Source organism: Amycolatopsis orientalis DSM 43388, assembly GCF_000411975.1.
In the GTDB taxonomy this organism is placed as follows: domain Bacteria; phylum Actinomycetota; class Actinomycetes; order Mycobacteriales; family Pseudonocardiaceae; genus Amycolatopsis; species Amycolatopsis orientalis_D.
Map to the genome: position 1 here is coordinate 1 of NZ_ASXG01000196.1, position 57,070 is coordinate 57,070.

A 57,070-nucleotide genomic window follows, 5' to 3' on the forward strand; every position below is an offset into this window, starting at 1 on the left:
GGGCGGGAACGGCGCACTTGGCCTGCGCCGTTCCCGCCCCGCCCGTGCGGTCAGTAGCAGAGAAGCAGGCTGAGCGTGCTGTCGCCGCAGTACGCGCTGTAGTGGCTGTGGCCGTGGTGGTCCAGTCCCTGGCCTTCGAGGGCTTCCGGGGCCTCCAACGCCTGCAGCTCCAGGACGTGTTCCATGGGTGTTCCCTTCTCTCGGGGTCCGCCGGCGCTCATCGGCCGGAGGTGTGCGGGGACGGTGCGGAGCCCAGGAAGGGCAGCAGTTCCGCGCCGTCCAGCAGGGCGGCGAGCGTGCGGAGTACCCCCGCGCTGCCGGTGGTGACGTCGGTCGACAGGCGAAGCAGCTGGTTGCCCGGGAAGGCGATCCCGCCGCGGTACGGGACGCCGTGCCAGGACAGCCGGGCCAGGTGCAGGTCGATGGCTTCGCGGTCCGGCTCGTCGGCGAAGGACAGCGCGGCCGCGAGCCCGCAGCGGCCGTAGAGCAGGCCCGGGTGGATCACGAACTCCCCGCGGCACGCCGCCCGCAGGCCGGGCAGGCTCGCGGCCGCCGCCGAGTCCGGGAGGCGCCGGGCGACCTGCTCGGCGACCAGCAGGATTCCGGCGCTGCCGATCGCGGCGTAGGGGAGCGTGCGCAGCGCGCCGTCGCGGACCTGCAGCGAGCCGTCGGCCGCCGGGGCGCATTCTTCCAGGTCGCGGGCCAGCACCCGGTCGGCGAGGGTGAGCCAGGACGGATCGCCGGTGTGTTCGTGCAGGCGCAGGAACAGCAACGCCGGTCCGGACCACCCGCTGAGCAGTCCGGCCCGGGCGAAGCGGCCGGGCGGATCGGCGGTCTCGAAGGAAGTCGCGAGCTTCACCGCGATGTCCAGCGCTTGGCGGCCGAATTCGTTGTCGGCGCGGGTCGTCGCGAAGTGCAGGCGGGTGAGACCGATGCCAGCGAGCCCGCTTTCCAGGCCGTGGTCGGTGGTCTGCGCGGCCAGCGACTGCGACGCGGCGAGCAGTTCGTCGGCTTCCGCGGAGTAGCCGAATTCCTCCAGCACGTACGCGATGCCGTGGCTGCCGTCGAAGAAGCCGGGGCGGGCCGGTGGCTGCCGCCGGACCGCGGCGAGCAGCCATTGTTCGTATTCCGGATAACGGCCGGCACCGGCGACGTGCAGCGAGTGCAGCACTCCCGCGGCGCCGACGCCGAACCCCGCGCCGCCGGAGCGGAACTGCTCGATGTCGCCGGGGAACAGCCGGTCGGCACGGTCCGGGGTGGCGCTCGCGAGGATGGCTTCGGCGATCTGCTTGCGGACCAGCGACCAGTCCGGGCGAGGCTCGTCGAGCGCCGTGTGCGCCTCGGGCGGGCCGGTGCGCAGGGCGAGCACGGAGACCACGCGGTCGGCATACCCGTCCGGCAGAGCGAACCGCTGCTGGGCGAAGTCCGCGATGCCGCGCAGTTTGCCCGGCGCGAGTTCCAGCAGCATCACCAGCGGAAGGAAAAGCCACAGCCGCAGTGCGGCGAGGGCGTGCTCGTCGATCTCGAAACCGTGCCGGTCGGCGGGGGCGCGGAACCCGGGCGCGCCGAGCCCCGGGCGCTTGCCCGAATCGGCGTCGGCGGCCAGTTCGAAGTCGATCAGCGACACCCGGTCCTGCTCGTCCACCAGGATGTTCTTGCCGTGCAGGTCGCCGAACACGATCCCGTGCCGGTGGATGTCCGCGACGATGCGTTCGACCTGGGCGAGCACGGCCAGCGCGCGTTCGCGGTAGGCCGCGAGATCGCCTTCGGGCCGGGCGCCGCTGGTGAGCGGGTAGTGCCGGGCGAGCCAGCTGCTCAGCGAGATGCCGGGCAGGTGCTCCATCGCCAGGTAGTGGTGCTCCCATACGGTGAACTGCTCGTACACCCGGGGGATGCCCGGAACGTCCGCCAGCCGTTCGAGCATCGCGCGCTCGTGGTCCAGCCGGGCGACCGCGTCCGTGCCGTCCCGGTCCAGCCCGGCGTGCGGGCGGGCTTCCTTCAGCACGACGGTCCGCTGGTCGAGGTCTTGTTTCGCCAGATAAACGCCGCCCCCGTTGGAAAAGTGCAGGGAACCGGTCACCCGGTACGGGAATCGCGCGCCGTTCTTGCGCGCGGCGAGGCTGTCGGACAAACAGGACGGAATCGGCACCCAGTCCGGCACGGAAAACGACGGTTCGCGCCGGTCGGGAACGAGATTCCCCTCCGGATGGCGGATTGCCAGCACCCGAGTTCCGGCGTATTCGGTCCACTGTTCGACGAATCCGCCGTACCGGACGTAAAGCGGGCCCTCGCGGTAGCGGAGATCGCTCAGAATATACGCGCCGTGCTCGCCTTCCAGCTCGGAAGAAAGATCGCGGAGTATCCGCTCCAGCTCCTCGTCGGACCTCGGGTAAATCGTGACCAGTTTGCCGCTTCCCTCGCGCGGCGCGTATTTCGAATTGCGGCTCACCAGGATCGCCCGGGAGCGCAGGTGCTTGTACGCGACCCGATGCGCCACGCAGTACCGGTGCACGCGGGACAGCACGTCCGCGGCGTTGTCCAGACCTGCGGAGACGTGGATTTTCCAGCCCTGAAGGGGAAGTTGCGGTCCGGACGGGCGCAGCGAACGCCAGATCCCGTGCGTCTCGACCGTCCAGCCGGGTCCCGGCTGCGGCAGGCCCGCGGCCAGGTCGCCGGCCGCGCCCGGGGTTTCCCGCGGTTCGTCGAAGAACAGCGGATCGGCGAAGCAAAAAGCCTCGTACCGGACGTCCATGAAAACGAACCCTTCCTTTTCCCCGAGGAAAACCGGGCGACTTCGATGTCGGACGGTGACACCATTCCCGCACGAGGGGGGTGTCCCGGCCAATCCGCCAACCCGGGGGTTCGACGCACCTCGTCAGGGTGACGGAGGCGGGTTCGGGGCGCGAAAACGGGAACTGCGCGTGAGTCATCCCTACCCGATCGGGGTGTAACGACGACGTTTCCCGGAAGCTTACCCAGGTCGGCACGGAAAGAGCAGGGGAAATTGGCGGAATGCCATCAACCCGTTCCGGGGACCCGGATTCCGCCGGTTCTCCGGCGCGAAGCCGGTGCGGACTGGTCCATTCGGGGTGCCGGCCACGTATTCGCGTCGCGAACGTGGTGCATTCGTTACCGGAGCACGCCTGCCACCTGATTCCCGCCACCGCCCTCGCGCCGGTTTCCCGCACCCGTCAGCGCGACGACCGTACGAAGTTAGCTGTCCGTGACGGGAACTCTGAGGGACGCTGTTTCTTTTCTCCGCACTGCTTTCCGGGTGCGCGGGCGAAACCCGGCTCTCCCCAGGCTGACTCAGCCGGCCCGGGCTTTCCCGTGGCACACCAGGTCCTTCAGCAACTCCACCGCCCGCCGAGCCGCCGGATGGTCCGCGATCGGCTTCTTCACCGCGAGGCTGAGATGACGGACCGGCGCGGGCGCGGTGAGCGCGACGGTGGTGAGGCCGTCCGGCAGTTCGCCGAGCCCGAGCTCCGGCACCACGGTCAGCCCGATTCCCGTTGCCACGAAAGACATCGCGGTCCGGTAGTCGTGCGTTTCGACGACGAAGCTCGGCGAAAACCCGGCCTGCGTGCAGGCGTTGAGCAGCACCTGCCGGCACGGGCCTTCGCGCAGGTCGTTGTCGACCCAATGCCGCTGCGCGAGCGCGGCCAGCGGCACTTCCGGCAGCCCGGCGAGCGGGTCGTCGAGCCGGACGACCGCCCGGTACGGGTCCGCCGCCAGCCGGTGCGTCACGACCGACCCGGGATGCTCCGCCCCGGTTTCCTCCACGAAAATGTCGATGTCCGGATCGCCCGGCGTGAATTCGGTGAGCATCAGGTCCAGCCGCAGGCCGGGGAATTCGGTGCGCAGCGCGGCGACCGTCGGGGCCAGCCAGGTCGAGCCCGCCGAGCCGAAGTAGCCGATCGACAGGCGGCCGACGCGTCCGGCGCGCAGTTCCGTGACGACCTGCTCGACCCGGCTGAACGCCTCGAACAGGGTTTCGGCCTCGGCGGCGAGGGTCCGTCCGGCTTCGGTGGGCTCTATGCCGCGCCCGGAGCGTTCGAACAGGTGCAGCCCGGTCTCCCGTTGCAGCGTGGTGATCTGCTGGCTGACCGCGGACGGCGTGTAGCCGAGCGCGGCGGCACTCGCGCGGATCGAGCCTGAGGCGACGACCGCACGCAGCACGCGGAGCCGGGGAAGGTCCAGCATGTCGCGAATGTACAGCACGCCTTAACAGAGGTACAGAACTCATCGCTTGTGCTGTACAGCCGGGCGACGCGACGATGGCCAGGTGACCGATCTCGTGGAAACCGCCCCGTCCGCCGGCAAGACCGACTTAGGCAAGATCGCGGCCGCCGCTGGGCTGGCCGTCGTGCTGTGGGCTTCATCGTTCGTCGCCATCCGCAGTGTCGGGCACGCGCTGTCCCCGGCACCGCTGGCGCTGCTGCGGCTCGCCGTCGCGGCCGTCACCCTGACCGGGCTGGCGGTGGCCAAGGGCGCGGTCCGGGTCCGGTTGTCGCGCAAGGCATTCCTGCTGGTCGTGGCGTACGCCGTGCTCTGGCTGGCCGCGTACACCGTCGTGCTCAACGCGGGGGAGCGGCACGTCGACGCCGGGACCGCCGCGTTGCTGGTGAACCTCGCTCCGCTGATGGTCGCCGGCGCGGCCGGGAAGTTCCTCGGCGAAGGCTTCTCGCGCTCGCTCGTCATCGGCTCGCTCGTCGCGCTGGCCGGGGCCGCGCTGATCGCGACCGGAGCCACCGGCAGCAACGACTGGGCCGGTGTTCTGCTGTGCCTGCTGGCTGCTGTGCTCTACGCGGCCGGAGTCATGGTCCAGAAAATCACGCTGCGCCACGTCGACGGGCTGACCGCGATCTGGCTCGGTTGTGTCGTCGGCACCGTCGCCCTGCTGCCGTGGACGCCGCAGCTGATCAGCGAACTGCAGGCAGCACCCACCGGTGCGGTCATCGGCAGTGTCTACTTGGGAGTGTTCCCCACCGCGGTCGGCTTCACGGCGTGGGCGTACGCACTGCGCCGCACGGACGCGGGCCGCCTGACGATGGTGACCTACGCGGTGCCAGCGGTGGCCGTACTGCTGTCCTGGCTGCTGCTCGCCGAGACCCCGACCGCATCGGGACTCGTCGGCGGCGTGCTTTGCCTGGCCGGGGTGGCGATCTCACGCCGTCGTCAGCGGCGTCCCCGGGCTGATACGAAGGGTTAGGACGAGACGGTGAACCGCGGATCGGCGAGCACTCGCCGGAACAGCGCAAGCTCTTCCGGCAGCACGCCGTCCGCGGTCAGCTGTTCGGCCAGCTCCACGGAGTTCGCGGCAAGCAACCGGATTTCCGGTCCGCCGCCCTGCCACCGGGTCGTCACCCGCGCGCTGCCGACCTCATGCAATCTGGCCCCGGCGAGCACCTCCGGCAACCGTCCCGCCCACTCGACGTCGCTGCCCGCCCGTTCGAGCACATCGAGGATCCGGCCTTGCACGGAGCCGAAAACCGCCGCACTCGCCGCGTCGGGCGCGGTGAGCACGGTTTGCCCGCGCGGCTCGATTTCTTCCAGGACCAGCCACCCGCCGGGGGCGAGCGCACCGGCGAGTTTCGCCACCAGTTCGTCGCGTTCCGGAAAGTGGATCAGCACCAGCCGGGCGTGGATCAGGTCGAAGGTCCGGTCCGGGAGCGGCTCCGCGCGGACGTCGTGGCGCACCGCCTCGGCGCTCGCGGGCAGGCCGGTGAGCAGCCGGGGGTCGACGTCGGTCGCCAGCACGTGCCCGGCCCGCCCGGCCAGCCACCGGGCGATCGACCCGCCGCCGGCCCCGATCTCCCAGCACGACCATCCCGCGCCGACCCCGAGGTTGCCCAGGTGCCGGACGGTCGTCGCGTCGTAGCTGGCTTCCATTTCGTCGCACAGTTCCCAGATGCGTTCGACCGGAAGCGCGGCCGCGGTGGCAGGATCGGTCATCGCGGCGTGGCGGAGGTGCCGGGGATCGTCCTCGACCGCCGCGCGCACCACGAGTTCGGTGGTGCTCAGGCAGGTGCGGTTGAGCGCGGCCAGCTGCGGAGGAAGGCTTCTTCGTCTGCTCGCTGGCTGAGCCGGTGCGGCGGGCCTGCTCGGCAGCCGGCGTCGAACATCTCGTTGCCGAGCAGGTGAGGGCGCGCCGCACTGAAACCGAGTTTGCGGCCTCGAGGAACTGAGGCAAAGCGCGCCGCGCGGCGGCACCTTGTACTCTTGGTATACCAAAACTCTCTCGTGGGGAAAGGTGCTCTCCGTGTTGATCCGTGACGTCCGTCCCTGGGGCGGGCAGCGCAGCGACGTCGAGGTGGCCGGCGGCCGGATCGCCGCGGTTCGTCCGCACGATCCGGCGGGGGCCGGCGCGGAGGTGGTCGAGGGGCGCGGGCGGCTGTTGTTCCCCTCGTTCAGCGACGTGCACGTGCACCTCGACTCGACGCGCATCGGGCTGCCGTTCCGGCCGCACACCGGGGCGCCGGGCGTCTGGGCGATGATGCTGAACGACCGCGAGAACTGGCGGAAGGCCGAGGTGCCGCTGCCGGAGCGGGTCGCGGGGACGTTGGAGCGGATGATCGCCAACGGCACCACTCGCGTGCGCACCTACGCGCAGGTCGACGTGGACTGTCAGCTGGAGAAGCTCGACGCCGTGCTCGCGGCGAAGGAGCGGTTCGCCCGGCACGCGGACGTCGAGGTGATGGCGTTTCCGCAGGCGGGCATCCTGCGCGAGGCGGGCACGGTCGAGGTGTTGGAGGCGGCTCTGCGTTCGGGCGCGTCGGTGGTCGGCGGGATCGATCCCTGTTCGCTCGACAAGGATCCCAAGGGGCACTTGGACGTCGTGTTCGGGCTGGCCGAGAAATACGGTGTCGAGGTGGACATCCACCTGCACGAGCCGGGGCATCTCGGCGTGTTTTCGACGGACCTGGTGATCGAGCGGGTGCGCGCGCTGGACATGCGCGGCAAGGTGACGATGTCGCACGCGTACGAGCTGGGGTCGGTTTCGGAGGCGGTGAGCCGGCGGCTGATCGACACGTTCGCGGAGCTGGACATCGCGATGGCGACCGTCGCGCCGCCGGCCGACCGGCAGTTGTCGCTGGTGGACCTGACCGCCGCGGGCGTGCGCGTCGGGCTGGGGGAGGACGGGCAGCGGGACTACTGGAGCCCGTACGGCAACTGCGACCTCCTCGACCGGACGTGGCAGCTGGCTTTCACTCGCGGGTTCCGCCGGGACGAGCTGATCGAGATGGCGCTGGCGGTCGCGACGATGGGCGGGGCGTCGATCATGAGCCACGACGTGCCGCGGCTCGCGGGCGTCGCCGACCGGCCCGGCGTGGCGGTCGGCGACCGGGCGGACCTGGTGCTGGTCGACGGCGAGACCCCGGCCAGCGCGGTGATGGACCGCGGCAAGGACCGGACGGTGCTGCACGACGGCGTCGTGGTGGCGGACGGGCTGGCGGTCGTCGACCTCTGACGCGACGGAGTCCGCCGGACTGGTGCCGGACGGGGATCCGGTCGGCCCGCACCGGAATCTCACCGGCGCGGGCTGAGATCGGCGGCCCAGCAACGCTGAGAGATCACCCGAGGCGCGGCGGCATTGACCCGCACCGCGGCGGACTGCGCGCTCCGAAGCGGCTCACTTCGCCGAAGCGGGTTCCTTCGCCGGATGCCGCCGCGCCGCCTCGCTCGTTCCGGTCGCGAGATGGGCCAGCGCGAGCCGTTCCACCCGCTCGACATCCCGGTCCACGATCGCCTCGTACAGGAGTTCGTGCTCGGCCGCCATGGCTTCCAGGTCGTCGTGCTGGCCCAGCAGCCAGCGCATCCGGCTGCGCAGCGTCCGTTCCAGTTCGCACAGCAGCTCGTTGGCCGACAGGGACGTGACGACCTCGTGGAAGTCCGCGGCGGCGCGCCGGGCGGACACCGCGTCGCCGGCGCGGGCGGCGCGCAGTTCGGTGTCCAGCACTTCCCGCAGCCGCGCCAGGCCTTCGCGGGTGCGGCGCTGCGCGGCGAGCCGGAACGTGAGGCCCTCGAACGCGGTGCGCACCTCGTTGAGGTCCGCGACATCCGACCCGGTGAACTCCCGCACCACCGACCACGAGCGCGGCCGCGGCGTCACCAGCCCCTCGTTCGCCAACGCGCGCAACGCGTCCCGCACCGGCACCCGGCTCACGCCCATCTCCGCGGCCAGATCCCGTTCGACCAGCTTGCTGCCCGGGGCGCGCGTGCCGTCGAGGATCTCGTCGCGCAGCCGTTCCATGACGCGCTCCGATTCCGGCGCGAACCCCGGCTCCATCCGATCCCCTCCCGCCGTCACCGACAGTGCCGGCGAATCTCTTCCCAGGTTCCCGGAAAGGCCCGGCCCCGGCAAGGTCTGGCCGCCAGGTTCCGACGTTTGGTATACCTAAATGGCCCTGAGCGGAAGGACTCCGATGCGTACTCGCTGGCGTGCCCGGCACGTGCTGGCCCACCAGAACGGGCGGCACGCCCTGCTGGAAAACGGCGAGGTCGTCTGGGAGGACGACGTGGTCGCCTACGTCGGCCCGCGGTATGCCGGAACGGCGGATCTGGACGTCGACCTCGGCGAATCGCTCGTCCTCCCGGGCCTGATCGACCTCGACGCGCTGACCGACGTGGACCATCTCGTCCTCGATTCCTGGGCCTCCGCGGACCGGGCGGCCGGACTGCAGTGGTCCGCGGACTACTTCGCGCACCGCCGCCGCGACGTCTTCACGCCGGAAGAACGGCAGACCATTCGCGAGTACGCGCTCGTGCAGCTGGCGCTGCACGGCGTCACGACGTTCATGCCGATCGCGTCGGAGGTCCATTCGTCCTGGGCCGAGCCGTACGAGGAACTGGTCGCGATGGCGGATTTCTCGCGCAACCTCGGGCTGCGCGGATATCTCGGCCCGGCTTACCGTTCCGGCGTCAATGTGGCCACTGTGGACGGTAAGCGCACGGTCGCCTTCGACGAGCGCCGCGGCGAGGAGGGTTTCGCCGATGCGCTGCGATTCCTCGACCACGTCACGGAACTCGATGATCCGCTCGTCAACGGCGTGCTGTTGCCGTGCCGCATCGAGACCCTCACCGAGGACCTCATGCGTGCCACCGCCAACGCGGCGCGCGAACGCGATGTCCTGGTGCGGCTGCACTGCCTGCAGGGCGTGCTGGAGCGCGAGCTGATTCTGGACCGGTACGGCGTGCCGCCGCTGGAACTGCTCAAGCGCACCGGTCTGCTCGGCGACCGGCTGCTGATCCCGCACGCGCAGGTCCTCGATCGCCATCCCGAGGTCTACGGCGAGGACCGGGGCGACGTCGCGACGCTGGCCGCGGCTGGTGTGTCGGTGATCCACTGCCCGCTCACGTCTTTCCGCTACGGCCACGCCCTGCGCTCGTTCCGCGACTACCGCGAAGCAGGCCTGAATCTGTGCCTGGGCACGGATTCCTTCCCGCCGGACCTGGTACGCGGCATGGACGTGGGCGTCCACCTGGCGAAGGTGATGGACAACCGCGCCGACGCCGCGCCAGCGGAGTGGTACGTCGAAGCCGCGACGCTCGGCGGGGCTCGCGCGCTCCGCCGCGGCGACCTCGGCAAGCTGGCCCCGGGCGCGCAGGCGGACCTGGTCGCGTTCCGCGTCGGCGACTTGCGCGACGGGGTGCGGGACGACCCGATCCGGACCTTCCTGCTCAGCGGAACCGCCCGCCAGGCAACCCATTCCGTCGTCGCGGGCCAGCCGGTGCTGGTCGACGGGCACGTTCCCGGCGTCGACGAACAGGATCTCCGCCGTCGTGCGCAGGCGTTGTTCGAGAAGATGCGCGCCGCGTATTCGGAGCGGGACGTCGAACGCCGGGAGGCGGGGGAGTTGTTCCCTCCGACCTTCCCGGCGTTCCAGGAGTAGCGGCGGGCGGGGCTATCGCCGCGAGACGACCGCCCCGCCTTTCACCACGAGCCGCCGCGGAGGACGGGACACGACGGCCTCGGCCGGGTAGACTGCGTCCACGAGGAAGAAATCAGCGTGGTGGCCGATCCGCAGGCCGTAATCCTTGAGCCGCAACGCTTTCGCGCCGCCGTAGGTCGCCGCGTGCAGCGCGAGTTCGATCTCCGGGTCGGTCCGGAACGAACTGCGGTACGCCAGGTGCATGGTGCGCGTCAGCATGTCTCCGTCGCCGTACGGTCCCCACAGATCGCGGATGCCGTCGTTGCCGCACGCCACGTTCGCGCCCGCCGCCCGCATCTTGGCCAGCGGCGGCACCGGACGGTCGTACACCGCCGCGGTGGTCAGCGTGATCTGCTGTTCGGCGAGGCCCTCGATCAGCCGGTCCTGCTGCGCGTCCGGGATGCCGCAGATGCCGAACGCGTGCCCGATCGCGACCTTCCCGGCGAGGCCGAGCGCCTTCGTCCGTTCGATGATCAGCTCGATTTCCCAGGCCCCGAGCGGACCTTCGTCGTGCAGGTGCAGGTCGACGCCGCAGCCGTGCCGGGCGGCGATGTCGAAGATCGCGTCGAGGTGCCCGCGCGGGTCGCGGTCGTAGCCGGCCGGGTCGATGCCGCCGACGTTTTCCACGCCGGACGCCGCGGCCCGCTCCAGCAGTTCCCGCGTCCCGGGCCGGGTGAGCAGGCCGCCCTGGGGGAAGGCGACCTGCTCGACGGTGACCCGGCCGCGATGCCGCGCCGCCGCCTCCCGCACCGCCTCGATGCCGGACAGTCCCAGTTCGGGGTCGACATCGGTGTGCGTGCGGACGAACGAGGTGCCGTTCGCGATCATCTCGCCGAGCAGCGCGGCCGCGGGCTCGGGCGACGGAAGCCCGAATTCCTTGCGGCGGCGCTGCTCGTTCGCGATCCGGTCGGCGAGGACCGATCCGGAGGTGTTCGGCACCCAGGGGAGGCCCCACAGGGTCTTGTCGAGGTGGCAGTGCGCGTCGACCAGGCCGGGCAGCAGGAGCGCGCCGGCGCCGTCCTCGACCGGGACGTCGGCGGGGAGGTCCGCGGCGGGCCCGAACCCGGCGATCCGGCCGTCCCGCACCAGCACGTCCGTCGGTTCGCCGCCGCCGGGCCGGACGTTGCGCAGCAGCAGGTTCACGCGACTCCCTCCACGGCTTCGGCCCGGACGGTCGGCGCGCGCCGTTCGGACGTGGCGAGGCTGACGCCGACGGTGAGCACGACGTTGACGACGATCGCGAAGAGCCCGGGATTGAGGCCCCACAACGTGGTCTTCGAAGCGAGGACCGTCCACGCGACGATCCCCACGCCGACCACGAGCCCGGTCGCCGCGCCCGCCTTGGTCAGCCGCCGCCAGACCAGCCCCAGCACGATCGCCGGGAAGAACTGGGAGACGCCGTTCTGGCCGGTGAGCAGCAGGTTCACCAGCAGCGCGGGCTGGAAGACCGCGAACGCCAGCGCCACCGCGGTCACCACGACGACCAGCGCGCGCGAAAGCCGGAACACGCCCAGTTCGGTGGTCTTCGGCCGCAGGACGCCCTGGTAGACGTTGCGGGCCAGCAGCGTCGCGGACTGCAGGAGGAGCAGGCTGATCGGCACGATCGCGGCGAGCGCGCCCGCGCCGCCGACGAGCCCGACCACCCACGACGGCATGGTCTTCAACGTCAGCGAAAGCAGCGCGCCGTTGGTGGCGCTGCCCTTCAGTCCGGGCACGACGAGCACCGCGGCGAAGCCGACGAACAGCGTCAGCGCGATCAGGATCTGGTACAGCGGAAGGTAAATCGCGTTGCGGCGGATCGTCTGCTCGGACTTCGCGGTGTACATCGCGGCCAGGGCGTGCGGGAACATGAAGAACGCCGCGCTCGTGACGAGCAGGGTCGACATCATCCACGGCACGCCGAGCGGGCTGCCCGGCGCCGGCACGCCGAGGAAGCCCGGGTGCTGGGCCTGCACGGTGTCGACGAGATGCCCGAACCCGCCGAAGTAGTGCACCGGGATCGCGATGCCGACGACCAGCACGGTGCCGATCAGCAGGAGGTCCTTGAGCACCGACACCCACGCGGCGGCCTTCATGCCGGACGCGTAGACGAACACCGCGATCAGCACCACCGCGAGCACCATGCTGGGCACCCGGTGGATGCCGGTCGTCGTCTCGACGATCTGGCCGAGGCCGAGCAGTTGCGCCTCGATGTAGGGGATCATGAACGCCACGCCGACGATCGCGGTCAGCGCGCCGAACCACGGGCTGCGGAACCGGTGGGTGAAGAAATCCGCTTGGGTGACCAGGTTGTGCTTCTTCGCGTACCTCCACAATGGAGGGAGGAAGAAGTAGGAGAGGACGAAGGCGCACGTGCCGTAGCCGGCGACGTAGAACGCCGCGCCGCCGTTGGCGTAGGCGAACCCGGAGGCGCCGAGGTAGGTGAAGGTCGAGTAGGTCTCGCCCGCGGCGAGCACCCAGAACAGCAGCGTCCCGTAGGACCGGCCGGCGACCGTCCACTGTTCGAGGTCCATCTGCTTCCGGCCGCGCGCGGCGAGTCCGATGACCACCGCCAGCGCCACCACGGCCAGCGCCACGACCGCGCCCGCGTTCATCGCTGCTCCTGCTCGGTTTCGGCGGCGCCCGGGCGCCGGATGCGGTCGGCGACGCCCAGGAAGACGGGCGTGAGGGCCACCCAGAGGAGGATCCAGAACCCGATCTCGGGCAGGAACCAGATCCGGCGGTCGCCGCTGAACCAGGGCAGTCCGGCGATCATCGCCACGTAAGGAGTGAAGGCCACCGCGGCCACCACTGCGGAACGCTTCATCGCGCACATCCTTCGTTGTTTGGTATACCATAATCGGGGCGGGCGGCGCGTTGTCAAGGGTGTGGCCGGGAAGGATGTGGGCTCGCGACCGTTTCGGGCAGGCGGATTCCTGGGGCGCGGGTGGTTTGCCTGATTTGTGCCGTGACTGGGCAGGGGGTGCTGGGGACACGCTTTGGTAGACCGGATCACGCAAAAGCGGTCGCTCGCGTCTGCCGGAACGGCCGGGCCTTTGCTCGCGCGTTGAAAGTCGCGCGAGGCCGGAAGGTCCGATGCGACGGTGTTGGTTGCGTAGCCCGCTTCCGCGGACCGGCAGGTTCGTGAGTGCTGCTCCCGGGCGCTAACCCTGCTCGGCGCTCGCGAGTCCGGCGGACAATCCGCGGAAACACCGAACCGCCAGCTCCACCGGTGCCGTCTTTTCCTCGGTCCTCGCCCAGATCTCCAGCGCAATCCGGATCGCGTCCGTCGCCGCGGCGGCGACCAGGTGCACCGTCACCTCGTCCGTCTCCGGAGCCAGTCGCGCCAGTACCGGCCGCAGGCGGGTCTCGGACTCGCCGTTGACCCGGTGCCACACCGCCGCCAGTGCTGAATCGTCCCCGCTCGCGGCGCGCAGCAATCCGCGTGTCCAGCTGAATTCCGGGGCGGCGTCGGCGGCGGAGATCGTCTTGTGGATCGCGTCCTCGACCGCCTTCAGCAGCGGCGTTCCTTCGGGGGTCGACGCGAGGTGGTCTCGCCACGAATCGGCGCCGACGACCAGCAGCGGGGCGACCGCGTCCTCTTTCGTGCGGAAGTAGCGGTAGAAGGTGCGCGGCGCGACGCCCGCGGCGGCGGCGATCGCTTCCGCCGTCGTTCCCTGTGCGCCGTGTTCGGTGAACAGGCGCGCGGCGGCGCGGGCGATGTCGAGCTGGGTCGCCGCTTTGCGCCGTTCGGTCAGGGTCTGGGGCTTTCCGCTCACGCGGCCACGTTACCGCAACGGTGCAGGGTTCGTCATAGTGGCACAGTCTGCCATCAAGGCGTAAGCTGACAGAAGATGAGAGGAGCGGATCATGAACCGTTACGAAGGACGCCGCGTGCTGGTCACCGGAGCGGGCTCGGGCATCGGGCAGGCGGCGGTGCTGCGGATGCTGGCCGAGGGCGGGCGCGTCGTCGCCGCGGACGTGAGCGAAGCGGGCTTGGCGGACACGGTCGAGAAGGCGGGCGACGCGGCGGACCGGCTGAGCACCGTGGTCGTGAACGTCGCCGACGAAGCGTCGGTGAAGGCCGGGGTGGCGACAGCGGTCGAGCAGCTGGGCGGGCTGGACGCGCTGGTCAACGCCGCGGGCATCCTGCGGTCGGCGCACACCCACGAGATGCCGCTCGAGGCGTTCGAACAGGTCCTGCGCGTCAACCTGGTCGGCACGTTCCTGGTGATCCGCGAGGCGATCCCGGCGCTGCGCGAGGGCTCCGCGCCCGCGGTGGTCAACTTCAGTTCGACGTCGGCGATGTTCGCGCACCCGTACATGGCGGCGTACGCGGCGAGCAAGGGCGGCATCCAGTCGATGACGCACGCGCTGGCGTCCGAATACGCGAAGGACGGCATCCGGTTCACCGCGGTGCAGCCCGGTTCGATCTCGTCGGGCATGACCGACGGCAGCGGCAAGAGCAAGCAGAGTGTCGGCCCGGGCTTCCCCGAGGACGCCGACTTCACCCTGCTCGGCAAGCTGCTTCCCGCGCTGGGCCAGGGTTTCGCCGGTCCGGAGACGGTCGCGTCGGTCGTCGCGATGCTGGCCAGCGAGGACGCCGCGTTCATCACCGGCACCGAGATCCGCATCGACGGCGGCACGCACTTCTGACGGCGGAGCCCGGCGTGCGGGCGGAAGCCGGAACCGCGCGGAGAACGCACCGGCCACAGTGGACGGTCGGGCGGTGGTGCGAGAATGGCCGGATGGCAGCAGAACGGGGTGTCGAATCCGAAACCGACCGGGTCGTCCGGCAGCTCCGGGACGAGATCCTGGACGGAGTCCGCAAACCGGGCAGCAAGCTCGTCGAACGCGATCTCGCCGCGGACCTGGGCGTGAGCCGGGTCCCGGTGCGGGACGCGCTGAAAACGCTGGTCGCGGAAGGCCTGGTCACCCCGCGGCCGCGGACCTGGGCCGTGGTGCGGGAGTTCACCGCGAGCGACATCGCGGACCTGCAGGAAGTGCGCGCGGCGCTGGAAGTCCTGACGTTCAAGCTCGCGGCGACCCGCCATTCGCGCGCCGGGCTGGAGAAGCTCCGCGCCGCGCTGGAGGAGGAAACCGCCGCGGCGGCCGCCGGGGACGCGGTGACGGCCCGCCGCGCGGCGGCCGACTTCCACGAAGCCGTGACGGCGATGGCGGGCAACGAACTGCTCAACGAGCTGGAACTGACGCTGCGCAGCCGGATGCGGTGGCTGCTGGGCCAGCACGACGACCTCGAGCGGGTCGCGGGGGAGCACCGGGAGCTGTACGAGGCGATCGCGCGGCGGGACGTCGAGACCGTGGAAGCCTTGCTGCTGGAGCACATGGAAAGCGGGCGGCATCTGCGCGGGCTGGGCCGCGACCGCGACTGACGCGCCCTCCGCTCGTCCGAGCCCGCCCCGCTGGCCGGATCGGAAGATCGGCAGGGAGTGCGGCGGGTCAAACCGGAAGGCCACTCCGAGGCAACGAAGTGCTTTGGTCTCCTGCCAACCCGCCGTCCTCCCGTGCGCAGTGCCAAGGGCCACGGCCCGTCCTCTTCGGCGGGAATCACTGGGGCCGCAGCCGACGATCCATCAGATCACTAAACCTCGCCCGCGGACAGCGCACATCTCCGGCCAGAAGGCTTGGAACAGCGCTGATCCAAGCCTCGGCGCTCGGGTGAAAGCGGCGCCGCCTCCGCCGATTAGGTCTAGACATCCGATGGATGCGCGACTTACGCTCCCGGCCGTCACCGTTCGGTCACGGATCCGACAGGAGGACCGCCGTGTCGATTCCCGCGAGCCTGGCGCTTGCCGCGGTACTGGCGGCTGGAGGGACGGCTGCTCCCGCCGCGCCGGAAACCACCGCCTGTCACGGGCCGATCCGGCCGGCGGCGATCCAGACCGTGCTCTCGTGCGACGGGATGGACCGGATCCTCGCCAAGGCCGCCGCGACGGTGCCGCGGTCCGGGCAGATCGCTTGGCAGCAGCGGCCGGTCACCGCGTTCACGCACTTCGGCATGAACACCTTCACCGACCGGGAGTGGGGGTCCGGCGCGGAGAAGGAGTCGACCTTCGCGCCCAGCGCGGTCGACACCGACCAGTGGATGCGGTCGATGAAGGCGGCCGGCGTGACGCAGGTGATGCTGACCGCGAAGCATCACGACGGGTTTGTCCTTTATCCGACGCGCTATACGAACCATTCCGTGGTCGCGAGTCCGTGGTGGGTCGCGCCGGGGTGCGCCGACGACGCGGTGGCCAAGGCTCGCGCCGAGGCGCAGAACGAGCGGGCGAAGGATCCTTCTGCGTACTGGCAGGTCCGGGCGGCCGGGTGTGCCAACCCGCGCGGGGACATCCTGCGGGACTACGTCGACTCCGCGCGGAAAGCCGGGCTGAAAGTCGGCGTGTACCTGTCGCCCGCGGACGGCGCGGAACTGCCCGCGCAGTTCTTCGCGGACCAGGTGAAACGGGTTGAGGCGAAGGTCGCCGCCGGACAGCCGTTGAGCATCGAGGAGCAGGCCACTTACGACGACCGCGCGAACACGCCTGCCGGGCAGGGAAGGTACGGGACCGGCAGCGCGGCGAAGGTCCGGACCATCCCGTCCCTGGTTCCGGACGACGACCGGGCCGCGGCCCTCGCGGCCGGGAAACTGCCGGAGTTCACCGTCGCCGAAGACGACTACAACACCTACTACCTGAACCAGATCTACGAGCTGTTCACCGAGTACGGGCCCATCGACGAACTCTGGCTGGACGGGGCGAACCCCTGGCGCGGCAACGGAATCAGCGAAACCTATGATTTCCCGACCTGGTTCCGGATGATCCACGCGCTGTCGCCGGACACGGTCACGTTCGCCGGACCGGCGGGGGTGCGCTGGGTCGGCAACGAGAAGGGCCAAGCCCGCGAGACCGAGTGGAGCGCGCTGCCGACCACCGCAGACCCGAACACCGCCCACAACGAGGAGTTGTTCGTCGGCGGTGCGGAGGGCGCCGACCTCGGATCGCGGCAGGTGCTCGCCGACCCGTCCGTGCGGTACCTGGAATGGGCGCCGGCCGAGGCCGACGTATCGATCCGGCCGGGCTGGTTCTATCACCCGGACGAACAGCCGAAGACGCCCGCGCAGCTCGTCGATCTCTACCGCGCGTCGGTGGGACGCAACGCATCGCTGCTGTTGAACGTTCCGCCTGGTCCGGACGGCCGGGTCGCTCCGGCGGATGCCGCCGCGCTGGCGTCCTTCGGACAGGCCGTCGCGAAGACGCAGGCGCAGAACCTCGCCGCCGGCGCGCGCGGGCTGAACGCGGTCACGGATTCCTCCCTCGCCACGTCGTGGTCGCCGCCGCACGATGCGCTCACCGGCACGATGCAGGTCGTGCTGCCGAAGGCGGCCACCTTCGACCAGATCCGGCTGGGGGAGGACATCACCCGCGGCCAGCACGTCGAAGGCGCGACCGTACAGGCCGAAGTGGACGGTTCCTGGCGCACGATCGCGACCGTGACCACGATCGGCGCCAACCGGCTCGTCACCCTCCCGTCGCCGATCACCGCCCGCCAGCTGCGCGTTGTCGTCACGCAATCGCGAGCGACGCCGTACCTGGCCACCTTCGCGTTGTACCGCACTGTCCCCGCCGCCTGAGAGGAAGTCATGACTCTACGCCGCAGAGTTTGGCTCGCCGCTGTCGTCGCGACGACAGCCCTCGCCATCGTCCAACCGGCTTCTGCCGAGCCAGGTTCCATACCGGTTGTTTCTCCTACGCCGCAACAGATCAGCCGCGACAGTGCCGATGTGCCGCTGCCGTCCTCGGTGGTGCTGGTTACCGACGGCACCACCGATGGCCCGGCGAAAGACCTGCTGACTTCCTTGCTGAAACAGCACGGAGTCAAGAAGATCAGCACGGGTCCGCAGCGCGGGTTCGCCATCCGGCTCGGCAACGGCGGGGACGCACCGGCGCAGGCGGAGGGCTATTCGCTCGCCGTGCGACGCGATGGCGTGACCATCAACGGACGCGACGGGGCCGGGCAATACTACGGCGTGCAGACGTTGCGGCAGCTCTTTGCCCGAAAAGGACCCGGCTGGGCGGCGAGCGGTGTCGCGGTGCGCGACTGGCCGAACATGGCGCTGCGGGGATCCATCGAGGGCTTCTACGGTCCACCGTGGACGAACGACGACCGCGTGCGGCAGCTCGAGTTCCTCGGCGAGACCAAAGCGAACACGTACATCTACAGCGCGAAAGACGACGCGTATCTGCGCGCGCAGTGGCGCGACCCGTATCCGCAGCAGGAGCTGGACGCGCTCGGCAAGCTGGTGCGGACCGCGAACGCGAACCACGTCGACTTCACCTACGCCTTGTCGCCCGGCGTCTCGATCTGCTTCTCGTCGCCACAGGACGTCGCGGCGGTGAAGGCGAAGTTCCAGGCGGTGTACGACCTTGGCGTGCGCTCGTTTTCGCTGCCGTTCGACGACATCTCGTACACCAAGTGGAATTGCGCCGGCGACCAGACGGCGTTCGGCGCGCCCGGCCAAGCCGCCGCGGGCAAGGCGCAGGTTTCGCTGCTGAACGAGATCACCGAGAACTTCGTCAAGACGCACGACGGCGTCCGTCCCTTGCAGACTGTGCCGACGGAGTACAGCGACCTGAAGGATTCGCCGTACAAGACGCAGCTGCGGGAGAATCTCGACCCGTCCGTCGTCGTGCAATGGACCGGCACCGCGGTCGTCCCGCCGAGCGTGACGAACGACGAAGCTCAGCAGGTGTCCACTGTGTACGGACGGAAAGTGTTCCTCTGGGACAATTATCCGGTCAACGATTACGAGCAGTCCGCCGGGCGGCTGCTGCTCGCGCCGTACGCGCATCGCGAAGCGGGGCTGTCGAAGTATCTCAACGGGATCGTCTCCAATCCGATGAACCAGGAAGCGGCCAGCGAGGTCGCCGAGTTCGGGGTCGCCGACTTCTCCTGGAACGACGCGGGCTACTCGCCGGAGCGGTCGTGGCCGCAGGCGCTGGCCCGGCTCGCCGGCGGTGACGCGCGCGCGACCGCGGCGCTGAAGGTGTTCGCGGATCTCGAACACCTGGCGCCCGTGTTCGGCCCCACGCCGTGGCAGCCCCAGGCGCCGGTCCTCGCGGCCAAGGTCGCCGATTTCTGGCAGCAGTGGAACGCCGGCGATCACCGCGCGTTGGGCAAGCTGCGTTCGTATGCCGAACAGATCCGCAGCGCTCCCTCGGTAATCCGGGGCGGCGCGGTCGAGAGCGCGTTCGTCGGCGAGGCGAGTCCGTGGCTGGACGCGACCGCGCTCTGGGGCGACGCGATGGTCACCCGGCTGGACGCACTCGCCGCCGCCACCCGCGGCGACGACGCCACGGCCCAGCGCCTGACCGCAGCCGCGGACGCGCTGGTCACGCGGGCGGAAGCGGTGAAGACCGGCAACAGCAACCGGTGGGGCGTGCGGCAGGCGCTCGTCGGCGACGGCGTGCTCGACACGTTCCTCGTCCAGGTCCGCGCGGCGACCGTCGGCTGAAGGGGGGAGGGATGCACGTGAGCAGGAGGAGCTTCCTCGGCGGTGCGGCCGCGGTCGCCGCCAGCACGGTGTTCGCCGGACCGGCCGGCGCGGCCGGCCGGCGCGGGCTGAGCGTGTCCGGCGACCGGTTCTTGCTGGACGGCAAGCCGTTCCAGATCGTCTCCGGAGCCATCCACTATTTCCGGCTGCGCCCGGACCAGTGGCGCGACCGGCTGTCGCGGCTGAAAGCGCTCGGCCTCAACACCGTCGAAACCTATGTCGCCTGGAATTTCCACCAGCCGAAGCCCGGCCGCGCCGATTTCCGCGGAGACCGCGATCTCGCGGCGTTCATCCGCCTGGCCGGGGAGCTCGGTTTCCAGGTGATCGTCCGGCCGAGCCCCTACATCTGCGCGGAATGGGAGTTCGGCGGGCTGCCCGCCTGGCTGCTCGCGGACCGGGACATGGAACTGCGCTGCGCCGATCCGGCATACCTCAAAGCCGTCGACGCGTGGTACGACCAGCTGATCCCGCAGCTGGTCCCGCTCGAAGCACAGCACGGCGGGCCGATCGTCGCCGTGCAAATCGAAAACGAATACGGCAGCTACGGCAACGACACGAGCTATCTCGCGCATTTGCGGGACGGCCTGCGGGCCCGCGGAATGACCAGCCTGCTTTTCGTCGCGGACGGTGCGTCCGAATTCTTCATGCGCTTCGGCGAATTGCCGGGCACTCTGGAAACCGGCACCGGCGACGGCGATCCGGCTCCGAGCATCGCCGCGCTGAAAGCGTTCCGCCCCGGTGCCCCGGTGATGATGGCCGAATACTGGGACGGCTGGTTCGACCATTGGGGCGAGCAGCACCACACCACCGATCCGCGGCAAACCGCCGCCCACCTCGACCAGCTGCTGGCCACTGGTGCGTCGGTGAACTTGTACATGGCCTGCGGCGGCACCAACTACGGCTTCACCGCCGGCGCCAACACCTCCGGCCTCCAATACCAGCCCACCGTGACCAGCTACGACTACGATTCTCCGGTCGGCGAGGCAGGCGACGTCGGCGCGAAGTTCGCCGCGCTGCAGGCGGTGCTCACCAAGTACACCAAGCAACCCGTAGTCCCGCCGCCCGCTCGCTCGCCGCGCCTGGCCGCGCAAACCGTCACTCCGTTCGAGTCGGTGTCCCTTGTGGACTCACTGCCGGTGTTGTCCACCGCGGTCCGCTCCGCGCAGCCGGTGTCCATGGAACGGCTCGGCCAGTCGACCGGCCTGATCCACTACCGCACGACTGTGCAAGGGCCGCATTCCGGTCCGCTCAGCATTCACGGCCTGGCGGACCGGGCGCTGGTGTTCGTCGACGGTGTGCAGCTGGGCGTCCTGGATCGCAACCGTCCGGACGCGACCCTGGACCTGAAACTGGAGAAACCGCGGACCCGGCTGGACGTCCTGGTCGATGCCATGGGACGGGTGAACTACGGCCCGTACCTGGCCGATCGCAAGGGGATCGACGGCTGGGTCGCGACGAACACCCAGCAGAAACTGTTCGGCTGGGAGATCCGCCCGCTGCCGCTGGACGACCTCTCGCAGCTGCAGTTCTCCTCGGGCGCCCCGGGGGCCGGTCCGGCGTTCCACCGCGCGACCGCGACCGTTGCCGAGCCCGCGGACGGTTTCGTCGCCCTGCCCGGCTGGGAGAAGGGCGTGGTGTGGCTCAACGGCTTCAACCTGGGCCGGTACTGGAAAATCGGGCCGCAGAAGACGCTGTACGCGCCGAAGTCGTTGTGGCGGAAGGGGAAGAACGAACTGGTGGTGCTGGAACTGCACCAGCCGGGGACGGCCGTCGAGATCCGCCCGGAGGCAGAGCTGGGCTGACCGTCGCGGCGAGCCGGTCACCGCTCCCCGGCGAGGTTCTCGATCGCGCGTTTCCGGCGGTGGTCGAACACGATCGAACTGCGGAACTGCACGACCTCCTTGCGGCTGCTCAGGTCCTCGACGAGGAACGTGTGCAGCCGCGAGACGTCCGGAACCGCGACGTGGAGCAGGAAATCGTCGCCGCCGGCCAGGACGAAGACGGCCATCACCTCCGGCATGGCGAGCGCGTCGCGACGGAAGCGGTCGATGATCGGCTGGCTGAGCGGGCGGATCTGGGCGAACACCATGGCCTGCACCGACCTGCCTAACGCGGGCAGGTCGACCTCGGCGTGGAATCCGGTCAGCACCTGGCGGGCCTGCAGCCGCCCGATCCGGTCGGAGCAGGTCGACGCGGCGACGCCGACGCGCTCGGCCAGGTCGCGCATCGGGATCCGGGCGTCCTGCTGGAGTTCGCGGACGAGAAGACTGTCGATCCGATCCAGGTTCGGAGTTTCGCTCATTTGCCGAACATATCACCGCTAGAACGCCAGCAAGACGATGTAGGCGGCAAGATCGCCGAGGTGAACCGAACAGAGAGTTTCTCCGGCGAAGCACTGCGGGTCGTCCGCGGCCCGCGGTCGGGGGTCGCGATCGCCGTCGCGATCCATTCGACCGCGCGGGGTCCGGCGATCGGCGGGTGCCGGATCAAGGCGTATCCGTCGTGGCGGGACGGAGTGGATGACGCACTGCGGTTGTCGGCGGCGATGACGACGAAGTGCGCGCTGGCCGGGCTTCCGCACGGGGGCGGAAAAACCGTGGCGGCGCTGCCCCCGCACGGGTGGGATCCGGCGCGCCGGCCCGAGCTGATCGCGGACATCGCCGAGGCGATCGCCGCGCTGGGCGGGCGGTATCGCACCGGGCCGGACATCGGGTCGACGTCCGAGGACATGGCGGAGATCCACCGGCTAGCGCACGGCTGGGCGTTCTGCCGTCCGGAGGACCAAGGCGGAAGCGGGACGTCGAGCGCGGCCACCGCGAGGGGAGTGCTGGCGGCGCTTCAGGCCGGGGTGGCGCCAGGATCGGTCTCGGGGTTGCGGGTGGGCTTGATCGGGTTCGGGAGCGTCGGCCGGCTCATTTGCCAAGCGCTGCTCGAACGCGGCGCGAAGGTGGTCGTGACCGACGTCGACAGCCGGCTTCGGCCGGTCGCCGAGCGGCTCGGTGCCGTTTGGACCACCGGAGATCTGGTGCGCGAACCGCTGGATGTCCTCGTCCCCGCTGCTGCCGGCGGAGTGCTGACGGTCGAGTCGGCGGCGGCTTGCGGCGCGTCGCTGATCGTGGGGCCGGCGAACAACCAGCTCGTCGCCGACGACGTCGCGATCGTGTTGCGGGACCGCGGAATCACGTGGATTCCGGATGTCGTCGCGAGCGCGGGCGGGATCATTCACGCGGTCGGCCGCGAGGAACTCGGCATGGACGAGGCGGCGGCCAATGCGAAGATCGACGCGATCGGCGACACGGCGAAAACGGTGTTGTCGCGGGCCCGGGAACGGGATTTGACGACGGTGCAGGCAGCGCGGGAACTGGCGGCGCTCGCCTGAAACAAACGCTCGCCGAGGCTCCGGGAACCGTCCCGGAGCCTCGGCCGTATTTTTCCTTTGTCGCGGATCAGTACCAATGCGCGCGGCCGCCGATGCGGCGTCCGGTCCCGCCGAGCACCGCCAGGACCGCGCCGATCACCACCAGGGCGATCCCGATGCTCCACAAAATCTGGATCGAGGTGATGAACCCGATCACGAGCAGAATGACGCCGAGAACAATCACGGGGAGAACCTCGTCTTCCTTCTCTCGGTGGGGAAAGTGGCGTGCTCACTCCCGGATACCCTCACTCGGTCGAGTGAAACATCGCTGCGGGAGTCAATTCCGGACCGTGGCTATTCGGGGAGGATTCGGTAAATTGTTCACCGCATTGCCCGAGAAGAAGGAAAGCACTCCGGCGCCTGGAGCAACGAACCGCGGGGCCGCCGAGACGGCGGGAAACCGGACGAAGCGGCTGATTGCCCGCCCCGCCTGCACGGGCACGGCTGGATGGGCATCATGGGGGTGGCGGCCGCGCAACAGGCCGCCTGCCCGGTTGGGGCACGAGCGACCGACGACGGGACCGTGACGATGGACGAGCCGACCGAACCCAGCACCGACCCGGCGCGCGAGTTCCGCGTCGAGCGGGCGGACCGGCCCCCGGCCGCGGTGCTGGCGGTGCACGGCGAGGTCGACATGATCACCGCGCCGCTGCTGACCGCCGCGGTCGACGAGGCACTCGCCGACGCCCCGCCGGTCGTGGTGGTGGACCTCGCCGCGGTGGAATTCCTGGCCTCGGCCGGACTGACCGCGCTGGTGACCTTGAGCCAGCGCGAGGCGTCCCGGGCCAGCCTGCGGATCGTCGCGTCCAGCCGGGCGAGCCTGCGGCCGATCCAGCTCACCGGGCTCGAGCGGACCCTGCCGCTGTACCCGACGGTCGAGGCGGCGGTGGCCGGGGCCTGACCAGGGCGGGGTCCCCTTCGGACGGACGCCGCGGGTGAACCCGGCCCGGACCGGGTAACCGGGCGGCGGAAGAGGTTCCGGGGCGGCCGCACGCGCTGGCGCCGCCACAAGAACAGGCCGTCGAACGGGGAGAACATGCGCATCGGCTACACCTTGATGACTGAACAGACCGGACCGCGCGAGCTGGTCGCCTGCGCGACCGGCGCCGAGCAGGCCGGATTCGACTTCGCGGCCTGCAGCGACCACTATTCGCCGTGGCTGGCCGAACAGGGACACGCGCCGTACGCCTGGAGCGTGCTCGGCGCGGTGGCCCAGGCGACCGAACAGCTCGAACTCATGACGCTCGTGACCTGCCCGACGATGCGGTACCACCCGGTGGTGGTCGCGCAGAAGGCCGCGACGGTGCAGCTGTTGTCCGACGGCCGGTTCACCCTCGGGCTCGGCGCGGGGGAGAACCTGAACGAACATGTCGTCGGCATGGGCTGGCCGTCGGTGTCGGTGCGGCACGACCGGCTCGCCGAGGCCGTCCAGATCATCGGCGGCCTGTTCGACGGCGGCACGTTCACCTACACCGGGAAGCACTACCGCGCCGACGGGGCGAAGTTGTGGGATCTGTCGCCGACGCGCGTGCCGATCGCGATCGCCGTGTCCGGTTCCAAATCGGTGAAGCGCTTCGCACCGGTGGCCGACGCGATGGTCGCGGTCGAACCGAAAGCGGAGCTGTGCACGGAATGGGACCACGAGCGGCTCGGGCCGCCGACGCGGAAGATCGGCCAGCTGCCGGTCAGCTGGGACCGGGACCGCGGGGCGGCGATCCGGCGGGCGCACGAGCAGTTCCGGTGGTTCGGCTCGGGCTGGCCGGTGAACGCGGAGCTGCCCGGGACCCAGGCGTTCGACGCGGCGACCCAGTACGTGCGGGAAGAAGACGTGGCGGCCGGGATCCCGTGCGGTCCGGACGCCGGGCCCATTGTGGACGCGGCGAAGCAGTTCGCGCAGGCGGGGTTCACGGATCTGGCGCTGGTCCAGATCGGCGGACCGGAGCATCAGCCCGACTTCATGAGGTTCGCGCAACAGGAGCTGTTGCCCGCATTGCGGTGAGCGCCGCAGGCGAAAACTGGGCCCGGGCGCCGGAACACCCGGGCCCAGCCATGCGTCACGGATGCCGCAGCAGCGCCCCGAATCCGTCGGTCAGGTCGAGCCGCTCGTCCATCACCACGACGTCCGCGCCGACCGCCACCGCCGCGTACGGCAGGGCCTCGTCCGCGCGCCGCCGGGCCGGGTCTTCGACTCCGAGCGCGTCCAGCCGGGATTGCGCCACGCCGACCTGAGCCGGTTCCGCACCGGTGTACACGCTGGCCTCGCCGGAGTCGCCGACCAGCAGCGTCGCGACGTTCGCCTCCGCCAGCGCGGCGGTGACGGCGGACAAGCCGGTCACCGCCAACGCCGAGTCGCGGGACGCCTCGGCGCGGAAGCGTTCGGCCAAGTCGTCCAGCTCGCGCAAGCGTTGCCCGGTAAGCAGTTCGTGCACCGCGCGGTCCAGTTCGTCGCGGCCGGCCCCGGAGGCCCGGCTGCCCGCGTCGACCTCCGCGGCGAGCGACCGGGCCGGTTCGGGCAGCCGCTCACGCAGTTCCGTCCGCGCCTGGACCTCACCGGCCAGGACGATCGCGCGCGGCCGCACGCGCTCGGCTGTCTTCGCGACGTGGTCGGCGACTTCCGAAAGGTTGTTGTGCGCGGTCTGCTCGGCGTGCGACTGGATGTCGCGGTGTGCCGGACCGCCGCCGCGGACCTTGTGCACCGGATGCTCCTGGCCGTGCACGGTCTCGGTCTCGACGCTGCCGTCCGGCCGGTGCACCTCGATGTCCGCGCCGGTCCGGTCGACGAGCACCACCAGGTGCGCGGGGGTTTCGTCGAGGTGGCTGACGGTCGGCAGGAAGTAGGGCAGCTCGGAAAACCGCGCCTCCTGCGCCGGCGGCGGAGCCGCGAGCCGCCGGTCCAGCAGGACGGCGCCGTGCGCGGCGACGATGGTGCGCCCGGCCTTGCCGACCGGCGGAGAGCTTTCCTCCACGGTGCGCAGGACGGCCTCGACGCTCGGCCGGTCCGCGCCCTGGTCCTCGAGCGCGGCCTCGATCTCCTTGAGCCGCAGCCGCAATTGCTTCGCCGCGTCCTCGGTGTCGTGCGATTCGTCGAAGTGCACCGAGACGAACGGCCCGTCGGTCAGCAGTGCGCGCAGTTCTTGAGTGTCCATTGAGGATTCTTCCTCCCGTGTTTCGGGACCGCTCACCGGGTCCGGGGCAGCTCGGGCGACGCGGTGTCCAGCGGCACCGCGCCGGAACGGACGAGGCCCAGCTGCACGGTCTGCCGCCGGCCGACCTTTTCCAGCGCCCAGTCGGCGGCCGTGCGCAGGCGGTTTCCCGGCAGGGACAGCAGGTGGTAGCCGCGGGTCACCAGGCGCGCGGGCAGGCCGGCGAGCGGGACGTGCAGCGGATTGGCCGCGCCCTGGCCCGATCCGAGGTCGACCGCGAAGCCCAGGTCGTGGTGCCGGTACCGGCGGGCGCGGCCGACGCCGAGCGAGGCGGCGACGTTGTTCCCGGCCAGCTTTCCTTGCCGCTGTGCGTGTTGCGCGGTCATCGGGGTAGTCTTGCCGGGCCGGGTCAGGTCCGGCACGGCTGCCGCGTCGCCGCAGGCGAACACGTCGTCCCGGCCCGGCACGTTCAGTTCCGGCGTGACCACCAGCCGGCCCTTGACCGTTTCCAGGCCCAGGTCGGAGACCAGCGGATCGGGGCGGACGCCGACGCACCACACGAGCGTGTGCGTCGGGACGGAATCGCCGGTGGTCAGCGTGACGCCCTTGACGTCCGCCTGGTCCACCGACGTCTTCATCCGGACCTCGACGCCGCGCTCGCGCAGCACCCGGTCCGCGGTGGCGCCGAGCCGGGGGTCCAGTTCGGGCAGCACCCGTTCGGCGATGTCCAGCAGCAGCCAGCGGATCTGCTGCCCCTCGAGTTCGGGATGGCGGCGCGCGAGGGCGGCGGTGAACTCCGGGCCCTGCGCGGCGACCTCGGTGCCGGTGTAGCCCGCGCCGACGACGACGAACGTGCACCGGGCGTCGCGCTCGGCCTGGTCGTCGGTCGCGGCGGCCAGCTCGATCTGGCGGGTGACGTGGTCGCGCAGGTACAGCGCCTCGGGCAGGCCGCGGAAACCGTGCGCGCATTCGGCGACGCCGGGGATCGGCAGCAGCTTGTTGACGCTGCCCGCGGCGAGGATCAGCCGGTCGTACTCCAGTTTCCGTTCGCGGTCTTCGGGGTCGGTGTAGGTCACGGTGCGGGCGTCGAAGTCGACCGACTCCGCCGTGCCCAGGGCCAGCCGCACGCCGCGCAGAGTGTCCGGAATGGACACCGCGACGTGCCGGGGGTCGACGATCCCGCTGGCCACCTCCGGCAGCAACGGCAGGTACAGGAAATAGTCGGTCGGGTTCAGCACGACGATCTCGGCGCGGTCGCCGAGGGTCCGCAGCAGCTGCTGCGCCGCGTGGTATCCGGCGAACCCGCCGCCGACGATCACGACTCGCATGGGCGGCCTCCTTTCCGCAGGACGGGTACCCGGAGCGCGGCCGGGCAATCGCGCCCGTTTCGCCCCGCCGCGCCCCGGGCACCCGGGCCGGGTACCCGCTCGCGAGGAGGAGCGAATGAGCAGCACCGTCACCGAAATCGTGGACGTCGACGTGCCGGTGTCGACCGCCTACAACCAGTGGACGCAGTTCGAATCGTTCCCCGAGTTCATGGAGGGCGTTGAGGAGATCCGGCAGCTCGACGCGACGCACACGCACTGGGTCACCCGGTTCGGCGGCGTCGGAAGGGAGTTCGACGCGACCATCACCGAGCAGCATCCGGACGAGCGGGTCGCGTGGCGCTCCGATTCCGGCCCCGACCACGCCGGAGTGATCACGTTCCGCCGGCTGGGCGACGCCAAGACCCGGGTGATCGCGCAGATGAACCTCGATCCCGAGGGATTCGCCGAGCACGCCGCGGACAAGCTCGGGATTCTCGACCGGCGCGTGAAGGGGGACCTGCTGCGGTTCAAGCAGTTCATCGAGCGGCGCGGACGCGAAACGGGTGCGTGGCGCGGCGACGTCGACCGTCCCGGCTGACGCCGTTTCCCCGCGGTGGCGCGACGTTGTCGTGGGACACCGCACAGCGGGCATGGCCCGGCCGGACGGCGGGTAACCGGCGCGGCAGCGAACCCGTGCAGAAAGGAGAACAGCATGGCCCGCGTGGCAGTGCTCGTGGACGAAATGACCGAGGACGACGAATTCCGGGTGCCGTGCGAGCGGTTGCGCTCCGCCGGGCACGAGCCGGTGGTGGTCGGCCTGGCGAAGGGCAAGAAGCTCACCGCCTTGCACGGCACCGAAATCACGACCGACCAAGCGGTGGACGACGTGTCCGCGAGCGACTTCGACGCGGTCGTGGTGCCCGGCGGGTATTCGCCGGACAAGATCCGCACCAGCGAGCCGATGGTCGCGCTGGTCCGGGAAACGGCCGCCGCGGGCAAGCCGGTCGCGGCCGTGTGCCACGGGCCTTGGCTGCTCGCCGAGTCCGGGCTGGCCCGGGGCCGGACGGTGACGTCGTGGCCGTCGCTGCGGACCGACCTGCGCAACGCCGGCGCGGAGTGGGTCGACCGCGAGGTGGTGACCGACGACGGCGTGATCACGTCGCGGAACCCGGACGACCTGCCCGCGTTCTGCGACGCGTTGCTCGAGCGGCTGAAGTAAGGACTACGCGAACGGCGAGCAGCCACGATCGGTGGCTGCTCGCCGTTTCGCGGTCTCAGGAGAGCGCGAACCGGATGCCGAAGTGGTTCAGCGTCGCGGGGAGCTTCCCCGGCTGGAGTCCGGCGGCACTGCCGCGCGCGGCGAAGCCCGCTTGCTGCAACAGGGCCGCGAGCAGCGTCGAGGTGGTGAAGAGCACGACGTCGCGGCCCGGGCACACGCCAGGTCCGGCGCTGAACGGCACGAGCGCGGGGTTGGCTTCGGCGCGGCCGTCGAGCCAGATGTCCGGGACGAAGGAATCCGCGTATGGCAGGTTTTCCGGGTCGCGGTGGAAGAACGGCGTGTAGATCAGGAATGACGTTCCGGCCGGGCCCCAAGCGGTGTCCTCGGTGCTTTCCCGCAGCAAGGCGGGCGTGGTCGGCCAGAGCCGGATCGACTCCAGGACACAGGCGCGCAGGTACGGAAGCGGTTGCGGCGTCGAGAGATCCGCCTCGGCGACCTCGCGGCGCGCTTCGGCCAGCTGGTCCGGATGCGTGGCGAGCAGGGCGAGTGCGCGAAGGGTCGCGATCGCCGCGGCGTCGAAGGCGAACAGCCAGTGCGGTACCTGGCCGGTCGGGTCGGCGCCGGAGCCGGCCGGTTGCTTCGCCATCGCCGCGCCGAGGCTGCCCGGGCGGTCCAGGCCGAGCTGGCGGTCGAGCAGGGACTGGAACTGGCGGCGCTGGTCTTCGCGGTGCGGGTGCGCGAACGCCCAGTTGGCGTTCAGCCGCAGCTGGTCGAGCAGGTCGGTGACGCGCCGGTCGGCGGTGGTGTCGCCGCCGAGCACGATCTTGCGGACGATCGTCCAGAAGTGCTCGGTGAACTGCGTCGCGTCGAGATCCGGGAAGCCGGAGAGCATTTCGTGCGCTTCGGTGCGGATGGTTTCGGCCCAGGAGCCGGCGAGTTCGTGCGCGGCGCGGCCGGGTTCGAGGACAGTCTCGTTGAGCTTCCGCCGCCGGGCCCGGTCGGCGCCGCTGGAGATCAGGACGCCGTGCGGCTGGAAATGGCGCAGCGCGGCGTCTTTTTCCGCGGTGTCCGGGCTGAACGGGGTGGGCGTGCCGGCCAGCAGCGAGCCCACGTGGTTCGCCTCGAGCACCAGACGGAACGACCGGCCGGGAACCGGAAGGTCGAGCGGACCGGGTCCGTAGCGTTCGCGCAGTTCGCGCAGCAGGCGGATGGCGGAGCGGTCGACGTTCAGCTTCTGGGCCGCGGCCATCGCGCGCGGACGGCGTTTGATCAGTCCGATGCCGACGGTGGGGGCGACCACCCGCGCGACGATGCGCCCGGTGTCGCGGACCGACGCCCGCTGGGGGCGGATGTCGGCCGGGGGCAGTTCGGACAAGTCCGGGCTCGCGGTCGCGTGGGTGGTCGCCATGCTGTTCGGGTACCCGGGCTTGTCCGGGAGAAACCTCGAGCGGGCCGAAGCGCCCGGCCGGTCCATTGTGGACTTGCGCAAACGCCAGGTGCGGCACGGGTTCCGGCGGCGAGCGCGGGTCCGGATCGTCCACAGTGCCCTTGGGCCCTCGGCGGAACCGCGGCTCGGGCTGGTCGAGGGCGCCGGGCTGGGGTACGGTCGGTGCAGGAGCGGTTCAGCCCACGTGCCGTCGCTTGACCCGATGCGGCCCGATCCCCGGGCCCAGGGCCGGGCCGCCCGATTCGGCCCGGTCTCGCACGCGCGAGGAGGGCTCAATGCGCGAAACGCTTGCTTACCTGCCGGGTGCGCCGGCGAGAATCGTGATCACCGCTACCGCGGAAGAGACCGTCGTCGCGGTCTCCGCCGAACTGGACCGGCGTTCCACCGAGCGGCTGCACGGCGTGCTGGCCGACGAGACCGAGCTGCGCCCGCCGGTCCTGGTCCTCGACGTCTCCGGCCTGACCTTCTGCTCGGTCAGCGGCCTGGAAGTCCTGACCGAAGCCGCCCGCGCGGCCGACGCGGCCGGCATCGCGTTCGTCCTGGTCGCCGCCCAGCGCGCGGTCCTGCGGCCGCTGCGCGTTCTCGGACTCGACCGGCAGCTGCGGATCGTCGAACGGCTCGCGGACGCGGCCGGCGGGAGTTCCGCCGCTCGGACGCTGCCCGCCGAGGTCGGCTGACCCGACGCCCCCCGGCCCGGCCCCGCGCGGGGTCGGGCCGTGATTGTGCTCGTGAGCTGGGGCGGATGGTGAGGGTGCTGCTGGTTTCGCCGGGGTTGGGTCGTGGTTGTGTTTGTGAGCTGGGGCGGATGGCGAGGGTGCTGCTGGTTTCGCCGGGGTCGGGCCGCGGCTGTGCTCGCGGGCTGGTCCAAAGGCGAGGCGGCTGCCGCTTCCCCGGGGGTTGGGCTGTGACTGTGTTGGGGAGCTAGGGCGGAGGCGAGGCTGCGGGTTCCCTGGGTTGGTCCCGTTTGTGTTGGCGAGCTCGGGGCGGAGGCGAGGCTTCTGGCGGTTCCGCCGGGGCGGGCTGTGGTTGTGCTCGTGAGCTGGGCCGAAGGCGAGGCCGCTGCCGCTTCCCCGGGGATCCGGGTACGTTGGCAGGGGCTTGGAAAAGTCCGGGCTGGCGGGAGGCGAACGTGGAAGGCGGAAGCGGCGGGACGGTCGACTATTCGGCCGTGGTGCGGCTGAGCGGCGACCCGGCCGGGTTGCGCGGCGAGGTGGGCGAGGCGCTGGCCGCGGAGCCGCGGATGGTGGTCTTCGAGCTGAGCGAGCTGACCTCGTTCTCCCCCGAAGACCTCGCCGCGCTGCGTGAGACCGCCCAGCCGAGCGAAGCGGTGTTCGCCTGCCGGGAGGGCGGCGTGGCCCGTCAGGTGCTCGAAGAAGAAGGCGTCCCGTTCTCCGATTCGGCGTCCGCGGCGCTGGCGTTCGAGGACGAATCGCTGCGGCCGTCCGGCGAGCGGTTCCGGTCGCTGACCGAGATGCTCCTGGCCGCGCGGAATGTCGGCGACGTCCTGCAGCTGATCGTGGACGCCACCGAATCGCTGGTGCCCGCCGCCGACCTGGTGTCGATCACGTTGCGCGCGCCGGACGGGAACTTCCACACCGCCGCCTACACCGACGAGAAGGCCGCCGAACTGGACCGGCTGCAGTACAAGCTGGGCGAGGGCCCGTGCCACGACGCCGCGCTCCCGGACCGCCCCGAATTCCTCGAGACCCCCGACCTGCGCCGGGACGAGCAGTGGCCGCGGTGGTCCCCGGCGGTGGCCGAGCTGGGCTGGCGTTCGGTGCTGGCGACCGCGCTGGTCGACGACACCGTGTCGCGGTTTTCCGGCGCGCTCAACCTGTACTCGCGCGCCCCGGGCGGACTGGCCGACGCCGACCGCGACGTCGTGCAGCTCCTGGCCAGCCACGCGACCCTCGCGGTCGCCGAAACGGACGCGGTGACCCGCAGCGAGCTGAACCAGGCCCAGCTGCGCCGCGCGCTGGACAGCCGCGACGTGATCGGCCAGGCCAAGGGCATCATCATGGCCCGCCGGGGCCTGGACGCGGACGAGGCGTTCGACCTGCTGCGCCGGACATCGCAGCAGCTCAACGTCAAGCTGGTGCACCTGGCCGGGACGCTCGCCTCCCGGCACATCGAGCTGGACGGCCCGGTATCGGAGATGGGCGAGCCGGACCCGGTGTGACGGCCGGTCCCGCCCGAACCCGTCCGGGCGGCGCTGGGTTTTGCCTGCTCAGCAGGGGTCTCGCGGGGAGTCTTGGCTCGTGTTTCCCCGGCGGGTCCTGCGCCGGTGCGGGAGCCCGAACCGGGCGGACGCTGCCCGGGTGGCAGCCGAACGGTCCGGTCAGCGCTGGTCAGGTGCTGGGTTCGGCTGCTGGACAGTGGGTGCACGATGCGGAGTCTTGGCTCGGCTTCCTGTGCGATAGAGGGGTGGGGCTGAGTCTCTCGGGCCGGGCGATGGTGCCTGGCCAGCGGTCGAATTGCCGGGTTCGCCTGCTAGGCGGCGGTTGCGCGGGCTGGGGTCTTGCTCAGTTTCTCGCGCGGTCGAGGGGCGGAGCTGAGGCGTCGCGGGTTGGGCGATAGTGCCCGCGCGCAGTCGGGGTGCCGGGGTTGCCTGCTAGGCAGTGGGCGCATTGCGGAGGCAGGGATGGTTTCCGTCGAGGCCGTGGGGCCGAGCCGAGGTGTGCCGGGCGGGGCGGACTGCGCTGACGGGCAGCCGAGTGGCGCGGTCGTCGCTGGTCGGGTGCCAGGTTTGCCTGCCGGGCAGCGATCGCGCGTGGTGGAGTCTCGGCTTTTCGCTCGGTCGAGGAGCGGTCCAGTCGCCGCTAGTCGGGTGCCGGGTTCCGCCCCAGCAACTGCAGCCCGATGCGGAGTCCCGGCTCAGCTTCCCGCACGGCCGAGGCGCGCCCCGAGGTGTCCCACACCGGTCGGCCGGGTAGCCAGGATGGAGGACTCGAGCCGACTGAGGAAGGAGCCCGTCATGGTGCATCCCGTGCCGCCCGGACCGGAGCCCGTCCCGTCGCCGCCGGAGCCGGTGCCGCCGTTTCCGCCGGAGCCCGCCCCGCCGCCGCGTCCGGGGCCGGGTCCGCTGCCTCCGCCGGAGCCGCCCGTGCCGCCCCAGCCGCGCTGACGGTCCCGATTGCCGCGCGGGGCGGCCGGGTACTTCCCGGGAAAGCCGCGCACGGGGAACGGAGGCCGGTGATGGACGAGGCGAATCAGGCCGAGCCGGGAGTCGTGGTCGGGGACGACGGGTCCGCCGGCGCCCGGCTGGCCGTCGACTGGGCCGCCGCCGAGGCGGAGGCGCTCGGGACGTGCCTGGTCGTCGTGCGGACGATGATGCCGCCGATGCCGAACGTCGACTTCGTGCCCGGCGTCATCACCCCGGTCGCCGGCGAGATCGTCGCCGACCAGACCGTGGTGGACTACGCGGAGAAGGAACTGTCCGAGATCGCGGCCGAGGTCCGCCGGAAGCGGCCGGAGCTGCCGGTGCGCACCCGGGTGCGGTTCGGGCGCGCCAGCTGGGAGCTGGCGGACATCGGGCGGCAGGCGGAGCTGATCGTGGTCGGCGCGTCCGGGCGCGGCGCCCTGCCCCGGTTGCTGCTCGGGTCGACGGCCTCGCAGGTCGTGCACACCTGCGCGCGCCCGGTCGTCGTGGTCCGTCGTTCGTCCGAGAAGACCCGGCGCGTGGTCGTCGGCGTGGACGGGTCGCCGGCCAGCGTCGCAGCGGTGCGGTACGCGTACGACTTCGCCGACCGGCACGGTTGCACGTTGCACGCGGTGCACGTGTGGTCGGAACCGCCGGAAGACGTGTTCGGTCCGGCCCGCTCCGGCGGCGAAGGGCAGCAGACCCCGCAGGACGAAGGCGAACGGCTGCTCGCGGAATCGCTGACCGGTCTCGCCGAGCGGCATCCGGACGTCGTGGTGCAGCGCGAGGTCGCGCTCGGCAGCGTGGCCGAGGTGCTGCTGGACCACGCGGAAGCGGCGACCCTGCTGGTGGTCGGCAGCCACGGGCGCGGTGCGCTGCGGGGCGCGTTCCTGGGTTCGGTCAGCCACGCGATGGCTTACCACGCACCGTGTCCGGTCGCGATCGTGCGGGAGGGAGTGGAGGAGCACCCGGCCTAGCGCCGCAAGCTCCGCCGCACGAGCGCCGCGGCCAGCCGGGCCGAGTCGCCGCCGGGGACCAGTTTCGCCAGGCGTTCCGGGTCGGCGGGCAGACCGGCCTTCTTCGCGCCGTCCAAGGCTTTGCGATCGAAGTACGGGCGCAGCCACGGCCAGACCGCCTGTGCTTCGCGGCAAAAGATCTGCGCGCCAGTCGGGCCGATCCGGGGGAACTCGGCGACGAGCTTCTCCAGCCGTCGAGGATCGCCGTCGGCGGCGTCGGCCATCCGGCGCAGGTCGTCGCCGTAGCGGTCGCGGACGAATTCGGCACCCTCGCCGAGATGCTGCGAAGTGCTTTCGTCGTACCGGACGTAGTGGGCGCGGCCGAGAGCGTCAACGCGTTGCTGCCACGTGGAATCGCGCATCGCGGACGGGGATCGCCAACCCGAACGCGAAAGCTCGCGCGCGGCGGCGACCGCGATCTCGGCGTTGATCCGCGTCGAAAGCAGCGTGACGAGGACCAGCAACCGGTACAGCGGTTGCGGTTTGTCGGCCAGCTTGATCCCCGCTTCCTCGGCGAACGTCGTGCCGTATTCGGCGAGGAGTTCGTCCACTCGGCGCATGCGCTCCGGGTTCCCGTCCGCGCGGAAGCGAAACTCAGTGCGGCAGGTGCAGCGGCTCCTTGGCGAACTGGACGCAAAGCCGCCAGCCGTCCGAGCCGGGCGCCGGTTCGGTCCACGCGTCGAGCGAATCGGTGAGCGCGCGGAGGATGTGCCAGCCGACCTCGTCCGGTCCGGGCGGAAACGCCCACGACGAGGTGGTGGTGACGGTGACGGTCATCCCGTCGGCGCAGCGGAACGCGCATTCCAGCATCGCGCCGTCGTCCGCGCGCCGCGCCTGTGCCGCGGCCGCCTCGTCCACGGCCAGCCGGAAGTCGGCGGCTTCGGCTATGCCGAACCCCGCCGAAACGGCGAGGTCCTCGGCCACCAGCCGCGCCAGGAACAGCAGCTCCGTGTCCGCCGAAAGCCGCAGTTCCACCAGGCGAGAACCCGCGGTCAGCACACCCGTTCCGTCCGCATCGCGCTGAACCATGCGTTCCGGGTTACCCCGCGCGGCGGCGGGCCAATCGTCGCGCTGGGCGCCGGGGCGACACCCGAACGGCCCGTTTCCAGGGCGGCGCCACGGGTAACCGGAGGATCGGAGCACGGCAGGGAAAGGAGCACCCGGCATGAGCACCAACGCATACCTCTCGTTCCTCGCGATCGGGATAGCGCTGGTCCTGGTGGACGGCCAGATCATCTACCGCAGCGGCCGCCGTTATCTCGGCAGCGCCTACGGGGACCCGGGCGCCGGCGCCTCGATGACCCGCCTGGTGACGGTGTTGTTCCACCTCGCGACCCTGGGCATCCTGGCCTTGATCTCGACCGTCGACATCGGCGGGAGCGACCTGCCGGGCGTGGTCGGCCGGCTGGGCGTGCTGCTGCTGATCCTGGCCTTGGCGCACGCGGTCACCCTCGGCGTGCTGGCCCGGATCCGCGGCGAGCAGGACGTGGCCGACGCGATCGCGCACCGGGACGAGCGGGTCGCGCGGCGATCGGAGACGGACCTGCAGGCTCCGACGGTCACGCCGGTGCCCGGCCAGGAGGGCCGGCATCCGGACGTGAGCCCGTCGCTGGAGCAGCGGTCGCCGTACACCGCGTAAGCGGCGGCGAAGAACGGCCGGGGTGTTTCCGCGGAAACACCCCGGCCGCTTTCTGCCCGACTGTCTACAAGCGAGGGTCGACCGGTTCGGATTCCAGTGCCAGCACCCCGAAAACGCACTCGTGCACGCGCCACATCGGCTCGTCGCGAGCGAGCCGGTCGAGTGCTTCGAGGCCGAGGCTGTACTCCCGCAGCGCCAGCGAGCGCTTGTGCCCGAGGCTCCGGTTCCGCAACCGGGAGAGGTGGCGTTCCTCGGAGTAGTCGGGGCCGTAGATGATCCGCAGGTATTCCCGTCCGCGCACCTTCAGCCCCGGCTGCACCAGCCCGCGCGAGCCCCGGACCAGGTTGGCGGCCGGTTTGACCACCATGCCCTCGCCGCCCCGCGCGGTGAGTCCGGTCCACCACTCGACGGCCGCCGCGACCGAGGCGGGGTCGGTGGTGGCGACCGGCAACCGCCCGGTCGGGGCGAGGAACCCGTCGCTGCTTTCGACGAGCCGGTCCGCCAGCGCCAGGTGCCAATCGTGCGGTCGCCGGTGATGCGCCTGGCCGGCCGACGCGAGCACCTGGAAGGGCGCGAAGCGCACGCCGTCGAGCCCCTCGGTCGGCCAGCAATAGCGCCGGTACGACTGGGCGAAAGCCTCCGCGTTGGCGGCGCGGGAACGCGTGCGCTCCAACACGGCGGAGACGTCGAGGCCAGATTCCTGAGCGATGGCCAGCGCGCTCGCGGCCGCCGGAAGCGCCGACCGGGCCGCAGCGCCGACCGCCGCGTACTGCTCGCGCAGCAACTGCTCGGCTTTCACGCTCCACGGCAACAGTTCTCCGTCGAGCAGCAGCCAGTCTGTGCCGAGTTCGTCGAACAGGCCGGCCTTCTCCGCGGCCGCGCGGATCCGGTCGACCGCTTCGGCCGTCAGCGTTTCGGGGAAGAAGTGCCGTCCGGTCCTCGTCCACACCGCGCCGAGCGCGTCGCCGGGTGCGCCGAAGCGGCTGTGAGCGGCGTCGAGCGAGCGGCAGACGAGCGCGACCGCGCGCGAACCCATGTGCTTTTCCTCGCACACCACGGAATCCACGCCTTCGGAACGGAAATAGTCGAAGGCTTGGTCCGGGTGCTCGAGCAGCCCGCCGGTCGTCGCGGTGGCGACCGGCGACATGGTCGGCGGCAGGTAGACCAGCCAGCGCGGATCGATCGCGAACCGCGACATCACCTCCAGCGCCGCCGCGGCGTTCTCTTCCCGGACGCCGATCCGCTTCTGGTAAGCGGTCTCGATCACCCGGCGGCCCAGGACGTCGGTGACGTCGAGGACCCCCGGATCGCGGCGGGCGACGGGCGCCGCGGCCGCCGGGTTGGCCGGGAACGGCTTGGCGGGCTCGTAATACACCTCGGCCGCCGGGACGGAGACGATCTCCTTTTCCGGGTAGCGCAAGGCAGTGAGCGTTCCGCCGAACACGCAGCCGGTGTCCAGGCACAGCGTGTTGTTCACCCATTCCGGAGCCGGCACCGGCGTGTGGCCGTAGACGACCATCGCGCGCCCGCGGTACTCGGCGGCCCACGGATAACGCACCGGCAGGCCGAATTCGTCGGTCTCGCCGGTGCTCTGCCCGTACATGCAGAAGCTCCGCACGCGCCCGGACGCGCGGCCCTGGAAGCGCTCGGTGATGCCCGCGTGCGCGACGACCAGCTTGCCGCCGTCCAGGACGTAGTGGCTGATCAGGCCGTCCATGAACTCCTGGGCCTCGGCCCGGAATCCGGGCGTCTCGGCGGCGAGCTGCTCCAGCGACTCCGCGAGGCCGTGCGTGACCTGCACATCCCGGCCGCTCAGCGCACGCAGCAGCTTGTGCTCGTGGTTTCCGGTGACACAGAAGGCATTTCCGGCGCGCACCATGCCCATCACGAGCCGCAGCACGCCCGGCGTGTCCGGGCCGCGGTCGACGAGATCGCCGACGAACACCGCCCGCCGCTCCGGATGCCGCGCTCCGACCGCGCGGCCCTGGTCGTCGCGCTCGACGGCGTAGCCGAGTTCGGCGAGCAGCGTTTCGAGTTCGGCGCGGCAGCCGTGGATGTCCCCGACGATGTCGAACGGTCCGGTCTCGTGCCGCAAGTCGTTGTACAGCGGGACGCGCGCGATGGTCGCTTCGTCGGTCTCTTCCGGGGTGCGCAGCACGTGCACGGTCCGGAAGCCTTCCTTCGGCAGGCTGCGCAACCCGCGGCGCAGCTGGTCGCGCTGCCGCCGGACCACCTGCGCGCCGAAGTTCCGGTCCGCGCGTTCGGCGTTGCGCGCGACGCACAGCGCTTCCGGCGGGTCCAGCACGATCGCCACCGGCAGCACGTCGTGCTCCTTGGCCAGCGCGACCAGCGACTTGCGCGATTCGGGCTGCACATTGGTGGCGTCGACCACGGTCAGCCGTCCGGCGGCGAGCCGTTTGCCGACGATGTAGTGCAGGACGTCGAAGGCGTCCTTGGTCGCCGACTGGTCGTTCTCGTCGTCGGACACCAGGCCTCGGCAGAAGTCCGACGAGATCACCTCGGTCGGCTTGAACCGCGCGCGGCCGAACGTCGACTTGCCCGACCCGCTCGCGCCGATCAGCACGACGAGGCACAGGTCGGGAATTTCCAGCGTGCTCATGCCGCGCCTCCTTTCGTGAACAGAGCCAGCTGCGTCGCCGGACCGACTTCAGGGTCTCCGGAGCCCACCGGCAGCAGCCGCACGCCGTAGCCGTGGCTGCTCGCGACCCGGTCCGCCCATGCGCGGAATTCGGTGCGAGTCCATTCGAAACGGTGGTCGCGGTGCCGCAGCTTGCCCGCGGGCAGCGACTCGAACCGCACGTTGTACTCGCGGTTGGGCGTGGTCACGACGACCGCGCGCGGGGCGGCGAACTCGAACACCGCGCGTTCCAGCGCTCCCAGCCGCGGCGGGTCGACGTGCTCGACGACCTCCATCAGCACCGCCGCGTCGAGGCCGGCGAGGCGGTCGTCGCGGTAGGTCAGCGAGGACTGCACCAGCTCCAGCCTCGACCGCTCGTGCTCCGGCCTCCGTTCCAGCCGCAGCTTCCGCGCCGCGACCCGCAGCATGCGAGCCGAGACGTCCGCGGCCACGATCCGCTCCACCGACTTCTCGGCCAGCAGGTCCCGCACCAGCGCGCCCTCGCCGCACCCGAAATCGCCGACCGTGCGCGCGTCCAGCGACCGGAGCACCGCCATGATCGTGCCGCGCCGCTGCTCGGCCAACGGCACCGGACGGTCCGGCGCTTCGAGGACGGCGGGCGCGGCCAGCGCGTTGTCGATGTCCTCGGGCTCCGCGTCGTCCACTTCGGCCAGCCGAGCCAGCGCGGCGGTCGTCAGGGCCGGCGGTGCGCGAGGTAGCGACGGGTGATCAGCTCCTTTTCCGGATGCCCGGCGAGCCAATCGCCGCCGGCGCGCAGCAGCTTGTCGATCTCGTCTTCGCTGACCCAGTAATGCTTCGCGTTGTCCAGGACCGGCAGCAGGACGTAGAGGTGGTTGAGCGCGTCGGCCAGCCGCAGCTCGCCGGTGAGCCGGAGGTCGACATAGCGCGAATCGCCCCACTGCGGGAACTGCGGATCGAGCGGGAGCGCGGTCGCCTCGACCGTCCAGCCGAGGGGTTCGAACATCCGGCGCACCAGGTCGGCGCCGCCCGGACACGCGGGCACCCGGACGTCCAGCGGTATCGCCCGCGCCGCCAGCTCCGGCCGCGCCGTGCACCGTCCGGTGAGCGCGGTGCGGAAAACTTCCTTGAGCGCCACGGAAAGCAGGCTGGACGCCGCGTAGGGGCGGTCGTTCACGTACTGGCCGAGCGTGAAGCCGTCGCCGGAACCCGCCTTGCCGCGCACCAGTGCGACCGGGTCGACCTCGAGCAGGAGCGCGGCGGTGCATCGCTCGTCGGACGCCTCGGGGTAGAAGACGTGCGCTTGCCCGGCGGAAAGCTCGAACGACTGCACCCGGCCCGGGTGCTTGTGCAGCAGGAACCCCAGGTCGGAAGCGGGCTGGTGAGTGGTGGTGACGGTCAGGAACACCAGGGGAGTATTCCGCACGGCATTTGTCCGTGTCGTGCGAGTTTCCGGGTGCGGGAGCGGCGATGCGGCACACCGGCACACAGCGGTCCGTGAAGGGCCCCTTGAGGGAATCAGATTCCCTCAAGGAGTCCTTCACGGACCTCGGTCTCGCGCACCAGGCGGTCGCCGCGGTACCGGAGCACCGCTCCGCTCCGCACCCAGCCAATCACTGGGAATGAACTTCCCATTCACTGGGAGAAAGCCCTGGGCGCTCGTCCCGTCGCGACGTAGCGTGCCCGCCATGACAAGCGCGGAGGCGAACCGGCGGGCCGGGACCAGAGCGGCGCGGATCCTGGCGGTGTTCGCCGAACGGGAGAGCGCCACGGCGGAGGAGATCTCCGTCGGCACGGGGATTCCGTCCAGCGCCGTGTACCGCTACCTGACGACGTTCGTCGAGATCGGCCTCGTGCATCAGGCGCGGACTCGCGGCCGGTACTGCGCGGGCTCGCTCACCGTCCAAATGGCCGAAAACTACCGTCGCGAGGCGCTCGGCCAAGGCGGCGTCAAGCGGCGGCTTCGGCAGCTCGCGGCGGAGACCGACGAACTCGCCGCGTTCCTCATCGCCCGCGACAACGACGTGCTCTGCGTCGAAGCGGCCGAGGGGACCCGGGTGATTCGGTGCAGTTTCTCGCCGGGACTGAGCAAGCCGCTGGTCTTCGGGGCGAGCGCGCAGGCTTTGCTGGCGCACCTGCCGGAGGACCGGGTCGCGAATTCGGCACAGGCACACGGGTTGACCGGCGAGCAAGTCGCGAAGCTGGAGAACGAGCTGCGCCGGGTGCGGGACCAGGGCTTCGCGGAGAGCGTCGGACAGGTCGATCCGGGGGTGTGGGGCGTGAGCGTGCCCGTGCTGGACCGGCACCACAACCTCGTCGGCACGGTCAGCACGATGGCCCCGGATTTCCGCGTGCGCCCGCGCCGCGATTCCCTCGTCACGCTCACCCACGCCGCCGCGCAGGACATCAGCCGATTGCAGGAGCACGTGTGAGCACCGCCCACTGGACTGGACGCGACGACGGCCGCGGTCCGGAACATCGCCGATGGCACCACGCCGTCAACGAATTCTCCAGCGGCCCAGGGGTTTCGCTGCTCGGGTTCGCCAGCGACGCCGGGGTCCGGCGCAATTGCGGACGGCCGGGAGCGCAGGACGGGCCGGACGCGATCCGCGACGCGCTGGCGTCGTTCGCGATCCCGCCCGGGTTCGCGGTGAGCGACGCGGGGAACGTCGTCGTCGAGGGCGACGAGCTGGAAGCGGGGCAGGAGAACCTCGGCGAGCTGGTCGCGAAACAGCTCAGCGACGGGAACTTCCCGCTCGTGCTCGGCGGCGGCCACGAGACGGCCTACGGCTCCTACCTCGGCCTCGCCCGCAGCGGGCGGCTGGACGGCCGCCGCCTCGGCATCCTCAACCTCGACGCGCATTTCGACCTGCGGACCGCGGACCGCGCGTCCTCGGGCACCCCGTTCCGCCAGATCGCCGCCCGGGAAGCCGAGCGCGGCGCGGACTTCGCCTACGCGGTGGTCGGGATCAGCGAACCCGGCAACACCGCCGCGTTGTTCGGGACGGCCGCTGAGCTGAACGTCCGCCACCTCCTGGACGTCGACTGCCAGGAACGCCATCTCGAGCGCGTGCTCGACTTCGTCCGGGGCTTCGTCGCGGACGTCGACGCGCTGTATCTGTCGATCGACCTCGACGTGCTCCCCGCCGCGCAGGCTCCCGGAGTCAGCGCCCCGGCGACCCTAGGCGTACCCGCCGCGGTCGTCCTCGAGGTGTGCCGCCTGGTCGCGAGCGACCCGAAGCTCGCCCTCGCCGACCTCACCGAACTGAACCCCGTCTACGACGTCGACCACCGCACAGCCCGGATCGCGGCCCGCCTCGCGCACACGCTCGTGACGAGCCGTCCGGTCCCGGAAGGACACTGACCATGCCCCCACAGCGAATCTGGCCGCGGCTCGGCGCCGTGCTGCTGGCCTGCCTGCTCGCGTTGCTGCCCGCCGGCGCGGCGAGCGCGGCCGAACCGCAGGGCGGGAAGCTCGCCGCGCTGCGGTCCGGGCAGACCGCGCTCCGGGTCGGCACCGACGCCACGTTCCCGCCGTTCGAGTTCACCGACGCCAAGGGCGGCCAGCTCGGCTTCGACATCGACCTGATCCGGGCGCTCGCGCAGCGCGCGGGCATCAAGAAGGTCGACTTCGTCCAGATGCCGTTCGGGAACATCGTCCCGGCGCTGCAGGCGAACCAGATCGACGTCGGCGCGTCGGCGATCTACATCAGCCCCGCGCGGCAGAAGGCAGTCGACTTCTCGGACGTCTACTACCCGGGCGGCCTCGCGGTTTTCGTGTCCGACAAGGACAACTCCGTCACTTCGCTCAAGGACCTCGCCGGCAAGCGGGTCGCGGTCCAGGTGGGCACGAAGTCCGTCGACTGGCTGACCCAGCACCAGCCCGCCGCGCAGCTGATCACCGCGCAGACCAACGAGCAGATGTTCTCGTCGGTCAAGCTCGGCCAGGCGGACGCCGTCGTGACCGGGGCTCCGGCCGGGAAGTACTTCATCGCGCAGCAGGGCGGTCTCAAGCAGGTCGGCGACCGGCTGACCGAAGAGAACTACGGCTACGCCTTCCAGAAGGCCGACACCGAACTGCGCACCGCGTTCGACACCGCGCTCAAGCAAATGCGCGACGACGGTTCGTACCAGCAGGCCACCGAAAAGTGGTTCGGCGCGGAAAGCACCGCGGCGAAGGCCGGCGGGCACTCGCTGTTCAACCTCTCCACCATCGTCGATTCCTCGGGACAGCTCTGGCAGGGGCTGCTCGTCAGCCTCGAAGTGATCCTGCTCGCGCTGGCGCTCAGCCTGCTGCTGGGCACGCTCGGCGGCTTCGCCAAGCTCAGCAAGATCGCGCCGGTGCGGTGGATCGGCAACGTCTATGTATCGGTGATCCGCGGGACGCCGTTCGTGGTGCAGCTGTTCTTCATCTACTTCGGACTGCCGCAGCTCGGCTTGCAGCTGCCGCCGATGACCGCGGGCATCGTCTCGCTCGGGCTCTACAGCGGCTCCTACGTGACCGAGATCTTCCGCGGTGCCGTGCAGTCGATCGACCGCGGACAGCTGGAAGCGGCGCGCTCGTGCGGCATGTCTCAGGTGTCGGCGATGCGGCACGTGATCATCCCGCAGGCGTTCCTGCGGATGCTTCCCCCGCTGGGCAACGAATTCGTGTCGCTGACGAAGAACTCGGCGCTGGTGTCCTTCGTGACCATTCACGAGCTGTTCCTGGTGGGGCAGACCATCATCTCCCGCACCTTCGACGCGCTGACCGTGTACCTGTTCATCGGCCTGCTGTATTACCTGCTCACCAATCTGATCAGCGGCACGACGCGCACTCTCGAGAAGAAATTGGCGGTGTACATCTGATGGCACTGTTGGAAGTCGACGGCCTGACCAAGTCCTACGGCGACGTCCGGGTGCTCGACGGGATCGACTTCGCGATCGAGCCCGGCCAGGTGGTCGCGGTGATCGGCCCCAGCGGCGGAGGGAAATCCACGTTCCTGCGCTGCCTCAACCTGCTGGAGACGCCGACGTCGGGCCGCGTGTCGTTCGACGGCGAGGAACTGACCGGCCGCGGCGTCGACCTCGACCGCCTGCGCTCCCGGATGGGCATGGTGTTCCAGCACTTCAACCTGTTCCCGAACATGACCGTGCTGCGCAATGTCGTGCTGCCGCAGATGAACGTGCTCAAGCGGAGCAAGGAAGAAGCCGAGGCGAAGGCGCGTGCGCTGCTGGAGCGCGTCGGCATGCTCGAACGCGCTGGCGCGTACCCGAACCGGCTGTCCGGCGGGCAGAAGCAGCGCGTCGCGATCGTGCGCGCCGCCGCGATGGACCCGAAGCTGATGCTGTTCGACGAGCCGACCTCGGCGCTGGACCCCGAAGTGGTGCAGGACGTCCTCGACATCATGAGCGAGCTGGCCGAGGACGGCATGACGATGCTCGTGGTCACCCACGAGATGGGGTTCGCCCGCAAAGTCGCCGACCGCGTGGTCTTCGTCGACGGCGGGAAGATCGCCGCCGACTTGCCGCCCGGCGAATTCTTCTCGGCGGGCAACGCGAACCCGCGCGCCCAGGCCTTCCTGGAAAAGGTGCTCTGACGAACGCGTGCTCGCGGGTGTCTTGACGCCCGTGAGCACGCCGCGAAGGCCGCCCTGGGAATCGCCGCGTGCGCTGGGCGTCACTGAGGTGCTGACCGGCGGGAGCCAGGCGTACGAGCGACCCGCCCGGACGGGACGACGGTCACCGTGGGTCCGCCGGACCCGTGTGCCGGACTGGCCACGGAGTTCGCCTGGTCGCGGGACGGGGGCGCGGTCACGTTCTGAACGCGGGAGCAGGGCGCGGTCTGATCGCCTTCGGAAACCGCGCCCCGGACCTGGTCACGAGTTCCCGCGCAGCGAGGCGGTCGCGCGGGGGGCCGCGTTGATCGCGGACTCGGCGGCCTGGGTGGAGTACTACGTTTCCCGCCAGGAGTGAGATCCGGCGGCAGCGGCGAAACCCGCCCGGGCCGGTCCCGGCCGCCTTGACGCCCGCCTCAGACTTCGTTGTGGCGCGCCACAATCCGGGCTTCCGCCGCCTTTCGCGCGGGTATCGTGGGACGACCGGCCGATCCCGGTAGCGCAACGTCAGGACGAGCAAGCGGAGGACAGGGTGCCGGTGGCGACCTCGGCCGCGGCCGTGCGCTCGATCGACGGCGGCGAATGGTGGCACGCCGGCCGGGTCGCGGCCGGACTGCTGATTCCCGGGCTGGCGCTGCTCGCGGCGGGCCGTCCGGACTTGATCATTTTCGCCGCGTTCGGCTCGTTCGCCGGAATGTACGGCCGCGCCGAGTCTCGGGCGCTCCGGTTCCGGCACCAGGTCCAGGCGGGGGCGGTGCTGCTGAGCGGGGTTTCGCTGGGCGTTTTGCTGTCCGCGGGGCACGCGCCGCCGTGGTTGCTGGTGGTCGCCGAAGCCGCGTTCTCGTTCGGCTGCGCGCTGGTGACGAATCGGCTGGAGTTGAGCCCGCGCGGGCCGTTCTTCGGGATCTTCGCGCTCGGCGCGATCGCGCTGGTGCCGGCCGGGCGGGTCGAACCGTGGGCCGGAATCGCGTTGTGCGCGGGCACGATCGCCGGTTGTGTCCTCATTGGACTGACCGGGCCGCGGCGTCCGGCTGCTCCGGGGACGCCGCCGTGCGCGCCAGACTGCGGTGCGGTCTGCGCCCTGGTGCACGCCGGCCGGTACGCACTGGCGATCGCGGCCGCGGGCGCGCTCGGCTTGCTGCTCGGCGTCGACCACGCGAACTGGGCGATGGCCTCGGCGGCGGTGCCGCTGGCGGCGGCCGACCCGCGCAGCCGGTTGCATCCGCGCCTGCACCGCGTGCTCGACCGCAGCGCGCACCGGGTCCTCGGGACGCTGGCCGGGCTGGTCGTCACCGCGTTGCTGTTGTTGCCCGGTTTCGGCGCGGCGCCGTTGGCGCTGGCGGTGATCGTGCTGTTGTTCCCGACCGAGTTGTTCATGTCGCGGCATTACGGGATCGCGCTGGGGTTCTTCACTCCGCTGATCCTGGTGATGACGGAACTGGCCGCGCCCGCCGCCCCCGCGACGCTGCTCACCGCGCGGGTGGCGGACACGCTGGTCGGGGTGGCGGCGGGCGTCGGGGCGGCGGTGCTGGTGCGCGCCCCGTGCCGGACCGCCGCGCTCAGGCGGAGCGCTCGACCGTGACCTTCAGATGCTTCATCAGCGGCTGGTCGCTCTGCGTGCTGTAGTCGCCGATCGCGCACAACACGTTCATTTCCGGCATGTACCCGGCCGCGCACCCGCGCGGGATGTCGTACGGAATCGCCCGGTAGCGGTGCACCGAACGCCGCGTGCCGTCCTTCGCGGTGGCGGTGATGTCGACCTCGTCGAACTCGCTCAGGCCGCGCTCGCGCATGTCCTCGGCGTTCAGGAACACCAGCGTGCGCAGGTTCTTGATGCCCCGGTAGCGGTCGTCGTCGGAGTAGATCGTCGTGTTCCACTGGTCGTGCGAGCGCATCGTGCCCAGCGCCAGCGTGCCGGCGGCGGGGACGACGTCCGGCAGGTCCGCGGTCGAGAACTCGGCGCGCCCGGACGGCGTGTGGAAAACCCGTTCCCGCGCGGCCTGGCGGATGCGGAAGCCCAGGGGTTCGCGGACGCGGGTGTTGAAGTCCTCGAACCCGTCGAGCACCCGCGCCATCGTGTCGCGGATCCGGTCGTAGTCGCCGACGTAGTCCGCCCACGGCGTCCCGCTGTCCGGCAGCGTCGCGCTCGCCATCCCGGCGATGATCGCCGGCTCGGACAGCAGGTGCGGCGAGGCGGGCTTCTTCATGCCGGTGGACAGGTGGACCATGCTCATCGCGTCCTCGACCGACGTCGACTGCAGCCCGGCGGCCTGGAAGTCCTTTTCGGTCCGGCCGAGGCAGGGCAGGATCAGCGCCTGCTTGCCGTGTTCGAGATGGCTGCGGTTGAGCTTGGTGCTGACCTGCACGGTCAGGTCGCATTTGCGCAGCGCGGCGGCCGTGTAGGGGGTGTCCGGCGCGGCGAGGGCGAAGTTGCCGCCCATGCCGACGAACACGCGCACGTCGCCGCGGTGCATCGCCTCGATCGTGCCGACCGTGTCGAGCCCGTGGCGCCGCGGCGGGTCGATGCCGCAGACCTCGGCGAGCTTGTCGAGGAACTCCGGCGCCGGGCGGTGGTCGATGCCGCAGGTGCGGTTGCCCTGCACGTTGCTGTGCCCGCGCACCGGCGACGGCCCGGTGCCGGGGCGGCCGATGTTTCCGCGCAGCAGCAACAGGTTCACGATCTCGCGGACGGTGTCCACGCCGTGCTCGTGCTGGGTCACGCCGAGGCACCAGCTGATGACCGCCCGGTCGGCGTCGCGGTAGATCTTCGCCGCGGCGCGGATCTCCGATTCGGTCAGCCCGGACTGCCGCTCCAGCTCGGCCCACGAGGTGGTTTCGCAGACGACGCGGTACTTCTCGACGCCGATCGTGTAGCTGTCCAGGAACTCCGAGTCGATCGCCTCCGGATCGGTCTCGGCCATCTCGAGCAGCGCCTTCGCCATGCCGCGCAGGAACGCCAGATCGCCGCCGATGCGCGGCTGCAGGTTGAGCGTGGACGTCGGGGTGGCCTGGAACGTCGCCATCCGGACGAAGTCGTGCGGGATGATCGTGCGCGTCGCCCCGGCCTCGACGAGCGGGTTGACGTGCACGATCTGCGCGCCGCGGCGGTGCGCCTCGGCGAGCGCGGTGAGCATCCGGGGCGCGTTCGACGCCGCGTTGACGCCCATGATGAACAGCGCGTCGGCGGCTTCCCAGTCGTGGATGTCCGCGGTGCCCTTGCCGGTGCCGAGCGCGGCCTGCAGCGCGCGGCCGCTCGCCTCGTGGCACATGTTGGAGCAGTCCGGCAGGTTGTTCGTGCCGAACTCCCGCGCCCACAGCTGGTACAGGAACGTCGCTTCGTTGCCGAGCCGCCCGGACGTGTAGAACGCCGCCTGGTCGGGGGAGTCGAGGCCGCGCAGCACGGCGCCGACCAGCTCGAACGCCTTGTCCCACGAGATCGGCACGTACCGGTCGGTCTTCTCGTCGTAGCGCAGCGGCTCGGTGAGCCTGCCCTGCGCCTCCAGCGCGGTGTCGCTCCAGCCGTCCAGTTCGGACACCGGGTGCGCGGCGAAGAATTCCGCGCCGACGCGTTTCCGGGTCATCTCCCAGGTGACGTGCTTGATCCCGTTTTCGCAAATGTCGAGATGCAGGCCCTTGGTGTCGTCCGGCCACGCGCAGCCCGGGCAGTCGAACCCGCCGTTCTCGTGATTCATCTTCACGATCGCCCGCGGGCCGGCGACGAGCTCCCGTTCCCGGACGAGGAACTGCGTCACGCTTTTCGCCGCGCCCCAGCCCGCGGCCGGATGGTGGTAAGGCTTGAACTCCGGCTGGTCCCCGCGCTGCTGCTCGTCCACCGTAACCCTCTCGACGGCGCCTGTGCTTTCCTGCTGATTCAAGCACGGCCGCCCGCGCCGGGCATCCGGGCGGGGAATGCGAACGGGCTTATTGTGGGCCGCGACAAACATTTCTGTTCCGGTTCACAAAATGCGCGGGAATGCGGAGTTCGTTTCCGGCGGGGGAAATCCGCGTGCGCGGCCGCCGCGGGGCGCGGGTACGATCCCGGACGTGGCCGACCGGGAGGACAACGCTGTGCGGACCGCCGCCCTGACCGAACTCGTCGCCTGGGCCGGCGAGCGGCTGCCCCGGCTGATCGACGACGTGTGCGCGGCGAGCTGCGAGCGGATCGGGATGTACCGGGACGAGAAGCTCGTCCCGCGCGCTGACCTGCGCCGTTCGATCGCGGTGAACCTCCGGTTCGTGGTCGACGCGCTCGGCGGCGGGCAGGCCCCGGACCAGCGCGCGCCGGAGGAGACCGGCCGCCGCCGGGCGCATCAGGGCGCGCCGCTGCCCGAGGTGCTGCAGGTGTACCGGATCGCCTGCGCGATGCTGTGGGACCTGCTGGCCGGCCGCGCTCGCGAGACGGGCGGCACCGAGGCGCTGATCGACGCGGCGAGCCTGCTGTGGCAGGTCACCGACGAGCACGCGGTGCGCGTGACCGAGGCGTACCGGGCGGCGAGCGCGGAACTGCTGGTCGCCCAGCAGCGGCGGCGCTCCGCGCTGGCCCAGGCGCTGCTCACCGGACAGCGCGGGCCCGATTCGGGGCCGTGGGAGGCCGGACGGCTGCTCGGCCTTTCGCTGGACGGGAAGCTGACCGTCGTCGCCGCCGAAACCCGCGGGCTGGCCGAGGAGAGCCTGGTCGGCGTCGAGCGGCGGCTCGGGCAGCTCGGCATCGTGTCGGCCTGGCATCTCTCGCCGACGCTGCAGGCCGGAGTGGTGTCGCTGCGCGAGGAGCAGTACGACGCGATGCTCGCCCTGCTGCGCGAACTGGCGCTGGCCCGCACCGGCGTCAGCCCGCTGTTCCGCTCGCTCACCGAAACCCCGCGCGCGGTCCACCTGGCGCGGACCGCGCTGTCGGGCATCCCGCCGGAGCGGGGCGAGGTCCGCGCGTTCGACCCGAGCCCGCTGGCCGCGTTCGTCGCCTACGACCCGGACGAGGGCCGCCGGCTGGGGGAGCAGGTCTTCGGCGCGGTGCTGGAACTGCCCGCCGAGGAACGCGACGTCCTGCTGGAGACGCTGGACGCGTACTTCGCGCACGGCGGTTCGTCCGAACGCGCGGGGCAGGTCCTGCACTGCCACGCCAACACGGTGCGGTACCGGTTGCGCCGGGTCCGGGAACTCACCGACCGGTCGCTGACCGACCCGAAGGACGTGGCCGAACTGGTCACCGCGATGCAGGCGCTGCGGGTCGATTCGGCCCGTCCGATCGAGGCACTTGGGAGCTGACGGATGTCTGAAGAGTCCGAAGAGTGGTACTACAACACGCGCACGAACGAGGTCGAGCGCGGCCGCCAGTCGCGCGGCGTGGACCGGCTCGGCCCGTACCCGGACGAGGCCACCGCGCGCCGGGCGCTGGAGCTGGCGCGCGAACGCACGAAGGCGGAGGACCAGGCCGACGCGGAGTGGAACAACCCGCGGTGACGGAGCCGGATTTCCGCGGCGCGTCGACGGTCGGCGAAGCGATGCTCCGGGCGCCGAAGGTGCTCGACGCGGCGGCGACGGTCGGCGAGGTGCGCGCGCTCTTCGAGGACGACCACGTGCACGCCGCGCTGGTGGTCTCCGGGGACACGCTGCTGAGCGTCGTGGAACGCCCGGACCTGGAGGGGCTGCCGGACTCGCTCGCCGCGTGCCGGGCGGGCCGGCTGACCGGCCGGGTGGCCGCTCCGGAGGCGGACCTGCACGCGACGTGGCTCGGGATGTCCCGGCGCCGTTTGGCGGTGGTCGACGAGCGCGGGCGGTTGCTCGGGCTGCTGTGCTTGAAGCGCAGCGGACGCGGGTTCTGTTCGGATGCCGACGTCGCGGCGCGGGCGCGGGACCGGGACAGCGGTTGCCGGGGCGGCCCGTCGCGGACCGCCCCGGTCAGGATCAGCGCCAGTCCACTTTGAACACCCAGGCGTGCTTCCCGGCCGCCCGCGCCGCCGCCGGAACGTCGATGACCAGCCGCCCGTCGCTCTGGGTCCAGTGCAGCGGGCCGCCGTAGCCGAGCATGCGCACGCGGTCACCCGGGCGGATCGGGACCGGCGCGTCGACCACGAGCTGCGAGCCCGGCGCGACGAGCGACGTCAGGTAGAACGCCGAACCCGGCCGCACGGTGAACCGCAGATCGCCGAGCTGCGCCATCCGCGACCAGTACGTGGTGCCGTAGATCGCTTCCCCGTTGGTGCGCAGCCAAGCCCCGGTGTCGCGCAGCCGCTGCTGCATCACCGCCGGGATGGTGCCGTCGAAGTCGGGGCCGATGTCCAGCAGGAAGTTGCCGTTCTTAGACACCACGTCGACCAGTGTGTGCACCACGTCGTCGGTGGTCATGTACTTGTCGTCCGGCGTCGCCCGGTTGTAGCCGTAGGAGAACGGGTCCAGGCCCCGGCTCGATTCCCACTTCGCCACGACCGTGTTCGGGTACGTCGTGTACTCCGGCGTGGTGAAGTCGTGGTCCGGGATGCCGCCGCGGTCGTTGTACGTGACGTCCTTGGGCCGCCGCCGGTTCTTGGCCCGGTTGAAGTACTCGGTGAGCACGTCTCGGCTGTCGTTCACGCCGCCGATGTCGAACCACAGCACGTCCGGGTCGAAGCCGGAAATCAGCTCCAGTACCTGCGGCGCCTGCAGATCCTTCACGAAGTCGCGGCCGGCGGTGTAACCGGTGTAGGGCAGCGGCGCGCCGGTGTACGGATTGCGCGGCGCGTGGCCCATCCACGGGTTGTCCGGGTTGAACCATTCCGGCAGCGAGAAATACAGGCCGTTGCGCAGTCCCGGAGTGTACTTCCGCGAAGCGGCGAACAACTCGGCGACGAGATCGCGGCGCGGACCGAGCTGCTTGGCGTTGCGGCCGCTGACCTTGGTGTCCCACAAGGCAAATCCGTCGTGGTGCTTGGACGTGAGCACGTAGTACTGCGCGCCCGCGTCCTCGATCAGGCGCACCCACGATCGCGGGTCGAACCGGGCGGCGGTGAACTTCGGGATGAAGTCGTCGTAGACGAACGACTCGCCGTAAGTCTTCGCGTGATAGGCGTACGTGGGGCCGTGGGGATCCTGCTGGTTGTTCCAGTACCACTCCGCGTACTGCTGCCCGACCGGAGCCCATGCGGGCACCGAGTACACGCCCCAGTGGATGAAGATGCCGAATTTGGCGTCGAGGAACCAATACGGCGCGCGGTGCGTGGACAGCGACGCGTCGGTGGGCCGGAAATCCGGGATGCCGAGGGCGACCGGCAGCGTCCGGGTGGCGATCGCCGACCGGTCGGCGAGCACCCGGATCCGGCCGGTCGCGGGGGTCCCGGCGGGCAGGCCGCGGTCGGCGTCGAGGCCGAGCCGCACCGTGGTCTGCTCGCCCGGGGCGAGGCGGGGGATCGGCGCGGGCGTGCGCACCCGGCCGCCCGGCACGTCGAGCGTGACGGTGATCCGGTCGCGGGTTTCGAGCCAGACGGTGCCGGTGTTGACGATCGTCGCCTCGACTGCCTGCGGACCGCCGTCCTGCAGCAGGTTCGCGGTCGCCCGGGCGTCGAGGACGGCGGCCGAACGGCCTTGCGCGACCGGCTGCAGCGTCAAGGCGAACACGTGCAGGCTCGATACATTCGCCGCCGGCTGGGCGGTCTGGGGCAGGGTCAGCGCGACCGCTTCGCGCGCCGGATCGATCCACACCTGCGCGGTGCCGATCGACACCGGGTTCTGGTCGGCGACACCGCCCTGGCCGTAGCGGAAGGTCGAGACGACGGCGCCGCCGGAGCCGTACCAGTCGGAGCCGGACAGCGCGGCGGTGCTGGTGCTGCCGTCGGCGTAGTGGACGGTCGCGGTGCCGCCGGTGCTGCCGTAGCTGCACGCGACGAGGAACGCGGCGTTGTAATACCGGCCTCGTGGCAGGTCGATCCGTTGGCCGAGCGCGACGACATTGTTCTTCGCCCCCGCGGCGGCCGAACCGAGCAGATAGGGCACGCCGCCCGCGGTGACCGTGCTGCCCGCCGGAATCTGCTCCGCCGGAAAGGTGTAGCCGGAGCCGTCGAAGTTCCCGTCGTGGGCGCTCGCGGAGTCGATGCCGTCGTTGTCGAACCACGCGTCCAGCGGGACCGGCACCGGCGGAGGCGGCGGCACGACCGGCGCGCCCGCCCCGTCGGTGACCACCGGGTGCGCGGGCCCGCCCGCGGCCGCCGCGGTGCCGGGCAGCGCGAGCAGCGCCGCGCCGCCGAGTGCCATGCCGAGCGCGTGCCGACGAGGAAAGGTCGTCATGGAACCTCCACAGTGAAGTCCAGTGATCCGATGCCTGACGGGAGTTTCTCGATCATCAGGGGAATCGGGGCGAGGATGCGGCCGATACATCTGATGAATCATCGTCGGCGTGCACTGGAGTGCTGTCAAGGAGGTCCCGCTCAGCGGAGCAGCGCGAAAAAGCCGGCCACCCGGGGGTGGCCGGCTTCTCGCGAGCGAGGGGTCAGGACCGCAGCCAGACCGCGGTGTCGGTCGGCAGTTCGGCGGTCACCGGGTCGCTGGCCAGCAGGATCTCGGAATGCGGCGGCAACGGGATCGGGGTGCGGGAGAAGTTGAGGACGAACGCGAACCCCGGCCCCCGGCGGAAGGCCAGCACGTCGTCGCCGAGCGACAGCCACTCCAGATCCCCGGTCAATTCCGCGCGCCGCCGCAGGCCAGCGCGGTAGAGGCTGAGCATGGACGCCGGATCCGCGGCCTGCGCTTCCGCCGTGTACGCCTGCCATTCCGCGGGCTGCGGCAGCCAGGCGCCGCCGGGGCCGAAACCGAACGGCGGTTCCGCGCCGGACCACGGCAGCGGCACCCGGCAGCCGTCGCGCCCGGGATCGGCGCCGTTCGTGCGCGTCCACACCGGGTCCTGCCGCAGCTCGTCCGGGATGTCCTCGACTTCCCACAGCCCCAGCTCCTCGCCCTGGTAGACGTACATCCCGCCGGGCAAGGCCATGGTCAGCAACGCCGCAGCGCGAGCCCGCCGGGTGCCCAGCACCAGATCCACCGAGCTGCCGTGGAGCCGGTCCGCGAACGAGAACCCGGTGTCGCCCGCTCGCCCGTACCGCGTGACGTGCCGGGTGACGTCGTGGTTCGACAGCACCCACGCGGGCGGCGCGCCGACGGCGTCGTGCGCGTGCAGCGTCCGTTCGACGACCTCGCGGAAGCGCGCCGCGTCCCACGGGCAGACCAGGAAATCGAAGTTGAACGCCGAATGCAGCTCGTCGCGCCGCAGGTACCGCGCGGTGCGGGACATGTCCGGCAGCCACATCTCGCCGACCAGCACGCGCTCGCCCGGGTAGCTGTCGGCGATCTTCCGCCACGACCGGTAGATCTCGTGCAGCCCCTCCTGGTCGGAGAACGGCGTCTCGTCTCCGTCGGCGACGTCCGGCAGCCGCGCGTCCTTCACCAGCCCGTCGGCGACGTCGATGCGGAAGCCGTCCGCGCCGCGGTCGAACCAGAACCGCAGGACGTCCTCGAACTCCGCGCGGACGTCCGGGCTGTCCCAGTTGAAATCCGGCTGCCGCGAGCTGTAGAGGTGCAGGTACCACTCGCCGTCCGGCACCCGGGTCCAGGCGGATCCGCCGAAGCGCGACTTCCAGTTGTTCGGCGGTTCGGCGCCGTCCGGCCCGCGGCCGGGCCGGAACCAGAACCGTTGCCGCTCGAGCGACCCCGGGCCGGCGGCGAGCGCTTCGCGGAACCAGGGGTGCTCGTCGGAACAGTGGTTCGGGACGATGTCGACGAGCACCCGCAGGCCCCGTCCGTGCGCCTCGGCGATCAGCGCCTCGGCCTCGGCGAGCGAACCGAAAAGCGGGTCGATGTCGCGGAAATCGGCGACGTCGTAGCCGCCGTCGTCCATCGGCGACGGGTACCACGGGGTGAACCAGAGCGTGTCGACGCCGAGGGCGGCCAGGTGGTCGAGCCGCGCGCGGACCCCGGCGAGGTCGCCGACGCCGTCGCCGTTGCCGTCGGCGAAACTGCGGACGTAGATCTGGTAGATCGCCGCGGTGCGCCACCAGCTGTCTTGTCTTCGCGATGCGGTCACGGAAAAACCCTCCTCGTGGTGGGAGAAAGCCGAAGATGCCGCCGGTTCAGCCCTTGAGCCCGCCGGCGGTGAGCCCGGAAAGGATCTGCCGCTGGAACACCAGGAACAGCGCCACCATCGGCAGGCTGGCGAGCACCATCCCGGCGGTCAGCACGTTGAGCGGCATGTCGATGGCCACCCGCTGCAGCATCACCGAAAGCGTCTGCTTTCCGGTGTCCGGGAACACCAGCAGCGGCCAGATGAAGTCCTTCCACGCGGTGACCACCGCGAGGATCGACACCACGGCCAGGATCGGCCGCGAAATCGGCAGCACGATCCGCCACAGCGTGCGCACCGGACCGGCGCCGTCGAGCCGCGCGGCTTCGATCAGCTCGTCCGGGATCCGGTCGAAAAACCGTTTCAGCACATAGACGTTGAACGCGTTCGCCGCTGCGGGCAGCCAGATCGCGGCGGGGGAGTCGATCAGGTTCAGGTGCAGCAAGGGCAGATCGCTGATCGTGACATACGTCGGCACGAGCAGCGCGGCCGCGGGCAGCATGAGCGTGGCGAGCATGAGCCCGAGGACGGCGTTGCCGAACTTCGGCCGCAGTTTCGACAGCGCGAAGGCGGCCGGGACGTCGATCGCCATCTGCGCCAGCCACGCCCCGCCGGCGACGACCAGGGTGTTGAGGAAATACTTGCCGAGGTTCAGCTGGTCCCAGGCCTCGGCGAAAGTCTCCGGATGCCATTCGTGCGGGACGAGCGTGGCCGGAGTCCGCGCGAGTTCCTGCGGTGTCTTCATCGCGCCGGTCACCGCCCAGTACAGCGGGAACAGGAAGGCGAGCACGAACACCAGGAGCGTGCAGGCGAAGACGACACCGTAGACCGCCTTGCCGCGGCGGCCGCGCAAGGCGCCGGGCGAAACGAGCGTCCTCATGCCTGGTCCGCCTTCCTGGTCATCCGGACGTACAGCGCCGAGAAGACGCCGAGCGCCAGGAACAGCAGCAGGCTCATCGCGCTCGCCGAGCCGAAGTCGTTGTAGACGAAGGCGTAGCGGTAGAGCAGCAGGAGCACGGTCACTGTCGAATCGTCCGGGCCGCCGCCGGTCATCACGTACGGTTCGGTGAACACCTGCATGGTCGCGACGACCTGCAGCAGCAGGAGCATCAGCAGGACGAACCGCGTCTGCGGGAACGTCACGTGCCGCAGGCGTTTCCACATCCCGGCCCCGTCGAGTTCGGCGGCCTCGTAGAGTTCGCCGGGAATCGTGCCGAGCGCGGCCAGGTAGATCAGCGTGGTGCTGCCCATGTTCGCCCACGTCGAGACGAACACCAGCGACAGCATCGCGGTGCCGTTCGAATCCAGCCACTGCGGCCCGGACAGCCCGACCGCGCCGAGCACGGAGTTGAACAGGCCCGAGCCCGGGTCGTAGAACCACTTCCACATCAGCGCGGTCACCACCGGCGGCAGCATCACCGGCAGGTAGACCGCGAGCCGGAAGAACGCCCGGGCGTGGCGCATCTCGTTGAGCAGCACCGCGGTCAGGAACGGCACCGCGAAGCCGAAAACCAGCGCGAGACCGGTGAACAGCAGCGTGTTCCGCCAGGCGACGCCGAAGAGCGGGTCGGCGAACAGCCGGGCGAAGTTGTCGAGGCCGACCCACGCGGGCGGGTTGACGAAGTCGACCTGCTGGAAGCTGAGCAGGACGCCGCGCACGATCGGGTACCACGAGAACATCGCGAACACCACCAGCGCGGCGCAGAGCAGGCCGTAGGCGGTGAGGTTCTCCTTGAGCTTGCGGCGCAGTCGCGCGCGGCGCCGGGCGGCGGGGGAGGCGGCCGGTCGCCTGGCCGGCGACGAGGACGTCGCGGGCCAGGCGAGCAGGCTACTTGACCTGGGCGAGGACACTGGTGACCTTCGAGGCGGCGGACGACAGCAACTGCTCGATGTTCGCGTTCCGGTCGGTGAGCACCGCCTGCATCACGCTGTCCAGGATCGCGTAGACCTGCTGTGCGTTCGGCGGTTCGACGCTGCCCTTGATCGTGCTCGCGGAGTCCACATAGGACTGATAGTTCCGCGCGGGGACGTTGGCGTACTTGGCTTTCAGCGCCAGCTGCTGGTCGCGCACCGCGCCCCGCCAGACGTCCGGGGTCGGCTCGGCGGGCAGGCCGACCGGCTGCTTGCCGTCGACGTACTGCTTGATGTGCTTCTCGAAGCGGTCCGGGTTGAGATACTTCCACTGGATCCACTCGAGGCCCGCCTTGATCTTCGCCGGCGACGCCTTCGGGTTGATCATGTAGCCTTCGCCGCCCAGCAGCGTGCCCTTGCCCTCGGGCATCCCGGCGATGCCGTAGTCCTCGTACTTGCCGTTGAACTGCTTGACCAGCACCGGAACGTTGTCCGGGGCGGCCATGTACATGCCGAGCTGGCCCGCGCCCATCATCCGCTGCACGTCCTGGGCCTCCAGCAATTGCTTGCTGCCCATGGAATCGTCGGTCCAGCGCAGATCGTGCAGCGTGTTCAGCGCGGCTCTGCCCTTGTCGTTGTCGAAATCGGCGACCCACCTGCCGCCGTCCTTGCGCGCGACGGAGCCGCCCATCGAAGCGAGCCAGCCGGTCAGGTGCCAGCCGCCCTGGTTGTTCTTGCTGTAATCGGCGTATCCGACGATTCCGTTGCCCAGCGCGGAAATCTTCTTCGCGGCCGCGCGCACCTCGTCCCACGTCTTCGGCGGCTTGTCCGGGTCGAGCCCGGCTTTCTGGAACAGCGGACGGCTGTAGAGCAGGCCCATCGTGTAATTCATCGTCGGCAGGCCGTAGAGCTTGCCGTCCGGGCCGCGGAAATTGTCGAGCAGCTCCGGTTTGAGGTCGTTGACGTGCGGCACTTTCTTGACCGCTTCGGTGATGTCCGCGGCCTGGTGCCGGGCGATGATCTGGGCGGGATCGGTGAAATAGACGTAGTAGACGTCTTCGAGCTGCCCGCCCGCCAGTTTCGCGCCGAAGGTCTTGGGGTCCATGAACCCTTCGTGGGGTTCGATCTTGATGTT

48 protein-coding genes and 1 pseudogene (1 of these 49 cut by a window edge) are annotated in these 57,070 nt (G+C 70.8%); 25 read left to right on the forward strand and 24 right to left on the reverse strand.

Annotated features, from left to right (window positions below; genetic code table 11):
* Positions 1–50 precede the first annotated feature (50 nt).
* From L942_RS44050 to L942_RS40020, 3 genes are all read right to left on the reverse strand, one after another.
* A complete protein-coding gene (locus tag L942_RS44050; protein WP_158242558.1) occupies positions 51–185 on the reverse strand; it encodes a class III lanthipeptide in 135 nt (44 codons plus the stop codon).
* A 32-nt stretch (positions 186–217) separates the two neighbouring features.
* Positions 218–2,752, reverse strand: a complete 2,535-nt coding sequence (lanKC, locus tag L942_RS40015; RefSeq protein ID WP_037370548.1) for a class III lanthionine synthetase LanKC — start codon at positions 2,750–2,752, stop codon at positions 218–220.
* A 557-nt stretch (positions 2,753–3,309) separates the two neighbouring features.
* Positions 3,310–4,203, reverse strand: coding sequence for a LysR family transcriptional regulator (locus L942_RS40020; protein ID WP_037370863.1), 894 nt, complete (start codon positions 4,201–4,203; stop codon positions 3,310–3,312).
* A gap of 82 nt (positions 4,204–4,285) precedes the next feature.
* Here L942_RS40020 and L942_RS40025 point away from each other — a divergent pair, with 82 nt between their 5' ends.
* Positions 4,286–5,212 carry a DMT family transporter gene (locus L942_RS40025; RefSeq protein ID WP_037370550.1) on the forward strand — a complete coding sequence of 309 codons (927 nt, stop codon included), beginning with the start codon at positions 4,286–4,288 and terminating at the stop codon, positions 5,210–5,212.
* On the opposite strand, the gene L942_RS40030 is transcribed toward L942_RS40025, so the two are convergent.
* Positions 5,209–6,213: a class I SAM-dependent methyltransferase gene (locus L942_RS40030; RefSeq protein WP_268745769.1), complete on the reverse strand. Its 1,005-nt coding sequence runs from the start codon at positions 6,211–6,213 to the stop codon at positions 5,209–5,211. The genes L942_RS40025 and L942_RS40030 overlap by 4 nt on opposite strands.
* Before the next feature lie 49 nt (positions 6,214–6,262).
* On the opposite strand from L942_RS40030, the gene L942_RS40035 reads away from it, so the two are divergent.
* On the forward strand, positions 6,263–7,471 hold the full coding sequence (locus L942_RS40035; RefSeq protein WP_037370865.1) for an amidohydrolase family protein: 1,209 nt from the start codon (positions 6,263–6,265) through the stop codon (positions 7,469–7,471).
* 162 nt (positions 7,472–7,633) lie between these two features.
* On the opposite strand, the gene L942_RS40040 is transcribed toward L942_RS40035, so the two are convergent.
* On the reverse strand, positions 7,634–8,290 hold the full coding sequence (locus L942_RS40040) for a GntR family transcriptional regulator (protein ID WP_037370552.1): 657 nt from the start codon (positions 8,288–8,290) through the stop codon (positions 7,634–7,636).
* A 136-nt stretch (positions 8,291–8,426) separates the two neighbouring features.
* Here L942_RS40040 and L942_RS40045 point away from each other — a divergent pair, with 136 nt between their 5' ends.
* A complete protein-coding gene (locus tag L942_RS40045) occupies positions 8,427–9,893 on the forward strand; it encodes a chlorohydrolase family protein (protein ID WP_037370554.1) in 1,467 nt (488 codons plus the stop codon).
* A 12-nt stretch (positions 9,894–9,905) separates the two neighbouring features.
* Here the strand turns inward: L942_RS40045 and L942_RS40050 are convergent, their stop codons facing one another.
* The 4 genes from L942_RS40050 to L942_RS40065 form a co-directional block, all read right to left on the reverse strand.
* Positions 9,906–11,075 carry an amidohydrolase family protein gene (locus L942_RS40050; protein WP_037370556.1) on the reverse strand — a complete coding sequence of 390 codons (1,170 nt, stop codon included), beginning with the start codon at positions 11,073–11,075 and terminating at the stop codon, positions 9,906–9,908.
* On the reverse strand, positions 11,072–12,526 hold the full coding sequence (locus L942_RS40055; RefSeq protein WP_037370557.1) for a sodium:solute symporter family protein: 1,455 nt from the start codon (positions 12,524–12,526) through the stop codon (positions 11,072–11,074). Before L942_RS40055 ends, L942_RS40050 begins: the two co-directional genes overlap by 4 nt.
* A complete protein-coding gene (locus L942_RS44730; protein ID WP_037370558.1) occupies positions 12,523–12,738 on the reverse strand; it encodes a hypothetical protein in 216 nt (71 codons plus the stop codon). Before L942_RS44730 ends, L942_RS40055 begins: the two co-directional genes overlap by 4 nt.
* 337 nt (positions 12,739–13,075) lie before the next feature.
* Positions 13,076–13,690 (reverse strand): TetR family transcriptional regulator, encoded by a 615-nt coding sequence (locus L942_RS40065; protein ID WP_037370559.1) that lies wholly within the window; start codon positions 13,688–13,690, stop codon positions 13,076–13,078.
* Positions 13,691–13,781: 91 nt separating this feature from the next.
* Here L942_RS40065 and L942_RS40070 point away from each other — a divergent pair, with 91 nt between their 5' ends.
* The 5 genes from L942_RS40070 to L942_RS40090 all read left to right on the forward strand — a co-directional run bounded on the left by L942_RS40070 (position 13,782) and on the right by L942_RS40090 (position 21,266).
* Positions 13,782–14,567: an SDR family NAD(P)-dependent oxidoreductase gene (locus tag L942_RS40070; protein ID WP_037370560.1), complete on the forward strand. Its 786-nt coding sequence runs from the start codon at positions 13,782–13,784 to the stop codon at positions 14,565–14,567.
* Between the two features lie 92 nt (positions 14,568–14,659).
* Positions 14,660–15,304 (forward strand): GntR family transcriptional regulator, encoded by a 645-nt coding sequence (locus tag L942_RS40075; RefSeq protein ID WP_037370561.1) that lies wholly within the window; start codon positions 14,660–14,662, stop codon positions 15,302–15,304.
* Between the two features lie 392 nt (positions 15,305–15,696).
* Positions 15,697–17,544, forward strand: a complete 1,848-nt coding sequence (locus L942_RS40080) for an alpha-L-fucosidase (RefSeq protein WP_200863075.1) — start codon at positions 15,697–15,699, stop codon at positions 17,542–17,544.
* Between the two features lie 9 nt (positions 17,545–17,553).
* Positions 17,554–19,425, forward strand: coding sequence for a beta-N-acetylglucosaminidase domain-containing protein (locus L942_RS40085; RefSeq protein WP_037370562.1), 1,872 nt, complete (start codon positions 17,554–17,556; stop codon positions 19,423–19,425).
* Positions 19,426–19,436: 11 nt separating this feature from the next.
* Complete coding sequence (locus tag L942_RS40090; protein WP_037370563.1) at positions 19,437–21,266, forward strand: beta-galactosidase; 1,830 nt, start codon at positions 19,437–19,439, stop codon at positions 21,264–21,266.
* Positions 21,267–21,283: 17 nt separating this feature from the next.
* On the opposite strand, the gene L942_RS40095 is transcribed toward L942_RS40090, so the two are convergent.
* A complete protein-coding gene (locus L942_RS40095) occupies positions 21,284–21,766 on the reverse strand; it encodes an Lrp/AsnC family transcriptional regulator (protein WP_081655420.1) in 483 nt (160 codons plus the stop codon).
* 60 nt (positions 21,767–21,826) lie between these two features.
* Here L942_RS40095 and L942_RS40100 point away from each other — a divergent pair, with 60 nt between their 5' ends.
* Positions 21,827–22,843 carry a Glu/Leu/Phe/Val dehydrogenase dimerization domain-containing protein gene (locus L942_RS40100; protein ID WP_037370565.1) on the forward strand — a complete coding sequence of 339 codons (1,017 nt, stop codon included), beginning with the start codon at positions 21,827–21,829 and terminating at the stop codon, positions 22,841–22,843.
* 67 nt (positions 22,844–22,910) lie between these two features.
* On the opposite strand, the gene L942_RS45145 is transcribed toward L942_RS40100, so the two are convergent.
* A complete protein-coding gene (locus L942_RS45145; protein WP_200863076.1) occupies positions 22,911–23,066 on the reverse strand; it encodes a hypothetical protein in 156 nt (51 codons plus the stop codon).
* Between the two features lie 345 nt (positions 23,067–23,411).
* Here L942_RS45145 and L942_RS40105 point away from each other — a divergent pair, with 345 nt between their 5' ends.
* Both L942_RS40105 and L942_RS40110 read left to right on the forward strand, forming a co-directional pair.
* Positions 23,412–23,783 (forward strand): STAS domain-containing protein, encoded by a 372-nt coding sequence (locus L942_RS40105; protein WP_051166607.1) that lies wholly within the window; start codon positions 23,412–23,414, stop codon positions 23,781–23,783.
* 135 nt (positions 23,784–23,918) lie between these two features.
* Positions 23,919–24,881, forward strand: a complete 963-nt coding sequence (locus L942_RS40110; protein ID WP_037370566.1) for a TIGR03557 family F420-dependent LLM class oxidoreductase — start codon at positions 23,919–23,921, stop codon at positions 24,879–24,881.
* Positions 24,882–24,936: 55 nt separating this feature from the next.
* Here L942_RS40110 and L942_RS40115 read toward each other — a convergent pair whose 3' ends face one another.
* Positions 24,937–26,028, reverse strand: a complete 1,092-nt coding sequence (locus L942_RS40115) for an Rv2629 family ribosome hibernation factor (protein WP_037370567.1) — start codon at positions 26,026–26,028, stop codon at positions 24,937–24,939.
* 32 nt (positions 26,029–26,060) lie between these two features.
* The gene (locus L942_RS40120) at positions 26,061–27,353 is read right to left on the reverse strand and encodes an NAD(P)/FAD-dependent oxidoreductase (protein WP_037370569.1); all 1,293 of its coding nucleotides are present in this window, start codon (positions 27,351–27,353) and stop codon (positions 26,061–26,063) included.
* Between the two features lie 115 nt (positions 27,354–27,468).
* Between L942_RS40120 and L942_RS40125 the strand changes: the two genes are divergently transcribed.
* Together L942_RS40125 and L942_RS40130 are read left to right on the forward strand one after the other, a co-directional pair.
* Positions 27,469–27,930: an SRPBCC family protein gene (locus tag L942_RS40125; protein ID WP_037370571.1), complete on the forward strand. Its 462-nt coding sequence runs from the start codon at positions 27,469–27,471 to the stop codon at positions 27,928–27,930.
* 114 nt (positions 27,931–28,044) lie between these two features.
* Positions 28,045–28,551: a type 1 glutamine amidotransferase domain-containing protein gene (locus L942_RS40130; protein WP_037370573.1), complete on the forward strand. Its 507-nt coding sequence runs from the start codon at positions 28,045–28,047 to the stop codon at positions 28,549–28,551.
* A gap of 55 nt (positions 28,552–28,606) precedes the next feature.
* Here the strand turns inward: L942_RS40130 and L942_RS40135 are convergent, their stop codons facing one another.
* A complete protein-coding gene (locus L942_RS40135) occupies positions 28,607–29,959 on the reverse strand; it encodes a cytochrome P450 (RefSeq protein WP_051166608.1) in 1,353 nt (450 codons plus the stop codon).
* A gap of 314 nt (positions 29,960–30,273) precedes the next feature.
* Here L942_RS40135 and L942_RS40140 point away from each other — a divergent pair, with 314 nt between their 5' ends.
* The 3 genes from L942_RS40140 to L942_RS40150 all read left to right on the forward strand — a co-directional run bounded on the left by L942_RS40140 (position 30,274) and on the right by L942_RS40150 (position 34,114).
* Entirely contained in the window at positions 30,274–30,675 is a 402-nt protein-coding gene (locus tag L942_RS40140; RefSeq protein ID WP_051166566.1) for an STAS domain-containing protein, read from the forward strand.
* A gap of 452 nt (positions 30,676–31,127) precedes the next feature.
* The gene (locus L942_RS40145; protein ID WP_200863077.1) at positions 31,128–32,177 is read left to right on the forward strand and encodes a GAF and ANTAR domain-containing protein; all 1,050 of its coding nucleotides are present in this window, start codon (positions 31,128–31,130) and stop codon (positions 32,175–32,177) included.
* A 1,016-nt stretch (positions 32,178–33,193) separates the two neighbouring features.
* Entirely contained in the window at positions 33,194–34,114 is a 921-nt protein-coding gene (locus tag L942_RS40150; RefSeq protein ID WP_037370574.1) for a universal stress protein, read from the forward strand.
* Here the strand turns inward: L942_RS40150 and L942_RS40155 are convergent.
* Positions 34,111–34,713, reverse strand: a complete 603-nt coding sequence (locus L942_RS40155) for a hypothetical protein (RefSeq protein ID WP_037370575.1) — start codon at positions 34,711–34,713, stop codon at positions 34,111–34,113. The genes L942_RS40150 and L942_RS40155 overlap by 4 nt on opposite strands.
* Before the next feature lie 34 nt (positions 34,714–34,747).
* Complete coding sequence (locus L942_RS40160; RefSeq protein ID WP_063695846.1) at positions 34,748–35,182, reverse strand: hypothetical protein; 435 nt, start codon at positions 35,180–35,182, stop codon at positions 34,748–34,750.
* 136 nt (positions 35,183–35,318) lie between these two features.
* On the opposite strand from L942_RS40160, the gene L942_RS40165 reads away from it, so the two are divergent.
* Positions 35,319–35,792: a hypothetical protein gene (locus L942_RS40165; protein ID WP_037370576.1), complete on the forward strand. Its 474-nt coding sequence runs from the start codon at positions 35,319–35,321 to the stop codon at positions 35,790–35,792.
* A 64-nt stretch (positions 35,793–35,856) separates the two neighbouring features.
* Here L942_RS40165 and L942_RS40170 read toward each other — a convergent pair whose 3' ends face one another.
* Together L942_RS40170 and L942_RS40175 are read right to left on the reverse strand one after the other, a co-directional pair.
* Positions 35,857–38,412 carry a polynucleotide kinase-phosphatase gene (locus tag L942_RS40170; RefSeq protein WP_037370577.1) on the reverse strand — a complete coding sequence of 852 codons (2,556 nt, stop codon included), beginning with the start codon at positions 38,410–38,412 and terminating at the stop codon, positions 35,857–35,859.
* Positions 38,409–39,817: pseudogene (locus L942_RS40175) on the reverse strand (3' terminal RNA ribose 2'-O-methyltransferase Hen1). Before L942_RS40175 ends, L942_RS40170 begins: the two are co-directional and overlap by 4 nt.
* A gap of 280 nt (positions 39,818–40,097) precedes the next feature.
* On the opposite strand from L942_RS40175, the gene L942_RS40180 reads away from it, so the two are divergent.
* The 5 genes from L942_RS40180 to L942_RS40200 all read left to right on the forward strand — a co-directional run bounded on the left by L942_RS40180 (position 40,098) and on the right by L942_RS40200 (position 45,588).
* The gene (locus tag L942_RS40180; protein ID WP_037370578.1) at positions 40,098–40,841 is read left to right on the forward strand and encodes an IclR family transcriptional regulator; all 744 of its coding nucleotides are present in this window, start codon (positions 40,098–40,100) and stop codon (positions 40,839–40,841) included.
* Positions 40,838–41,773: a formimidoylglutamase gene (gene hutG / locus L942_RS40185; RefSeq protein ID WP_081655422.1), complete on the forward strand. Its 936-nt coding sequence runs from the start codon at positions 40,838–40,840 to the stop codon at positions 41,771–41,773. The genes L942_RS40180 and hutG overlap by 4 nt, the downstream gene beginning before the upstream one ends.
* 2 nt (positions 41,774–41,775) lie before the next feature.
* Positions 41,776–43,257 (forward strand): ABC transporter substrate-binding protein/permease, encoded by a 1,482-nt coding sequence (locus tag L942_RS40190; RefSeq protein ID WP_051166568.1) that lies wholly within the window; start codon positions 41,776–41,778, stop codon positions 43,255–43,257.
* On the forward strand, positions 43,257–43,988 hold the full coding sequence (locus L942_RS40195) for an amino acid ABC transporter ATP-binding protein (RefSeq protein ID WP_106965211.1): 732 nt from the start codon (positions 43,257–43,259) through the stop codon (positions 43,986–43,988). The genes L942_RS40190 and L942_RS40195 overlap by 1 nt, the downstream gene beginning before the upstream one ends.
* Before the next feature lie 550 nt (positions 43,989–44,538).
* The gene (locus tag L942_RS40200) at positions 44,539–45,588 is read left to right on the forward strand and encodes an FUSC family protein (RefSeq protein ID WP_051166569.1); all 1,050 of its coding nucleotides are present in this window, start codon (positions 44,539–44,541) and stop codon (positions 45,586–45,588) included.
* Here L942_RS40200 and L942_RS40205 read toward each other — a convergent pair.
* Positions 45,566–47,839, reverse strand: a complete 2,274-nt coding sequence (locus tag L942_RS40205) for an FdhF/YdeP family oxidoreductase (protein ID WP_200863078.1) — start codon at positions 47,837–47,839, stop codon at positions 45,566–45,568. The two genes, L942_RS40200 and L942_RS40205, sit on opposite strands and share 23 nt — an antisense overlap.
* Before the next feature lie 211 nt (positions 47,840–48,050).
* Here L942_RS40205 and L942_RS40210 point away from each other — a divergent pair, with 211 nt between their 5' ends.
* The 3 genes from L942_RS40210 to L942_RS40220 are packed head-to-tail and all read left to right on the forward strand — an operon-like array spanning position 48,051 to position 49,927.
* Positions 48,051–49,268 (forward strand): PucR family transcriptional regulator, encoded by a 1,218-nt coding sequence (locus L942_RS40210; protein ID WP_037370581.1) that lies wholly within the window; start codon positions 48,051–48,053, stop codon positions 49,266–49,268.
* 3 nt (positions 49,269–49,271) lie between these two features.
* Positions 49,272–49,463, forward strand: a complete 192-nt coding sequence (locus L942_RS40215) for a hypothetical protein (RefSeq protein ID WP_037370583.1) — start codon at positions 49,272–49,274, stop codon at positions 49,461–49,463.
* Positions 49,460–49,927, forward strand: coding sequence for a CBS domain-containing protein (locus tag L942_RS40220; protein WP_037370585.1), 468 nt, complete (start codon positions 49,460–49,462; stop codon positions 49,925–49,927). The genes L942_RS40215 and L942_RS40220 overlap by 4 nt, the downstream gene beginning before the upstream one ends.
* On the opposite strand, the gene L942_RS40225 is transcribed toward L942_RS40220, so the two are convergent.
* The 5 genes from L942_RS40225 to L942_RS40245 all read right to left on the reverse strand — a co-directional run.
* Positions 49,908–52,259, reverse strand: a complete 2,352-nt coding sequence (locus L942_RS40225) for an alpha-L-fucosidase (RefSeq protein WP_037370586.1) — start codon at positions 52,257–52,259, stop codon at positions 49,908–49,910. The genes L942_RS40220 and L942_RS40225 overlap by 20 nt on opposite strands.
* 202 nt (positions 52,260–52,461) lie before the next feature.
* The gene (locus tag L942_RS40230) at positions 52,462–54,048 is read right to left on the reverse strand and encodes a glycoside hydrolase family 13 protein (protein ID WP_037370587.1); all 1,587 of its coding nucleotides are present in this window, start codon (positions 54,046–54,048) and stop codon (positions 52,462–52,464) included.
* A 46-nt stretch (positions 54,049–54,094) separates the two neighbouring features.
* Positions 54,095–54,964 (reverse strand): carbohydrate ABC transporter permease, encoded by an 870-nt coding sequence (locus tag L942_RS40235; protein WP_037370588.1) that lies wholly within the window; start codon positions 54,962–54,964, stop codon positions 54,095–54,097.
* Positions 54,961–55,935: a carbohydrate ABC transporter permease gene (locus L942_RS40240; RefSeq protein ID WP_037370590.1), complete on the reverse strand. Its 975-nt coding sequence runs from the start codon at positions 55,933–55,935 to the stop codon at positions 54,961–54,963. The genes L942_RS40235 and L942_RS40240 overlap by 4 nt, the downstream gene beginning before the upstream one ends.
* Positions 55,913–57,070, reverse strand: partial view of an ABC transporter substrate-binding protein gene (locus L942_RS40245; RefSeq protein WP_037370591.1) — the 3' portion only. 222 nt of this gene lie beyond the right edge of the window; 1,158 of the gene's 1,380 nt are visible here — the last part of the coding sequence; the start codon falls outside the window, past its right edge — the gene reads right to left on this strand; the stop codon is at positions 55,913–55,915. Before L942_RS40245 ends, L942_RS40240 begins: the two co-directional genes overlap by 23 nt.

What these genes read in the sequence shown, in the direction of transcription:
- L942_RS40020 (WP_037370863.1), bottom strand. Translation starts at nt 4,203, where the DNA reads ATGCTGGACCTTCCCCGGCTCCGCGTGCTGCGTGCGGTCGTCGCCTCA.
- L942_RS40155 (WP_037370575.1), bottom strand. Translation starts at nt 34,713, where the DNA reads ATGCGCCGAGTGGACGAACTCCTCGCCGAATACGGCACGACGTTCGCC.
- L942_RS40090 (WP_037370563.1), top strand. Translation starts at nt 19,437, where the DNA reads ATGCACGTGAGCAGGAGGAGCTTCCTCGGCGGTGCGGCCGCGGTCGCC.
- L942_RS40095 (WP_081655420.1), bottom strand. Translation starts at nt 21,766, where the DNA reads ATGAGCGAAACTCCGAACCTGGATCGGATCGACAGTCTTCTCGTCCGC.
- L942_RS40235 (WP_037370588.1), bottom strand. Translation starts at nt 54,964, where the DNA reads ATGAGGACGCTCGTTTCGCCCGGCGCCTTGCGCGGCCGCCGCGGCAAG.
- L942_RS44730 (WP_037370558.1), bottom strand. Translation starts at nt 12,738, where the DNA reads ATGAAGCGTTCCGCAGTGGTGGCCGCGGTGGCCTTCACTCCTTACGTG.
- L942_RS44050 (WP_158242558.1), bottom strand. Translation starts at nt 185, where the DNA reads ATGGAACACGTCCTGGAGCTGCAGGCGTTGGAGGCCCCGGAAGCCCTC.
- L942_RS40130 (WP_037370573.1), top strand. Translation starts at nt 28,045, where the DNA reads ATGGCCCGCGTGGCAGTGCTCGTGGACGAAATGACCGAGGACGACGAA.
- L942_RS40160 (WP_063695846.1), bottom strand. Translation starts at nt 35,182, where the DNA reads ATGGTTCAGCGCGATGCGGACGGAACGGGTGTGCTGACCGCGGGTTCT.
- L942_RS40165 (WP_037370576.1), top strand. Translation starts at nt 35,319, where the DNA reads ATGAGCACCAACGCATACCTCTCGTTCCTCGCGATCGGGATAGCGCTG.
- L942_RS40105 (WP_051166607.1), top strand. Translation starts at nt 23,412, where the DNA reads ATGGACGAGCCGACCGAACCCAGCACCGACCCGGCGCGCGAGTTCCGC.
- L942_RS40110 (WP_037370566.1), top strand. Translation starts at nt 23,919, where the DNA reads ATGCGCATCGGCTACACCTTGATGACTGAACAGACCGGACCGCGCGAG.
- L942_RS40225 (WP_037370586.1), bottom strand. Translation starts at nt 52,259, where the DNA reads ATGACGACCTTTCCTCGTCGGCACGCGCTCGGCATGGCACTCGGCGGC.
- L942_RS40170 (WP_037370577.1), bottom strand. Translation starts at nt 38,412, where the DNA reads ATGAGCACGCTGGAAATTCCCGACCTGTGCCTCGTCGTGCTGATCGGC.
- L942_RS40055 (WP_037370557.1), bottom strand. Translation starts at nt 12,526, where the DNA reads ATGAACGCGGGCGCGGTCGTGGCGCTGGCCGTGGTGGCGCTGGCGGTG.
- L942_RS40045 (WP_037370554.1), top strand. Translation starts at nt 8,427, where the DNA reads ATGCGTACTCGCTGGCGTGCCCGGCACGTGCTGGCCCACCAGAACGGG.
- L942_RS40195 (WP_106965211.1), top strand. Translation starts at nt 43,257, where the DNA reads ATGGCACTGTTGGAAGTCGACGGCCTGACCAAGTCCTACGGCGACGTC.
- L942_RS40070 (WP_037370560.1), top strand. Translation starts at nt 13,782, where the DNA reads ATGAACCGTTACGAAGGACGCCGCGTGCTGGTCACCGGAGCGGGCTCG.
- L942_RS40125 (WP_037370571.1), top strand. Translation starts at nt 27,469, where the DNA reads ATGAGCAGCACCGTCACCGAAATCGTGGACGTCGACGTGCCGGTGTCG.
- L942_RS40115 (WP_037370567.1), bottom strand. Translation starts at nt 26,028, where the DNA reads ATGGACACTCAAGAACTGCGCGCACTGCTGACCGACGGGCCGTTCGTC.
- L942_RS40140 (WP_051166566.1), top strand. Translation starts at nt 30,274, where the DNA reads ATGCGCGAAACGCTTGCTTACCTGCCGGGTGCGCCGGCGAGAATCGTG.
- L942_RS40120 (WP_037370569.1), bottom strand. Translation starts at nt 27,353, where the DNA reads ATGCGAGTCGTGATCGTCGGCGGCGGGTTCGCCGGATACCACGCGGCG.
- L942_RS40040 (WP_037370552.1), bottom strand. Translation starts at nt 8,290, where the DNA reads ATGGAGCCGGGGTTCGCGCCGGAATCGGAGCGCGTCATGGAACGGCTG.
- L942_RS40150 (WP_037370574.1), top strand. Translation starts at nt 33,194, where the DNA reads ATGGACGAGGCGAATCAGGCCGAGCCGGGAGTCGTGGTCGGGGACGAC.
- L942_RS40215 (WP_037370583.1), top strand. Translation starts at nt 49,272, where the DNA reads ATGTCTGAAGAGTCCGAAGAGTGGTACTACAACACGCGCACGAACGAG.
- L942_RS40075 (WP_037370561.1), top strand. Translation starts at nt 14,660, where the DNA reads ATGGCAGCAGAACGGGGTGTCGAATCCGAAACCGACCGGGTCGTCCGG.
- L942_RS40085 (WP_037370562.1), top strand. Translation starts at nt 17,554, where the DNA reads ATGACTCTACGCCGCAGAGTTTGGCTCGCCGCTGTCGTCGCGACGACA.
- L942_RS40190 (WP_051166568.1), top strand. Translation starts at nt 41,776, where the DNA reads ATGCCCCCACAGCGAATCTGGCCGCGGCTCGGCGCCGTGCTGCTGGCC.
- lanKC (WP_037370548.1), bottom strand. Translation starts at nt 2,752, where the DNA reads ATGGACGTCCGGTACGAGGCTTTTTGCTTCGCCGATCCGCTGTTCTTC.
- L942_RS40135 (WP_051166608.1), bottom strand. Translation starts at nt 29,959, where the DNA reads ATGGCGACCACCCACGCGACCGCGAGCCCGGACTTGTCCGAACTGCCC.
- L942_RS40180 (WP_037370578.1), top strand. Translation starts at nt 40,098, where the DNA reads ATGACAAGCGCGGAGGCGAACCGGCGGGCCGGGACCAGAGCGGCGCGG.